General features: G+C 61.6%; 53 protein-coding genes and 1 pseudogene (1 of these 54 running past the window's edge). 35 read left to right on the top strand and 19 right to left on the bottom strand.

From position 1 onward, the window contains the following. On the bottom strand, nt 1-432 hold the beginning of the coding sequence (locus tag EEB13_RS00270) for a helix-turn-helix domain-containing protein (protein ID WP_045070043.1). Its footprint begins 570 nt before the window's first position; 432 of the gene's 1002 nt are visible here — the first part of the coding sequence; it begins with the start codon at nt 430-432; the stop codon falls past the left edge of the window. A gap of 213 nt (nt 433-645) precedes the next feature. Here EEB13_RS00270 and EEB13_RS00265 point away from each other — a divergent pair, with 213 nt between their 5' ends. After that, a complete protein-coding gene (locus EEB13_RS00265; RefSeq protein ID WP_141484372.1) occupies nt 646-1575 on the top strand; it encodes a DMT family transporter in 930 nt (309 codons plus the stop codon). On the opposite strand, the gene EEB13_RS00260 is transcribed toward EEB13_RS00265, so the two are convergent. Next, complete coding sequence (locus tag EEB13_RS00260) at nt 1520-2041, bottom strand: 2'-5' RNA ligase family protein (protein WP_033230829.1); 522 nt, start codon at nt 2039-2041, stop codon at nt 1520-1522. The two genes, EEB13_RS00265 and EEB13_RS00260, sit on opposite strands and share 56 nt — an antisense overlap. Nucleotides 2042-2060: 19 nt before the next feature. Between EEB13_RS00260 and EEB13_RS00255 the strand changes: the two genes are divergently transcribed. From EEB13_RS00255 to EEB13_RS00240, 4 genes are all read left to right on the top strand, one after another. Continuing rightward, nucleotides 2061-3158 (top strand): isocitrate/isopropylmalate dehydrogenase family protein, encoded by a 1098-nt coding sequence (locus EEB13_RS00255; RefSeq protein ID WP_045071032.1) that lies wholly within the window; start codon nt 2061-2063, stop codon nt 3156-3158. A gap of 85 nt (nt 3159-3243) precedes the next feature. Then, nucleotides 3244-4218, top strand: a complete 975-nt coding sequence (locus EEB13_RS00250; RefSeq protein WP_242484549.1) for an ABC transporter substrate-binding protein — start codon at nt 3244-3246, stop codon at nt 4216-4218. Beyond that, nucleotides 4218-5174: an amino acid ABC transporter permease gene (locus tag EEB13_RS00245; protein WP_084702999.1), complete on the top strand. Its 957-nt coding sequence runs from the start codon at nt 4218-4220 to the stop codon at nt 5172-5174. The genes EEB13_RS00250 and EEB13_RS00245 overlap by 1 nt, the downstream gene beginning before the upstream one ends. Continuing rightward, complete coding sequence (locus EEB13_RS00240) at nt 5171-5932, top strand: amino acid ABC transporter ATP-binding protein (protein ID WP_033230826.1); 762 nt, start codon at nt 5171-5173, stop codon at nt 5930-5932. The genes EEB13_RS00245 and EEB13_RS00240 overlap by 4 nt, the downstream gene beginning before the upstream one ends. Before the next feature lie 3 nt (nt 5933-5935). Here EEB13_RS00240 and EEB13_RS00235 read toward each other — a convergent pair whose 3' ends face one another. Beyond that, the gene (locus EEB13_RS00235) at nt 5936-6781 is read right to left on the bottom strand and encodes a class I SAM-dependent methyltransferase (RefSeq protein WP_033230825.1); all 846 of its coding nucleotides are present in this window, start codon (nt 6779-6781) and stop codon (nt 5936-5938) included. Nucleotides 6782-7088: 307 nt separating this feature from the next. Here EEB13_RS00235 and rpsA point away from each other — a divergent pair, with 307 nt between their 5' ends. Then, a complete protein-coding gene (rpsA, locus tag EEB13_RS00230; RefSeq protein ID WP_033230824.1) occupies nt 7089-8576 on the top strand; it encodes a 30S ribosomal protein S1 in 1488 nt (495 codons plus the stop codon). A 186-nt stretch (nt 8577-8762) separates the two neighbouring features. On the opposite strand, the gene EEB13_RS00225 is transcribed toward rpsA, so the two are convergent. After that, the gene (locus tag EEB13_RS00225; protein ID WP_033230823.1) at nt 8763-8984 is read right to left on the bottom strand and encodes a hypothetical protein; all 222 of its coding nucleotides are present in this window, start codon (nt 8982-8984) and stop codon (nt 8763-8765) included. 152 nt (nt 8985-9136) lie between these two features. Here EEB13_RS00225 and coaE point away from each other — a divergent pair, with 152 nt between their 5' ends. Next, entirely contained in the window at nt 9137-10351 is a 1215-nt protein-coding gene (coaE, locus tag EEB13_RS00220) for a dephospho-CoA kinase (protein WP_092800230.1), read from the top strand. Nucleotides 10352-10354: 3 nt separating this feature from the next. Here coaE and EEB13_RS00215 read toward each other — a convergent pair whose 3' ends face one another. Continuing rightward, on the bottom strand, nt 10355-10873 hold the full coding sequence (locus EEB13_RS00215; RefSeq protein ID WP_141484371.1) for a DUF402 domain-containing protein: 519 nt from the start codon (nt 10871-10873) through the stop codon (nt 10355-10357). 72 nt (nt 10874-10945) lie between these two features. Between EEB13_RS00215 and uvrB the strand changes: the two genes are divergently transcribed. From uvrB to EEB13_RS00200, 3 genes are all read left to right on the top strand, one after another. Continuing rightward, on the top strand, nt 10946-13108 hold the full coding sequence (uvrB, locus tag EEB13_RS00210; protein WP_033230821.1) for an excinuclease ABC subunit UvrB: 2163 nt from the start codon (nt 10946-10948) through the stop codon (nt 13106-13108). A 46-nt stretch (nt 13109-13154) separates the two neighbouring features. Continuing rightward, nucleotides 13155-14030, top strand: a complete 876-nt coding sequence (locus EEB13_RS00205) for an SCO6745 family protein (protein WP_033230820.1) — start codon at nt 13155-13157, stop codon at nt 14028-14030. A gap of 160 nt (nt 14031-14190) precedes the next feature. Further along, nucleotides 14191-14643, top strand: a complete 453-nt coding sequence (locus EEB13_RS00200) for a universal stress protein (protein ID WP_033230819.1) — start codon at nt 14191-14193, stop codon at nt 14641-14643. Nucleotides 14644-14649: 6 nt separating this feature from the next. On the opposite strand, the gene EEB13_RS00195 is transcribed toward EEB13_RS00200, so the two are convergent. The 3 genes from EEB13_RS00195 to EEB13_RS00185 form a co-directional block, all read right to left on the bottom strand. After that, entirely contained in the window at nt 14650-15132 is a 483-nt protein-coding gene (locus tag EEB13_RS00195; RefSeq protein WP_051730181.1) for a hypothetical protein, read from the bottom strand. 50 nt (nt 15133-15182) lie between these two features. After that, on the bottom strand, nt 15183-17465 hold the full coding sequence (locus EEB13_RS00190; protein ID WP_141484370.1) for a HelD family protein: 2283 nt from the start codon (nt 17463-17465) through the stop codon (nt 15183-15185). Between the two features lie 134 nt (nt 17466-17599). Beyond that, entirely contained in the window at nt 17600-18469 is an 870-nt protein-coding gene (locus EEB13_RS00185; RefSeq protein ID WP_141484369.1) for a DoxX family protein, read from the bottom strand. A 174-nt stretch (nt 18470-18643) separates the two neighbouring features. On the opposite strand from EEB13_RS00185, the gene EEB13_RS00180 reads away from it, so the two are divergent. Then, on the top strand, nt 18644-20122 hold the full coding sequence (locus EEB13_RS00180; protein ID WP_141484368.1) for an FAD-dependent monooxygenase: 1479 nt from the start codon (nt 18644-18646) through the stop codon (nt 20120-20122). Here EEB13_RS00180 and EEB13_RS00175 read toward each other — a convergent pair whose 3' ends face one another. The 4 genes from EEB13_RS00175 to EEB13_RS00160 form a co-directional block, all read right to left on the bottom strand. After that, nucleotides 20123-21061, bottom strand: coding sequence for a DUF5996 family protein (locus EEB13_RS00175; RefSeq protein ID WP_141484367.1), 939 nt, complete (start codon nt 21059-21061; stop codon nt 20123-20125). It abuts the gene before it with no gap. Between the two features lie 587 nt (nt 21062-21648). Then, complete coding sequence (locus EEB13_RS00170) at nt 21649-23091, bottom strand: phospholipase D-like domain-containing protein (protein ID WP_141484366.1); 1443 nt, start codon at nt 23089-23091, stop codon at nt 21649-21651. Continuing rightward, nucleotides 23088-23327, bottom strand: a complete 240-nt coding sequence (locus tag EEB13_RS00165; protein WP_141484365.1) for a hypothetical protein — start codon at nt 23325-23327, stop codon at nt 23088-23090. The genes EEB13_RS00170 and EEB13_RS00165 overlap by 4 nt, the downstream gene beginning before the upstream one ends. Before the next feature lie 322 nt (nt 23328-23649). Beyond that, nucleotides 23650-24336, bottom strand: a complete 687-nt coding sequence (locus EEB13_RS00160; protein WP_045070000.1) for an MBL fold metallo-hydrolase — start codon at nt 24334-24336, stop codon at nt 23650-23652. Nucleotides 24337-24516: 180 nt separating this feature from the next. Between EEB13_RS00160 and uvrA the strand changes: the two genes are divergently transcribed. Then, on the top strand, nt 24517-27477 hold the full coding sequence (gene uvrA / locus EEB13_RS00155; RefSeq protein WP_179300814.1) for an excinuclease ABC subunit UvrA: 2961 nt from the start codon (nt 24517-24519) through the stop codon (nt 27475-27477). A gap of 73 nt (nt 27478-27550) precedes the next feature. On the opposite strand, the pseudogene EEB13_RS00150 reads toward uvrA, so the two are convergent. Continuing rightward, nucleotides 27551-28259 (bottom strand): annotated as a pseudogene (locus EEB13_RS00150) (alpha/beta fold hydrolase). Between the two features lie 86 nt (nt 28260-28345). Between EEB13_RS00150 and EEB13_RS00145 the strand changes: the two are divergent. After that, a complete protein-coding gene (locus tag EEB13_RS00145) occupies nt 28346-29050 on the top strand; it encodes a helix-turn-helix transcriptional regulator (protein WP_033230798.1) in 705 nt (234 codons plus the stop codon). A 4-nt stretch (nt 29051-29054) separates the two neighbouring features. Here the strand turns inward: EEB13_RS00145 and EEB13_RS00140 are convergent, their stop codons facing one another. Together EEB13_RS00140 and EEB13_RS00135 are read right to left on the bottom strand one after the other, a co-directional pair. Further along, a complete protein-coding gene (locus EEB13_RS00140; protein WP_141484364.1) occupies nt 29055-29474 on the bottom strand; it encodes a DUF1801 domain-containing protein in 420 nt (139 codons plus the stop codon). 22 nt (nt 29475-29496) lie between these two features. Next, nucleotides 29497-29862 (bottom strand): DUF1844 domain-containing protein, encoded by a 366-nt coding sequence (locus EEB13_RS00135; protein WP_033230796.1) that lies wholly within the window; start codon nt 29860-29862, stop codon nt 29497-29499. 385 nt (nt 29863-30247) lie between these two features. Here EEB13_RS00135 and infC point away from each other — a divergent pair, with 385 nt between their 5' ends. From infC to pheT, 6 genes are all read left to right on the top strand, one after another. Continuing rightward, nucleotides 30248-30895: a translation initiation factor IF-3 gene (gene infC, locus EEB13_RS00130; protein ID WP_165826367.1), complete on the top strand. Its 648-nt coding sequence runs from the start codon at nt 30248-30250 to the stop codon at nt 30893-30895. A gap of 44 nt (nt 30896-30939) precedes the next feature. Beyond that, nucleotides 30940-31134 carry a 50S ribosomal protein L35 gene (rpmI, locus tag EEB13_RS00125; protein ID WP_033230795.1) on the top strand — a complete coding sequence of 65 codons (195 nt, stop codon included), beginning with the start codon at nt 30940-30942 and terminating at the stop codon, nt 31132-31134. Between the two features lie 62 nt (nt 31135-31196). Continuing rightward, nucleotides 31197-31586 carry a 50S ribosomal protein L20 gene (rplT, locus tag EEB13_RS00120; RefSeq protein ID WP_033230794.1) on the top strand — a complete coding sequence of 130 codons (390 nt, stop codon included), beginning with the start codon at nt 31197-31199 and terminating at the stop codon, nt 31584-31586. A gap of 23 nt (nt 31587-31609) precedes the next feature. After that, a complete protein-coding gene (locus EEB13_RS00115) occupies nt 31610-32434 on the top strand; it encodes a TrmH family RNA methyltransferase (RefSeq protein WP_045069994.1) in 825 nt (274 codons plus the stop codon). Between the two features lie 133 nt (nt 32435-32567). Next, nucleotides 32568-33638 (top strand): phenylalanine--tRNA ligase subunit alpha, encoded by a 1071-nt coding sequence (gene pheS / locus EEB13_RS00110; RefSeq protein WP_033230792.1) that lies wholly within the window; start codon nt 32568-32570, stop codon nt 33636-33638. Nucleotides 33639-33703: 65 nt separating this feature from the next. After that, nucleotides 33704-36190 (top strand): phenylalanine--tRNA ligase subunit beta, encoded by a 2487-nt coding sequence (gene pheT / locus EEB13_RS00105; RefSeq protein ID WP_116101334.1) that lies wholly within the window; start codon nt 33704-33706, stop codon nt 36188-36190. 74 nt (nt 36191-36264) lie between these two features. Here pheT and EEB13_RS00100 read toward each other — a convergent pair whose 3' ends face one another. Beyond that, entirely contained in the window at nt 36265-37314 is a 1050-nt protein-coding gene (locus EEB13_RS00100) for an Lrp/AsnC family transcriptional regulator (RefSeq protein ID WP_141484363.1), read from the bottom strand. 102 nt (nt 37315-37416) lie between these two features. On the opposite strand from EEB13_RS00100, the gene EEB13_RS00095 reads away from it, so the two are divergent. The 14 genes from EEB13_RS00095 to EEB13_RS00030 all read left to right on the top strand — a co-directional run bounded on the left by EEB13_RS00095 (nt 37417) and on the right by EEB13_RS00030 (nt 53139). Next, the gene (locus EEB13_RS00095; RefSeq protein WP_116101332.1) at nt 37417-38736 is read left to right on the top strand and encodes a flavin-containing monooxygenase; all 1320 of its coding nucleotides are present in this window, start codon (nt 37417-37419) and stop codon (nt 38734-38736) included. Further along, a complete protein-coding gene (locus EEB13_RS00090; protein WP_033230789.1) occupies nt 38736-39647 on the top strand; it encodes a bile acid:sodium symporter family protein in 912 nt (303 codons plus the stop codon). The genes EEB13_RS00095 and EEB13_RS00090 overlap by 1 nt, the downstream gene beginning before the upstream one ends. Beyond that, nucleotides 39644-40579 (top strand): SDR family oxidoreductase, encoded by a 936-nt coding sequence (locus tag EEB13_RS00085; protein ID WP_141484362.1) that lies wholly within the window; start codon nt 39644-39646, stop codon nt 40577-40579. Before EEB13_RS00090 ends, EEB13_RS00085 begins: the two co-directional genes overlap by 4 nt. A gap of 32 nt (nt 40580-40611) precedes the next feature. Next, nucleotides 40612-41157 carry a hypothetical protein gene (locus EEB13_RS00080; protein WP_410055737.1) on the top strand — a complete coding sequence of 182 codons (546 nt, stop codon included), beginning with the start codon at nt 40612-40614 and terminating at the stop codon, nt 41155-41157. Between the two features lie 54 nt (nt 41158-41211). Continuing rightward, the gene (gene argC / locus EEB13_RS00075) at nt 41212-42267 is read left to right on the top strand and encodes an N-acetyl-gamma-glutamyl-phosphate reductase (RefSeq protein ID WP_116101328.1); all 1056 of its coding nucleotides are present in this window, start codon (nt 41212-41214) and stop codon (nt 42265-42267) included. Continuing rightward, on the top strand, nt 42264-43523 hold the full coding sequence (gene argJ / locus EEB13_RS00070) for a bifunctional glutamate N-acetyltransferase/amino-acid acetyltransferase ArgJ (RefSeq protein WP_045069982.1): 1260 nt from the start codon (nt 42264-42266) through the stop codon (nt 43521-43523). Before argC ends, argJ begins: the two co-directional genes overlap by 4 nt. Next, a complete protein-coding gene (gene argB / locus EEB13_RS00065) occupies nt 43520-44437 on the top strand; it encodes an acetylglutamate kinase (protein WP_033230785.1) in 918 nt (305 codons plus the stop codon). The genes argJ and argB overlap by 4 nt, the downstream gene beginning before the upstream one ends. After that, complete coding sequence (locus tag EEB13_RS00060) at nt 44434-45633, top strand: acetylornithine transaminase (RefSeq protein WP_141484361.1); 1200 nt, start codon at nt 44434-44436, stop codon at nt 45631-45633. The genes argB and EEB13_RS00060 overlap by 4 nt, the downstream gene beginning before the upstream one ends. A gap of 5 nt (nt 45634-45638) precedes the next feature. Then, nucleotides 45639-46577: an ornithine carbamoyltransferase gene (gene argF, locus EEB13_RS00055; protein WP_033230783.1), complete on the top strand. Its 939-nt coding sequence runs from the start codon at nt 45639-45641 to the stop codon at nt 46575-46577. Continuing rightward, nucleotides 46574-47053: an arginine repressor gene (locus EEB13_RS00050; protein WP_033230782.1), complete on the top strand. Its 480-nt coding sequence runs from the start codon at nt 46574-46576 to the stop codon at nt 47051-47053. Before argF ends, EEB13_RS00050 begins: the two co-directional genes overlap by 4 nt. Before the next feature lie 47 nt (nt 47054-47100). Further along, nucleotides 47101-48300, top strand: coding sequence for an argininosuccinate synthase (locus EEB13_RS00045; protein WP_033230781.1), 1200 nt, complete (start codon nt 47101-47103; stop codon nt 48298-48300). A gap of 3 nt (nt 48301-48303) precedes the next feature. After that, nucleotides 48304-49746, top strand: coding sequence for an argininosuccinate lyase (gene argH / locus EEB13_RS00040; RefSeq protein ID WP_045069978.1), 1443 nt, complete (start codon nt 48304-48306; stop codon nt 49744-49746). 144 nt (nt 49747-49890) lie between these two features. Next, nucleotides 49891-52872: an acyl-CoA synthetase gene (locus EEB13_RS00035; RefSeq protein ID WP_095886402.1), complete on the top strand. Its 2982-nt coding sequence runs from the start codon at nt 49891-49893 to the stop codon at nt 52870-52872. Between the two features lie 60 nt (nt 52873-52932). Further along, nucleotides 52933-53139: a Trm112 family protein gene (locus EEB13_RS00030; RefSeq protein WP_033230778.1), complete on the top strand. Its 207-nt coding sequence runs from the start codon at nt 52933-52935 to the stop codon at nt 53137-53139. Here the strand turns inward: EEB13_RS00030 and EEB13_RS00025 are convergent. From EEB13_RS00025 to EEB13_RS00015, 3 genes are read right to left on the bottom strand one after another with little or no spacing between them, the layout of a single operon-like run. Beyond that, nucleotides 53136-53744 (bottom strand): TetR family transcriptional regulator, encoded by a 609-nt coding sequence (locus EEB13_RS00025; protein ID WP_033230777.1) that lies wholly within the window; start codon nt 53742-53744, stop codon nt 53136-53138. The genes EEB13_RS00030 and EEB13_RS00025 overlap by 4 nt on opposite strands. Next, entirely contained in the window at nt 53741-54496 is a 756-nt protein-coding gene (locus tag EEB13_RS00020; protein ID WP_033230776.1) for an ABC transporter permease, read from the bottom strand. Before EEB13_RS00020 ends, EEB13_RS00025 begins: the two co-directional genes overlap by 4 nt. Then, nucleotides 54493-55227, bottom strand: a complete 735-nt coding sequence (locus EEB13_RS00015) for an ABC transporter ATP-binding protein (RefSeq protein ID WP_141484360.1) — start codon at nt 55225-55227, stop codon at nt 54493-54495. Before EEB13_RS00015 ends, EEB13_RS00020 begins: the two co-directional genes overlap by 4 nt. Before the next feature lie 84 nt (nt 55228-55311). Here EEB13_RS00015 and EEB13_RS00010 point away from each other — a divergent pair, with 84 nt between their 5' ends. Together EEB13_RS00010 and tyrS are read left to right on the top strand one after the other, a co-directional pair. Further along, on the top strand, nt 55312-55923 hold the full coding sequence (locus EEB13_RS00010; protein WP_051730178.1) for a DNA-3-methyladenine glycosylase: 612 nt from the start codon (nt 55312-55314) through the stop codon (nt 55921-55923). Between the two features lie 19 nt (nt 55924-55942). Beyond that, nucleotides 55943-57220, top strand: a complete 1278-nt coding sequence (gene tyrS, locus EEB13_RS00005; protein ID WP_095886398.1) for a tyrosine--tRNA ligase — start codon at nt 55943-55945, stop codon at nt 57218-57220. Nucleotides 57221-57671: the final 451 nt, after the last annotated feature.

Here is a 57671-nt window from a genome sequence, read left to right as displayed (position 1 = left end):
CAATCGCTTGGCGTGGCGCCAATGGGTGGTGCACCGCTTTCCGTCGAGTAAGCCTGCCGCTCCCAATATGAAGGCGCCGGTACACAGACTTGCCACCTTCGCGCCGCGGCTCACCGCGTCCTGGAGTTTGAGTAGGAGCGGATCGGCGCTCGAATCGGGGCGCGGGGCGCACATGTAGTCGTCGTCTGCGGCGTAGGTCCCGCCGGCCGACACGATGATCAGATCCGCGTCGTCGAGAGCGTCCAGGTTGTACGGAACGTCGATGCCGTATCCGAACCGGGTTCGGATCGGTCCTGGAACTGCCGCGACCAACGAGAAATCGTACGTCGGCAAGTTTTCGTCCGAGCGATCGAATCCGAACACCTCGCAGGCCACCCCGAGTTCGAAAGCCTCCGTCATCGGCATCAGTGGGACCACCACTTTTTCGAGCATGTGTCGAGTCTGACAGAAAAATGACGTCGTGGCAGAAAATCGTTCAAGTATGGCATTTCTGCCACTATTGCTGCATGTACTACTGCGTCAAGCTTTGTACATGGCAATCATCATCGTCAGTCTGATCGTCCTCGTCACCCTCAACGTCCTGGCTCTGACCGGGCGCACTCCCGACACTCGCCGCGACGTGAGCCCCCACGGCGAATTCACCTTGTGAGGGCGAGCCTGCTATTCCAGTACGTCGCCGCGTCGATGGTGTGGGGCGCAAGCTTCCTCTTCGTGAAGATCGGCCTCGAAGGATTGTCCTTCACTCAAGTTGTCCTGTGGCGCTTGGTTTTCGGTGCACTGGCGTTGGTGATCGTTTCGGCGATCAATCGGATCGGATTGCCGCAGGATCGTCGAATCTGGAAGCACATGTCCTTTCTGGCGGCGATGCAATGTGTAGCTCCGTGGCTGTTGTTCAGTTGGGCCGAGCAGAGCATGTCGTCGGGGCTCGCCAGCATCTACAACGCCACGACACCGCTCATGACGATGGCGGCGTCCCTCGCATTCCTGCCCGGGGAGAGCTTGACCAGATTCAAAGCCACAGGCCTCATGCTCGGGTTCTTCGGTGTTCTGATTGTGCTGTCCCCGTGGAACATCGGAGTTGGTGGAAGCGTCAGCGCGCAGATCGCCTGTCTTGGAGCTACCGCGTCGTATGGCGTCTCGTTTGTCTACCTCCGTCGCTTCGTCCTTCCGCTCGGTGTTGATACCCGCACCATCGCGTTGCTGCAGATCAGCATCGGGGCATTGTTCATGGTGCTCGCGTCGCCGGTCATCGCCAACACACCGATGCACCTGACACCGGCAATCATCGGGTCGATGATCGTTCTCGGCGCATTCGGAACAGGATTGGCATTTATCTGGAACACCAACGTCGTGCAGGGGTGGGGTCCGACAGCGGCCTCGACTGTCACCTATCTCAGCCCAGTCGTCGGCGTTGCGCTCGGCGCGATAGTGCTCGGCGAGAGCATCGGCTGGAATCAACCACTCGGAGCGTTGATCGTGATCGCGGGAATCCTGGTCACCAGGCGGGCAACTCGATCGCTCACGCCGGCGGTGTCAGTGACCACTCCAATTTCTGTTCGCCGTCCCACCGTCTGATCGGACCGCAATCGCCGGCGATCACGTCCTTGCTCAGTAGGGAGATCGCGCCGCCCAGTTGATCCGGCTCGATCCGCCGAGCCAACGTCACATGTGGCGTCCACGTACCCGGTTCGATGTGCCCGGGAATGCCACTGGACCCGGCTGCGGCGTCGAAGACATCACGGTGAAGTCGCAGGAGAGCTCTCGACGGGATGACAGAACGTGCCAATACGAACTGCCTGCCGCCGAACACGATGTAACCACCCAATCTGATTTCGAAGGGTGGTAGCGAGAACCGTCTGGTCAGGACCTCGTCGACCTCAGGCGGAATCGCGCGCGCGACAAACAACGTGATGTGCGGTCGATTGCTCTCGCGCACCATTTTTCCCTGACTCGGTAGACCTGCGTCAGCGAGCGCAGACCACTGACCGCGTATCGCCGACTCACTCGACTCGCCGAGTAACAACTCCACCGACTGGACCATGATGGGTAATGATTGCCCGATGACAGGTACGAGTGCAATCGGATCATCGGGCCTGCGGCTGGGACTCATGCGCGGCGACGGAATCGGTCAGGACATAGTCCCGGCCACTCGGGAGATCGTGGACGGCGCAATGTCCTCGGTTCACGCCCAACCCGTGGAGTGGGTGGAACTGCCGCTCGGCTTCGAAGCCATCGACAGTCACGGGACACCGATTCCCGACGAGACACTCACCGCACTCGAGCAGCTACCCGGATGGATCCTCGGACCACATGACAGCGCGTCGTACCCGAGCGAGTTTCGTGGACAGCTGACGCCCGGCGGTGTGATCCGAAAGAAGTTCGAACTCTTTGCGAACATCCGTCCGGCCGCTGTTCTGAGCGGAGTGAAGGCGACTGTTCCGGACATGGACTTGGTGATCGTCCGCGAGAACACCGAGGGGCTGTACGCAGACCGCAACATGGCTGTCGGTAGCGGTGAATTCATGCCGACGCCGGACCTCGCACTGGCCGTTGGCGTTTTCACGCGCGCAGCGTGCGAGCGAATAGCCCGAACGGCGTTCGCTCTGGCGACGCGTCGACGCAATCACGTCACCATCGTCCACAAAGCGAATGTCCTCACCCTCACCACCGGGCTTTTCCGCGATGCCTGCCGCACTGTGGCCGCCGATTTCCCTCATGTCGTTGTCGACGATGAACATGTCGATGCCATGGCCGCACTTCTGGTTCGGCGAGGTGGAGATTTCGATGTCGTAGTCACCGAGAACATGTTCGGCGACATCCTGTCAGACCTGGCAGGAGAGTTGGCCGGCTCGCTCGGGACAGCGCCGTCGATCAATGTCTCGGACACTCGAGTCATGGCGCAGGCTGCGCACGGAGCGGCGCCGGACATAGCGGGCAAGAACCGAGCTAACCCCACAGCCATGTTTCTCTCGAGTGCGATGATGCTGGACTGGCTGGCAGATGTCCGTCGCGAACCTGTGTTGTCGGCTGCGGCGCGTCGAATCAGAAATGCGGTGAACGCCACTATTTCCTCGGGAATCGCGACCGCTGACCTTGGCGGCCTTGCGTCCACCAGCGAATTCGCCGAAGTGGTGTACGCGCATACACTTCGTCGCTGATTCTTGTATCGCACGGGTGGGGAAGGAGTTCGGAATCGTTAGTCGAGGAAGTCCTGCCGTACCCTACCGTTCTACTGAATTTCGAATGAGCGTTGCTCGATGCGGCGATCGACGAGTGGAGAGCAGAGTCGTGGTCGGTGAAAACGCGCGAGCAAGAGTGTTTCGTCGCGGGGGAGTACGCATACATCTCGTTCGACTCCTGTTGGTCGGCGTGATTGTCGCGCTCTGCGGGGGATGTGTGGTCAACGACGAAGGTCTTGTGCCGGAAGGTCCTCCACTCACGGTGCAGAAGGTGCCTGAGATTGCGGCGCTGTTGCCACCGAAGGTCGCTGAAACCGGCAAGCTCCAGATCGGGGTGAACATTCCCTACGCGCCCAACGAATTCAAGGACGCGGACGGCAACATCGTCGGATTCGACGTCGACTTGATGAAAGCTGTTGCGGCAGTGCTCGGAGTCGAGGCGGTCTTCAACCAAGCGGACTTCGACAAGATCATTCCCGCAATCCAATCGGGGAGCTACGACATGGGAATGTCGTCGTTCACCGATTCCAAGGAGCGCGAGAAGACGGTCGACTTCGTGACCTACTACAGCGCAGGCATTCAATGGGCGCAGCGCCCGGACAATCCTGTCGATCCGAACAATGCGTGTGGGCTGCGGGTCGCGGTGCAAACCACGACAACCGAGGACATCGACGAAGTGCCTGCGAAGAGCGAGGCATGTGTTGCCGCAGGCAAGCCGCCGATCGAGAAGGTCAAGTACGACAGCCAGGACGACGCGGCGAATGCGCTCATCCTCGGCCGAGTCGACGCACTGTCCGCGGACTCGCCGGTCACCGGCTACGCGATCAAGCGCAGCAAGGGCCGAATGGAAGCGGCGGGTGAGCCCTTCGATTCGGCACCGTACGGTTGGCCGATCGTCAAGGGCTCGGAGCTGGGTCCCGCACTTCAGCAGGCCATGCAGTATCTGATCGACAACGGCGTCTACCAACAGATCGCTCAGACGTGGAGCGTCGAGGCCGGCGTCATCGAAGTATCCAAGATCAACGGCGCGGAGAGCTGATGAACATGACAACAACCGAGAGTGGCGATCCGGCGCCGATCAAGGCGATCCCACTGCGCAGACCTGGTCGCTGGATAGCTGCGATCGTCGTAGTGGTGTTGTTCGGACTGTTCGTCTACGGGGCGGCGACCAACGACGCGTTCGGATGGGGAACCTACGGTCGGTATCTGTTCGACTCGCGAATCAGCGCGGCCGCGTGGAAGACCATCCAACTGACAGTGCTCTCGATGGTGATCGCGATAGTCCTTGGCGTGATTTTGGCTGTGATGAGGTTGTCACCCAACCCTGTCCTCAGGACAGCCGCTTGGGGGTATCTCTGGATTTTTCGTGGCACGCCCGTGTACGTCCAATTGGTGTTCTGGGGGCTGTTTCCGTCGATCTACAAGAGCCTCGATCTCGGTATCCCGTTTGTGCATCAGTTCGTGCACATCGATCTACAGGGAATCCAGGCGGCGTTCCTTTTTGCCGTCATCGGGTTGGCATTGAACGAGGCTGCCTACATGGCGGAAATCGTCCGAGCCGGAGTGAGTTCGGTCAACGAGGGACAGACCGAAGCATCCATCGCGTTGGGCATGACGTGGAGCCAGACCATGCGCCGAACGGTTCTCCCACAGGCAATGCGCGTGATTATCCCGCCGACGGGCAACGAGTTGATCAGCATGCTCAAGACGACGTCGCTGGTGTCCGCAGTTCCGTACAGCTTGGAGTTGTACGGTCGTGCCAGAGATATTTCGGGTGCAAACTTCGAGCCGATTCCACTGCTCATGGTTGCGGCAACCTGGTACCTCGCGATCACCAGCCTGCTGATGATCGGCCAGTTCTACGTCGAGCGGTACTACTCGAAGGGTGCCACGCGAGCACTGACCACACGCCAGCTTCAGGCGCTTGCCGATGCGCAAGGCAACGCGACGGTAGTGGAGACACTCCCGGACACTCCCGGAGGAGAACGCAAATGACACCGATGGTCAAGGCAGATCGAGTGTGCAAGAACTTCGGCGCACTCCAGGTTCTCAAAGGCGTGTCACTCGAAATCGATCGTGGGCAGGTGCTCTGCCTGGTCGGTCCGTCCGGGTCGGGCAAGTCGACTTTCTTGCGCTGCATCAACCACCTCGAACAGGTCAATGCCGGACGCCTGTATGTCGACGGCGACCTCGTCGGTTACTCGGAGAAGAACGGCAAGCTTTACGAACTGCACCCACGGGCGGCGGCGAAGCAACGTCAGGACATCGGCATGGTGTTCCAGCACTTCAACCTGTTCCCGCATCGAACAGCGCTGGAGAACATCATCGAAGCGCCCACCCAGGTGAAGCGCGTGAGCAAGAAGAAGGCGATCGAGCGGGCAAAGGATCTGCTCGATCAGGTTGGTTTGAGCGCCAAGGCAAACGCATACCCCGCCCAGTTGTCCGGTGGACAGCAACAGCGCGTAGCCATTGCGCGGGCACTCGCGATGGACCCGAAACTGATGCTCTTCGACGAGCCGACGTCGGCTCTCGATCCGGAACTCGTCGGTGAAGTTCTGACAGTCATGAAACAACTCGCCAAAGACGGAATGACGATGGTCGTCGTCACTCACGAGATGGGCTTCGCCCGTGAGGTTGCCGATCAGCTGGTGTTCATGGACGGCGGAGTTGTCGTCGAATCCGGTGAGCCGCGACAACTTCTGGCCAACCCGCAGCAGGATCGCACCAAGGCATTCCTGTCGAATCTGCTGTAGCTCTCAGGGTTTGACGGCGCTGAATATCGCGGTGCCCGGAAAGAGCTGGCCGCGTAGGGGACTCCACTGTCCCCACTCGCGGTCCAGCCACTCCGGCCACTCCGGTTCGATGATGTCGTGAACCTGCAGGCCGGCCGCCACCAGTTCGCGGACGCGGTCGCCGATCGTGCGGTGGTGCTCGACGTAGGTGGGCACGCCGTTGTCGTCGACCTCGACGTAGGGCGTTCGGTCGAAGTAGGGGAGTGTCGCAGTCAGTCCCTTGGGTCCTGGGTCGTCGGGGAAGATCCAGCGAATCGGATGGTTGACCGCGAACACCCACTTGCCGCCCGGCCGTAGAACTCGCGCTACTTCGTTCATCACTTGCTGCGAATCGGCCACGAACGGAACGGCTCCGAAAGCGGAGCAGACGATGTCGAAGCTCGCATCGGCAAACGGCAGCAATTCGGCGCTCGCCTGGATCAGCGGTACGCGTGGTCCGCCGGCAGTCATGGCGTCGACTCCGCGCGAGAGCATGCCCATCGAAATGTCGAGTCCGACGGCCCGGGCGCCGTGACCGGCCAGCCACCGGGCGCAGGGTGCGGAGCCGCACCCTACTTCGAGGATGTCCTTGTCGACGATGTCGCCGAGCAGATGGTGATCGCCTTCGTGTAGACCCTCGGGGCACCAGACGAATTCACCGTCTGCGCTGTTCACGCCCAGAAATTCGCCATGAGTGCGGTGGTAGTCCTCGGCGTCTGCGTCCCACCACGCGCGGCTGGCGCGGTCGCTCGCATCGGAGTCGACCCGGGCCCTGCCGACTCCGCTGGTCCCGAGAATGGAATTGGCGGCAGCGTGGCGATCGTCAGACATGTCGAACAGACTAGAGCGCTACCAGCGGCGACAGGGTACCCGGGTTTGCCCGCTCGCACCGCCGACGCGTAGTCTTACCCACGCGAGTGTCTGTCATTCAGTCGAATATCTGTACTAGGCCTTTACCGAGGCCTTGGATCGGCGTGAACGAGAGATCTTGTGGTGCACCGTTCGGGTGCGGAATGTGTTTCGGTTTCCGGTTGTTAGTTTCTGTGCAACTGGGTACTGCATTCCGGTACCTACAATGTTGCATCTCGTCCGACAAAATCCATCAACCGACCACAACTCGTCCGGAGCAATTCAACATATGCCCTCCACAACCGTCACCTCGCCGCAGGTTGCCATTAACGACATTGGCTCTGCCGAGGACTTCCTCGCCGCCATCGACGCAACGATCAAGTACTTCAACGATGGCGACATCGTCGAAGGCACCATCGTCAAGGTCGACCGCGACGAGGTTCTGCTCGACATCGGTTACAAGACCGAAGGTGTCATCCCTTCTCGTGAGCTCTCCATCAAGCACGACGTCGACCCCAACGAGGTCGTCTCCGTGGGAGATGCGGTCGAGGCTCTCGTCCTCACCAAGGAGGACAAAGAAGGTCGACTGATCCTGTCGAAGAAGCGTGCTCAGTACGAGCGTGCCTGGGGCACCATCGAGGAGCTCAAGGAGAAGGACGAGGCCGTCAAGGGCACCGTCATCGAGGTCGTCAAGGGCGGCCTCATCCTTGACATCGGCCTTCGTGGCTTCCTCCCCGCCTCGCTCGTCGAAATGCGTCGTGTCCGCGACCTCCAGCCGTACGTCGGCAAGGAGATCGAGGCCAAGATCATCGAGCTCGACAAGAACCGCAACAACGTGGTCCTGTCGCGCCGTGCATGGCTCGAGCAGACTCAGTCCGAGGTTCGCAGCGAATTCCTGCACCAGCTCCAGAAGGGCCAGGTCCGCAAGGGCGTCGTGTCCTCCATCGTCAACTTCGGTGCATTCGTGGACCTGGGCGGCGTAGACGGTCTGGTTCACGTTTCCGAGCTGTCTTGGAAGCACATCGATCACCCGTCCGAGGTTGTCGAGGTCGGCACCGAGGTCACCGTCGAGGTTCTCGACGTCGACCTGGACCGCGAGCGCGTCTCCCTGTCGCTCAAGGCAACGCAGGAAGATCCGTGGCGTCAGTTCGCCCGCACGCACGCCATCGGCCAGATCGTGCCCGGCAAGGTCACGAAGCTGGTTCCGTTCGGTGCATTCGTGCGCGTCGAAGAGGGAATCGAAGGCCTCGTTCACATCTCGGAGCTGGCTGAGCGCCACGTCGAGGTTCCGGACCAGGTTGTCGGCGTCGGCGACGATGCACTCGTCAAGGTCATCGACATCGACCTCGAGCGTCGTCGTATCTCGCTGTCGCTGAAGCAGGCCAACGAGGATTACAACGCCGAGTTCGATCCGTCCAAGTACGGCATGGCCGACTCGTACGACGAGCAGGGCAACTACATCTTCCCCGAGGGCTTCGATCCCGAGACCAACGAATGGCTCGAGGGCTTCGACAAGCAGCGCGAAGAGTGGGAGAACCGCTACGCCGAGGCTGAGCGTCGTCACAAGATGCACACCGTTCAGATGGAGAAGACCGCTGCAGACGAGGCCGCTGAAGCTGCCACCGCTGCTGCCGGCTACTCCTCGGAGACGGCTTCTGCAGACGACGAAGAGGCTCCGGCCTCTGCAGGCTCCGCTCCGGCAGAGTCCGCTGGTGGATCGCTTGCAAGCGATGCACAGCTCGCCGCACTTCGCGAGAAGCTGTCGGGCAACGCATAAGGATTACCGCTTGATCTGATCAAGCGAGATCTGTGAAAGAACCCCGCTCCTGCGCAAGCAGGAGCGGGGTTCTTTTGTTGTGTGGCACAAGTATTCGCGTCACGCCGGTTGTCGCATGGGAGGAAATGCGACAGCCACCAGTCTGGCGACTGGTGGCTGTCGGGTGAAAGCTGCGGTGCTGCTAGGTCAAGCGGTGGTGGCCGGAGCCGGGACCCAATACGTCGCGGTGGCTTCGGCTGTGCGCTTGCGCATCGACGCGAAGCTGTGACGGCCCTGGCTCACGAGGACGGTGAACCACGTTCGCCGATGTTCGGCCAATGCAAAGGCAACCTCGGGAAATTCGATACAGTGCACGCCGTTCGGCATTCCGAGGCGATGCTGACCAAGATGGTCACGATCTGCTCGCATGGCGTCCACTTTCTCGAGAAGGTGCAGGGCGTTCGCTAGAACTTAACCACACGGATTGCCTTTATTGTGGTATTTGCGTCTCGAGTTGTGTGGCGTGTTCAATTTCAGGACTCGAATCTCGTGCGGTGAGCATAGGTGAGAGACTGTCCGTTGTGTTGAGAGTTGGCCTCACTGGAGGCATCGGAGCCGGCAAGTCGACTGTGTCGAAAATCCTCACCGAACTGGGAGCAGTGATCGTTGATGCCGATCTGATCGCCCGAGAGGTCGTAGAACCCGGTACTCCGGGGTTGGCTGCGTTGGCGCAGGCGTTCGGTGACGGCATCATCGCGCCAGACGGCACCCTCGATCGACCCGCGCTTGCGGCGTTGGCGTTTGCCGACGACGCTTCCCGTGGCACTCTCAATTCGATCCTGCATCCGTTGATCGGCCATCGTACGGCCGAAGCCATTGATGCTGCGCCAGCGAATTCTGTTCTGGTGCAGGATATCCCGCTGCTTGTCGAAGCTGGAATGGCTCCGGCGTTCAATATGGTTGTCATCGTGTACGTCGACGCCGAAGAACGTGTCCGGCGGTTGGTCGAGTCACGTGGGATGCCCGAGAGCGATGCCAGGGCGCGAATCGCGGCGCAGGCGACCGACGATCAGCGCCGCGCCGTTGCGGACGTCTGGCTCGACAACAGCGGTGATCCAGGCGCCCTGGACGCTGTCGTCCGTGAACTGTGGGCAGGTCGAATCGCACCGTTCGAGGAGAATCTGCGCACCGGAACAGCGGTTCGTGTACTTCCTGAGCTGAGCCCCGCGGATCCGCAGTGGCCGGTGCAAGCAACTCGCCTGATCAACCGGTTGGCGCTGCTGTGTGGTGATCGAGCCACGCGTATCGATCACATCGGTTCCACTGCCGTACCGGGACTCGACGCGAAGGACGTGATCGATCTTCAGATCACTGTCGAACACATCGGGATTGCGGACGACTTGGCCGCTGACCTTGCAACTGGTGGTTTTCCGCGTCTCGAGAATATCGTCGCGGACGATCCGAAACCTGCCTATGTCGGGGGTGAAACCGATCCGAGCGTGTGGGCGAAGCGGATTCATTCCAGCGCAGATCCGGGTCGGCCGGTGAACATCCATATTCGTGTCGACGGTTGGCCGGGCCAGCAATTTGCCGTGTTGTTCCGTGACTGGCTGCGGGCGGATGACGACGCCCGTGCGGAGTATGCCGCGTTGAAGGTCCGGGCCGCGGAGCACGCGTCCGGAATAGATGATTACGACAAGGCGATGGATGCGTACCTCGCGGTCAAGACACCCTGGTTCGACGCGGCGTTCCACCGTGCGTGGGAATGGGCAGACAAGTCGGGTTGGACGGCCTGACGCCTACCGCCAGGTGATCGGCATGCCCAACGACGACAGCCACGCGCCGAGATCGTGACCGTGGGCGGCAATGCCGTCGATGGTGCGGGCAGCGATCAGCATGGCCTGTTCGGACGTCTGGGCGTCGAGTATTCCGGATGCGTGCGCTTCCAGGAGTTCGTCGACGTCGAGTAGTTCGGTGCTGCGGCCGGTCTGCACAATCAGATCGAGATAGTGGTCTTCGGATCTCCATGCGTGCTCACCACGCGTGAATGTGCCGATGTCGATGTAGTGATCCTGGTCCCGTTCGTGCCCCGGCGTGAAGTGGAAGATCGACGCTCGGATTCCGATGTCGGGAAGTATCCACGACTCCAGGTAGTGGAATTGTGGATGGTCTGCGTGTCGGCCCATGTACAGGCCCCATGGCTCTTCGCGGTAGGTTTCGACCTGGCGAACGAAGCCCTTGGGGTCGATGTTGGTTCGGGCCTCGAGGTCGAAAGTTTCGACTTTGGGCGGGTGAATGTGAATACGTGCTTCGCTCATGTTGCATGAACCTACCGCTGCGACGAGCTTGTGCCCACGCATGATGTCGGTGGGTGCGCATACCCTGGTTTCATGGCGTTTGCTTCCGAACATCCAGTCGTCGCACATTCCGAGTTTCGTCCGGTCAGCGACATCGAGCGCTCTGACGGCCGCTTCGAGGTCGTCAGTGAATACGAGCCTGCCGGCGATCAGCCCGCTGCCATTGCCGAGCTCGAGAAACGGCTCAACGAGGGCGAGAAGGACATAGTCCTACTTGGTGCCACCGGCACCGGCAAATCTGCGACGACCGCCTGGCTGATCGAGCGCGTGCAGCGGCCGACGCTGGTGATGGCACCGAACAAGACCTTGGCTGCTCAGTTGGCCAACGAGCTTCGCGAGATGTTGCCGAACAACTCGGTTGAATACTTCGTCTCGTATTACGACTACTACCAGCCTGAGGCATATATCGCTCAGACGGACACGTATATCGAGAAAGACTCGTCGGTCAACGACGACGTCGAACGCCTGCGTCACTCCGCGACGTCGAGCCTGCTCTCGCGACGGGACGTTGTTGTGGTCGCGTCCGTGTCGTGCATCTACGGTCTCGGTACACCGCAGTCTTACCTCGATCGCTCCATCTCGCTCGAAGTGGGCGTCGAGGTTCCGCGTGATGCGTTTCTGCGCCTCCTGGTCGACGTGCAGTACAACCGCAACGATGTTGCGTTCACCCGTGGTTCGTTCCGCGTCCGGGGTGACACGGTTGAAATCATCCCGTCGTACGAGGAGTTGGCGGTTCGGATCGAGTTCTTCGGCGACGAGATCGAGGCGCTGTACTACCTTCATCCGCTCACCGGCGACATCGTCCGGAAAGTGGATACGGTTCGGATATTCCCCGCGACCCACTATGTTGCCGGGCCCGAGCGTCTCGAGCGTGCGGTCAAGGACATCGAGGCAGAACTCGAACAACGACTCGAAGAGTTGGAGGGCAAGGGCAAACTGCTCGAGGCGCAGCGGCTACGGATGCGAACGCAGTACGACTTGGAGATGATCAAACAGGTCGGATTCTGCTCCGGAATCGAGAACTATTCACGGCACATCGACGGCCGTGGACCTGGCACCGCGCCGGCTACGCTAATCGACTACTTCCCCGAGGATTTCCTCCTGGTCATCGACGAGTCGCATGTGACCGTTCCACAGATCGGCGCCATGTACGAGGGTGACATGTCGCGTAAGCGCAACCTGGTGGAGTTCGGTTTCCGCCTGCCGTCGGCGACGGATAACCGGCCGCTGACGTGGGAAGAATTCAGTCAGCGCATCGGTCAGACCGTCTACCTGTCGGCAACGCCAGGCAAGTACGAGTTGGGGCAAGCCGGCGGTGAGTTCGTCGAGCAGGTGATTCGTCCGACAGGTCTCGTCGATCCCGAGGTGATCGTCAAGCCGACCAAGGGGCAGATCGACGACCTGGTTCACGAGATCCGGGAACGCGCGGCAAAGGACGAGCGAGTCCTTGTCACGACATTGACCAAGAAGATGTCGGAAGATCTCACCGATTATCTGCTCGAACTCGGAATTCGGGTTCGCTATCTGCACTCCGACATCGACACGTTACGTCGCGTCGAACTGCTGCGGCAGTTGCGACTGGGGGAGTACGACGTCCTGGTCGGTATCAACCTTCTGCGTGAGGGCCTCGACCTTCCCGAGGTGTCGCTGGTTGCGATTCTCGATGCCGACAAGGAGGGCTTCCTGCGGAGTTCCACCAGCCTTATCCAGACCATCGGCCGCGCTGCTCGTAACGTGTCCGGCCAGGTTCACATGTACGCGGACAAGATCACTGCGTCCATGGCCCAGGCAATCGAAGAGACCGAGCGTCGCCGTGAGAAGCAGGTCGAATACAACAAGAAGATGGGGGTTGATCCCCAGCCTCTCCGCAAGAAGATCGCCGACATCCTCGATCAGGTCTACGAGGAGGCCGAGGACACTGCTGCGTCCGTCGACATCGGTGGTTCCGGACGTAACGCGACGCGTGGCCGTCGAGCGCAGGGCGAAGCAGGCCGCGCGGTCAGTGCAGGGGTGTACGAAGGCCGCGACACCAAATCGATGCCCCGGGCCGAATTGGCAGACCTGGTCAAGGAACTCACAGATCAGATGATGAATGCCGCCCGGGACTTGCAGTTCGAGTTGGCCGGTCGTTTGCGTGACGAAATCTCGGATCTCAAGAAGGAGCTTCGAGGCATGGACGCGGCCGGTTTGAAGTAGTTCGGTGGGATGTGTGTGAATCGGGAACGCCCGCTACGGTTCACATATGGATGCACAGACTGCCGGCAAGACCGGCCGTACTCTCGAACTTCTCCATTCGTTGGCTTACTTCGTTCCGGAGACGGAAAAGGAATTGGTTGCGCTTGGGCTCGAGCCGGGCCGGATGGTGTACTTCGCGGGTCGCGCTGCGCCCTTGGGTACTCCACCCGCCACCGTCGTGACGTCGGCGTTCTACAACTTCAATCCGGAGTTGGTCGCCAGCGTGATTCCGCGCGCGTGGGACCTCGCGAAACCGTCGGAGATTGTTGCTGCGCGCTACCGCGCCATCGACGCCGCGTACGTTCGTCTCCTCGGCGAAGAGGTGACGTCGTCACAGGACATGGCTGAAGCTGCCGAGTTGATTTCCATTGCAGCGCGGAACATCCCCGGCGTCGAGGGGCGTCCGCTGTACGCCGGTTGGGCTTCCGTCGAGTGGCCGACCGTGCCGCACCTCGCGTTCTGGCACGCACTGACTTTGCTGCGGGAGTACCGCGGTGACGGACACATCGCCGCACTGCAGACTGCCGGACTGAACGGGTTGGAAGCCTTGATCACCCACACCGCCACGGGTATCGGATTCCAGCAGAAGTTTGCTCAGAGTCGTCGCGGGTGGTCTGCCGAGCAGTGGGCGCAAGGTGTCCAGGATCTTCAGGATCGAGAGTTGCTCGATCGTAAGTCGGGAGCACTGACCGAGGACGGGCAGGAACTGCGCGACGTCGTGGAGGACTTGACGGACGATCTGGCTTTGGCGCCGTGGGACGCCTTGGGCGAATCCGGAGCAGACAGGCTTCTCGAACTGGCAGCGCCGTGGCGTGCTGCACTGACTGAACAGGACGTGTTTCCCGCAGCGCTTTTCGGTCCGCGATTCGGAAACCTGCGCTGATCCGGAATTCAGTGTAATTTTTTTGATGTGACTGCAGATCACATTCACTGCGGTCTTGTGGCGTGTATGGCAATTGGCACTATCGCTGCGCTCTGCCCGCTAATGTCAGCAGCGCTGACTTTCCCGTAACCGCTGACTATCTCGTAACCATGGAGGATGAATGAGTGCCTACCGGACCGTTGTCGTAGGAACCGATGGCTCCGAGTCGTCACTGAAAGCAGTCGACCGGGCCGCAAGCATTGCAGCCGATGCCAGTGCGCAATTGATTATCGCGTGCGCGTACTACCCGGCAGACCCCAAGGACGTCAGCGCTGCGGCAGATGTACTCGGCGACGAGGCATACCAGGTCACAGGTTCGACACCTACCTACGAAATCCTCCGAACGGCTCGGGAGCGCGCACATGCTGCCGGCGCGGAGAAGGTCGTGGAACGGGCAATCGTCGGAGCGCCCGTCGAGTCGTTGCTCGCCTTGCTCGACGAGGTCGAGGGTGATCTGTTGGTCATCGGTAACCGTGGACTCAACACACTGACCGGGCGTCTACTCGGATCGGTACCGTCGGATGCTGCACGAAAGGCAACATCCGACGTCCTGATCGTTCATACCGTTCGCTGAAAGTTCTCAGCAGTACTCGGTCTCGGCCGCGTCGACGATCACGGTTCCCAATCGATAGGGATCGGCACTGATCGGCGATGCGGCCGAACTGTTTTCGGTGCTCTCCACGTCTTGGAGTTGGCCAGGTCGGCTGGTGGCGCCGTTGTGCGTCACGCTGCGCAAATTCTCGATGATCATCGTTCGATCCGTGCCCACCGCCAACTGGCGGCAGATTCCGTCCCCGAGTGCTTGCAGGGTGTCGTCGGTAAGCGGTGTGGTGACGCCGTCTGCCGTGATCGCGTCCCGGAACCGTTCGAGTGCCTGAAGCTCGGGTGAGTCGGCCGTGGCAGTGGCAGGTGCGGCGCCGTCGGCGGTATCCGACGGCGAAGACTCGGCCTGAGCGCATCCGATCAGCGTCCCGGCGCACAGGCCGATCAGCGCAGCTCCGACGACCTGTGGGCGGCGACGGAGTAGCCACTGCGGCATGCGTGCGGCGATCGGAGCGGTCACGAGAAGATTTCCTTCAGTAGAAGTGGCACGAGAGAACCTACTCGGTCGCATCACATCACGGGTGTGAATGCAGCTTCGGCGATGTTGTCGAGCACAGCCGGAAGCGATTCGACGTGAATGATGCCGAGCCGCTGTGTTGCTCGGGTCAGTGCGACGTACAGGTCATTCATGCCACGCGGCGATTCCTCGAGGATATCCGAGGGTTCGACGATGAAAACGGTGTCGAATTCCAGGCCCTTGACGTCCTTGACGGAGAGCACGCTGACAGAGTCGCCGGCGAGGCCGGACAGGTTCTTCACCGTCTCGTGCCCGGCGATCACCGCAGTCAAGCCTGCGTGAGACTCGTGCTCGATGCAGCGACGCACCGTTTCCTGGAGATTCTCCGCTGTGGTTTTCAGTGACCACGGTGCAAAACCGCTATCTCTGACCGACCGGGGTACTGCTTGCGTGGGATCGATTTCCTCGAGCACCCGGTGTGCCACATCCATGATTTCCGACGGGGTTCGGTAGTTCACGGTCAGCTGCGTGAGCTTCCACCGCTTTGCGACGTATGGTTCGAGGATTGTCTGCCATGACGACGTGCCGGCGGGATCACCCGTCTGCGCAGTGTCGCCCACCAACGTCATCCAGCGATTCGGTATGCGGCGCATCAACATTCGCCACGCCATGGCCGACAACTCCTGAGCCTCGTCGACGATTACGTGACCGTACGTCCAGGTTCGATCACCCGCGGCGCGCTCGGCAGTGGTCTGATGCTGGCCCAAATCGTGACGCTGCGCGAGTTGACTGGCGTCGATCAGGTCGTAGGCCATCAGGATTTCGGGGTCCATCTCGTCTTCGAGATCCTGTGGCGCCGACCCTGTCAGAATATCGAGAGCGCCCTGTGCGTCGGCAATCTGAGCGCGCCATTGTCGTTGTGCCCGTTCGCGTTCAGCGGCGTCGTCAACGCCGAGAATTTCGGCCAGCTCGTCGAGTAGCGGCGCGTCCGCGGCACTGAATCCGGGGCCGACGCTCTGCAACAATTCCGAGCGCTGGTTGTCGTCGAATTGTGGAGCGGCTTTTTCCAGTCGTCTCGGTGACGTCCAGAGTTCGGCGAGAATCTGTTGCGGCGACAACTCGGGCCATAGTGAGCCGATTGCGGACATGATGTCGGCGTCTTCGCGCATTTCGTCACGGATGTCGGCGATGTCGTCTCGACTCAGGAGCGAACCGCCGTCCACCAGATTTCCGCCGATGATCTCGGCCATCTGTAGAGCCAGCGCTTCGATGACCGCTGATACGAAGATCGGCCTGGCCAAGTTGTGCGGCCGGCGGGACGAGCGGGCACGGCCACGGGCCTTGGTGACTGTCTTTCGATCCAGCTTCAGGTCGTAGGTGTCGAATCGGAGAACAATCGGCGATGACGGTACTTCCTGGCGATCACGGACAGCGTTCTTGAGTACTTCGAGGATGTCGAGTGAACCCTTGATCTCACCGGCCGCAAGCGAATCGATTCGTGTTGCGCGCACTCCGGGATACAGGTCGCCGATGGTGGAGAGTAGAACGCCGGTTTCACCAAGTGACGGGAGTACCTGACTGATGTAGTCGAGGAATGTTGCGTTGGGGCCGATGATGAGTACTCCGGCCTTCGCCAATTGCTGGCGATAGGTGTAGAGCAGGAACGCCGCACGGTGGAGCGCCACAGCGGTTTTGCCGGTACCGGGGCCACCCTGAACCACGAGCACACTCTTGTGTTCGGATCGGATGATCGAATCCTGCTCGGTCTGGATGGTTTCGACGATGTCGTTCATCTGGCCCGTGCGGGCGGCGTTCAATGCGTCGAGTAGCGCGCTCTCGCCGGCTACGCCACCGGCTTCGGTGACAACGCCGGCAGCGCGAGCTGCGTCGAGGTCGAGGTATTCGTCGTTGATTCCGGTGACCGCGCGGCTACGGCTACGGATGTGGCGTCGACGCTTCACGCCCTCAGGAGCCGCTGGTGTCGCGAGGTAGAACGGGCGGGCCATCGGGGCGCGCCAGTCGAGGAGGAGCGTCTCGTAGTCGTTCTCGGTGTCGAGAATTCCCAGGCGGCCGACGTAGCGATGTTCGTCGTCGAAATCGATTCTGCCGAAACACAGTCCATTTTCGGCTGCGTCGTACTTGGCTAGATCCTCGGTGTACATCGCGTTGAACGATTCGCGTTCACTGCGTGCCTGCGGGGTTCCACCGCTTTCCAGCAAGACGGTGCTCAGGCGCGATTTGGCATGCTTCCGGAGCTCGTCGAGACGGGAATACAGCATCGTCACGTACTGCTGCTCGAGCTGTTGCTCGGTGTGTGACGGGTCCGCGTCGGGCAAGGGTTCTCCTAGGCTTGGTGAAAGAAGTTCGAGCACCGCAAAAGTGCCAAGACAGTCTAGTTCGCTTAGGTGAATGGGGTGTATCCAACGAGGTCAGGCCACCCGAGGGTGGCCTGACCGGACGTTTGATTGTGTCAGTGCGTCAATTCGTCGCGCTTCTCGCGGGCCTTCGCCAGGGCGATTTCGGCGCGTTTGCGAGCTCGCTTGCCGAGGACCTCGGACTGCTCGGATGCAGTCTCCGCCCATTCGTTGCTTTTTTCGAGCGCAAGTTCTGCAAACTCGGCGCTGCGCTTGCCGGCCAACTCCGCCAGTTCGGACCCACGCTCGCGGGCCGTTTCTGCCAGTTCCGCCCCGCGCTTCTGGGCAACCTCGAGAATCTCGGGGCCTCGTTCCTTGGCGATCTCGAGCAATTCGGCACCGTGAACCTTCGCAGCTTCGGCTAGCTCGGTCCCACGCTCCGATGCAACGGCGAGTGCATGCTCGAGACGTTCGCCGGTGTGATCGTCGTGGTTCGCGGCTGCCAAGGGCAGCGTCGCCGCGATCGAGGCCTGCGCCTTCCTGGCGGCGCGGCGACCGCGCCAGCCGAGTGACGGTTTGCCCTCGGTGTCGACGGCGGCGATCATCAGGCCGCCGAGCAGACTGACGTTCTTGATGAAGTTGGTGCGTTGCATCGCACGAAGCGTGGGGTCCGACTCGTTCCAGAAATCATGGCCTGCAACTGTGGTGGGGATCAGGCTTCCCGCCAGTGCCAACGACGCGATGCGTGGAGCCTTTCCGCTTGCCAGCAATGCCCCGCCGCCGATCTGGATTACCGCGTTGAGCTTGATCAGTGTCTCTGGATCTGCGGGCATTTTTTGTGTCACCGCGCCGGGGAGTGTTTCCACTGATTTGTCGATCAGTGGAGTTGCTTTTGCCGCGCGTTGCGCAGGATTGCGGAGCGCATCGATCCCCCCGGCAATGAAAATGGTGGAAAGTAGTGGACGAGCAATTCGACGTACCAGCATGTTCCAAGCCTCCCGATGTAGGTCCTTTCCACACTAGCGATCAGAACGAAACCTGGGACAGGTTACGTTTTGTCGGCCGCTGTGGGAAGCCTGCAAAAACCGCGTCCATCAGCGAAGAATTAACCGAAACTCGGCTGCGACACACCTTGGGACGACGGCGTGGGAGGTTTGACGATGGATCGCAACGTCGACGTAGTGGTGGTCGGTGGTGGCCCAGCAGGTATGACCGTGGCTGGTGATCTTGCGCGGCTGGGGCGCTCGGTGGCTGTAGTGGAGAAGTGGCCGACGATCAACCCGTCCAGCCGGGCGTTTGCAACGATGGCGCGAACACTGGAGTTGCTCGACGCGCGTGGACTCGCCGACCAGCTACTTGCGACCAGCTCGACCACCCCGGGGATCAACCTTTTCAAGGGTGCAAAGCTGGACCTCACCCACCTGAGATCTCGCTACCGGTTCGCCATGATTACCCCGCAGACCAAAGTCGACCGAGCCCTCGAGCTCTATGCCAAGGACCAGGGAGCAGACATTCACCGTGGTATCGCGCTTGTCGATCTCGTTCAGGACGACGCCGGAGTCACCCTCACTGCTCGTGCCAAAGACGATGACAACCCTTCGTCCACGATGACGTGGCGCGCCAAGTACGTCGTTGGGGCGGACGGCGCACACAGTACGGTCCGCGGTCTGGTCGGGATGGATTTCCCCGGGAAATCCGTGCTGTCGTCCGTGGTGTTGGCTGACGTGAAACTGACCGCCGGACCGCACGATGGCGGCCTCACGCTGGGGGACACCCCGCGTGAGTTCGGATTCCTCGCGCCCTACGGGAAGGAGGACAGTAGCGGCGCTTGGTATCGCTCGATGACCTGGGATCGACGGCGTCAGGTTCCCGATACCGATCCGGTGGGAGAGGCCGAGATCGTGGATGCATTGAACCGGGCCATGGGGCGCGATGTGGGCGTCGTCGAAGTTGGCTGGCATTCGCGTTTCCATTGCGACGAGCGTCAGGTTCGCGACTATCGGAGCGGCAGGGTGTTTCTGGTGGGCGACGCAGCGCATGTGCACTCGCCGATGGGCGCACAAGGAATGAACACCGGAATTCAGGATGGTGTGAACCTGGCCTGGAAACTCGGCGCTGTATTGGCGGGTGCCGACGATTCGATCCTGGATACTTATCACCGCGAGCGGCACCCGATCGGGAAGCAAGTGGTTCGGCGGTCGGGGCTGATGATGCGCGCCGTCACCTTGCACCCGCGACTCGCCAGGTTCATGCGCGATCGCCTTGCTGCGCATATTCTGTCGATCCCGAAGGTGCGTGACCTCGTCGCCGGCAGTTTTGCGGGCACTGAGCTGCGTTATCCCTCGCCGGACGGACAGAGTGATCTAGTCGGGACTCGTGCGACGGAAGTGCCGCTACACGAAGGGCGACTCACGGAACTGCAGCGCCTGCCGGGTTTTGTTCTCATTCGTGAGCGCGCGAACACCTCGACGATGCAGAAACCGGGACCAGATCTTCTCGTCCAAGCGCGACGCGTGGACGACGGACCGTCGCTTCTGGTCCGGCCTGACGGTTACATAGCGTGGGCAGGGAGTTCTACTTCTCGAGAGGGAGAAGAGGGTTGGCCGGCAGCGCTGTCGCGGTGGACCGGAGCGCGATAGTTATCGCCGCGATCCCCAGCGATGGGGGTCGCACTCCAACGAGGCTCTGTCCCAGCGCCCCGAATCGGCGGCAGCAGCATAGGTGGTCTGTAGGAACGCAAGCAGTGTCGCGTCCGGGTCGGTGGCCGTCCGGACTGCTTCGTACGGCAGAAGAAACTGACCGAAATCGTTGCTGTAGAACGCTGCCGACGGTTCGACTCGATAGTCCTCGAACGCCGCAGGTGCGGGGTACGAGTACGAGTAGAACGCGCCTTCCTCGCCGCCGCCGGGCCAGAAGCCGCAACTGCTCAATTCGTGAGAGTAACCTTCCACCATCACCCAGTCGCCACAGTTGGGGGCTCCCCCTGGATGTGGTGGCGCAGTGTGTCCGGAGAATCGTGTACAGGCGAGGTCCATTGCGCCCCAGAAGAAGTGGACCGGCGATACCTTTCCGATGAATCCCGCACGGAACGACGCGATGACGCGGTCGGCCTGAACGAGTTGGCGCCAGAACAAGTGGACGGCTTCGGCGTCGTAGGAGCAGTGGACGTGATCGTCGGCAAACGGAAGCGCCGGATCGACTTCATTCGGTGTTGGCTGAATTTCCACTGAAATGCCCAGGGCGCGTAGTGCTTCCATCGTGCGTGCATAGAACGTCGATACCGATTGAGGTTCGAGTGGAATCTCGTGTGACGCCCCGGAGCTATCGCGGATGCGTAGCTGGTGTTCGCAGAAATCGAACTCGATATCGAAAATGCGGTCGCCGTAGGGGATGGACGATGTGGTCAACCCTCGCGGAGTGACATAGAGCGTGACCTGCCACCAGTGGTTGACCAGTGGTGAACACGCGAGCCGGATCTTTCCCACGATCTGCACCCACATGTGCAGGGTGTCGCGCGTGTCGGTCCAGTCGTCCACTCGCAGTGCTGGCCAATCCGCCGGCGTGTTGGATGTTGTCATTTGACGTCCTCCGCACTCGATCGGCAATCGGGCCTACTTCGGAGTCTGGCACGAGTGGGTTCGACATGTACATAACCGCTTTGGGCTGCACCAGCGGGTGCCTCGCGACAACAGCGAAGTTCAGCGGAATCCGCGGCGACCCCGGCGGCGATGTCCATCCGTGGACACAGGGGATGAGGTCAGGGAACGCCAGCCAGTCCGTGTAGGGCAGGTCGGCCACCGCTTCCAAGTTCGGACGCAGCCCCCCAGAAAAGGTAGTCGTCGGTGACGTTCCACGGTTGGAAATACTTCAACCCGTTACCGAGGGTGCTAGGTGGCTCAGGCGGGCTGGTCTGCACTCGGTGTAATCGTGAGGCGTTCGAGTCGACCGGAGTCGTCAAGTTGGAAGCGGTAGTCAAGGTCGACCATCCCACCGGGGAACGTTCCTTCGAGCCGACACCTGATCGAGGTCGTTCTAGTGGCGGCGTCGCTGTTCGTGGATATCGCCGTTGTGGTGTACGTGTACTGACTTGCGACTCGACCCAGATATGTCGTGACGACTTCCATTGTTACTTCTCCGATCGACAGGTCGTGGAGCGGTTCGAGTCTCAGCGTCTGTCGAGGAGACGGCGTATCCCGTCGATTCGGTCGCTCAGCCTCGGTGGAGTACGTTCCGGATCCATCAGTGCATTTTCAGCGAGCACGTGGTCTTCGCTGTCGACTGTATTTCGGTCGAATTCACGCAGACTGCGGGCGTCGGAGGTCGCAAGTGTGCGAACCGTCGTCAACAGTGAGTGCTCGCGCAACGCGTCGTCGATCTCATTCTCGGTGAGTTCGAGGTGCTCGCTGAGCAGTCGGCGCCGCAGTCCGACGATCGAGGCCCGCAACTCGACATCTGAATCGTCGTAGGATTCGACGGCGATGTCACACTCGGTGTCGAAGCCCATCGAACGGTTGTTGAGGTTCGACGACCCGATTCGCAGGAGTCGATCATCCATCACCAGGATTTTTGCGTGCACGTAAATTGGTGCACCAGAAGAGGTCACGGGATAGAACGCACCGAACCGGTCATGGACGTCGGCGGTCCACAACAGATGCAACAGGTCGTGGCGTGCCCCATCCATCGCCTTTTGTTCCAACCACCCGTCGGCATTGCGCGGAATGACCAGAACGATCTCCGGTCCGTCGGCCTCACGCAGGCGTGCGGCGATCGCCTCGGCCAGAGTGCGTGAGGCGAGGTACTGGCTTTCGATGTACAGCGTGTGTTCGGCACCGGCGATGGCCGCGAGATAAAGCGCCTCGATCTCGCGTACCTCAGTGCGTTCGTCGAGTTCCGGCAGAGTTCTGGCGATGGCTACGTCGACAACCCGCAACGTGGGCGCCAGATTGACGGGCCACGGTGTTGCCGTGCTCTGGATCGGTCTCAGATCCTCGCCGGTTGCGGATTTCCAGCGTGCTCGCGCCAATTCGCCGATGGCCGCGGCCGCATCGCCGTCGACCGCTGTGGTCGCGTCATGCCAAGGGCCGTAACGCCTTCCGCTTGGTGTGATCCGGTAGTCGTTGTGATCGGCGTGATCCGAGGTGTCCCAGCGGTCCACCGTCATGTCGATGCCGCCGCAGAACGCCAGAGCATCGTCGATGACGATGATTTTCTGATGGTGCGCGGCGCCCACTGGGTGGGCGCCGTCGATTTCGAATCGAAGGCGTTCGTCGGTCAACCAGTTCGACACGAAGACTGGAGTCATGCCGCGTCCGATTGCGGTGAAGGCCCCTACGTTCCATTTGAGTACGAGGATTTCGAGGTCGGGTTTCTCGCGGACAAGCCAGCGTAGGAACCTGCCCAGCCGATTGGGGCCGTCGAGCGTCTTCTCGCGCGGCTCGAGTTTGATGCGCGTGTCGAAGTCCCAGCCGATCAACATGATTCGTTTTTCAGCTTGCAGCATCGCGGACTTCGCATGATGAAAGTAGTCAGCGGCATCGATAATGCAGGCAAGATTATCTGCCGGCTCGATGCGCCAGCAGGTTTCGCCCGGAGCCAGAATTCTGCTCACACGTCGACCAAATCGGCGTGGGCAGTTTCCGGCACTGCTTCCTTGGATACTTCTCGCGCCACGACGCCGACATGTGTGGCGAGTAACTCCGAAAGCTCTTCCCCAGCAACGGCGCTGGCTACCGACCCGAAGATTGTGACCTCGGATGCTCCGTGGCGGCGGCGCACCGACTCCCGCTCAGTGCGCTTCGCGTTCGACACGGACCGCAATTGCCGACTGTGGAGCGGTGCGGTCATGTGGGCTCCTTGGAAGTGACGGTTCGCGATGATGATACCGCTCAGCTAAAGAAGTCGAGGAGCTGTCCTAGCTCCCCGTTCCAGCTATCGCGGCCGTGAGTGACGGACCCTGGGTAGGTGTTGCGGCCCAGTAAGCTGCGTGGCCGAGGAGCTAGTCAAGCTGCGTGGCCGAGGAGCTAGTCCGATTGTCGACAACTTGGAGTCGAAGTCCATTCCGTCTGAGTCGGCTGCTGAGCGATTTCCCGGACTGATCACGTCCGTCGACGGGCGGTCATCCCCAACGCGCGCGGCGGGGCAGCGCTGGGGATGTGCGGTGCAAGGGTCACCAACCGCGTTCGCGCCACTCCTGCAAGTGCGGACGCTCGGCGCCGAGTGTCGTGTCCTTGCCGTGGCCGGGGTAGACGATGGCGGAGTCGTCGTAGCGTCCGAAGAGCTTTGTCTCGACATCGCTGAGCAGTGAGGTGAATTTCTCGGGATCAGCGGTCTTTCCGACTCCGCCTGGAAAGAGCGAGTCACCGGTGAAGATGTGAACCTGGCCGGACGGTTCGGTGAGCACGAGTGCGATGGAGCCGGGGGTGTGGCCGGACAGGTGGATGACATCCAAGCTCAGGTTGCCGACCGTGACGCTGTCGCCGTCCTCGAGCAGAACGTCCGGGGTCACGGGAAGTGCTTCGGCATCGAGGGGGTGCGCAGCGGTTGGCACGTTGGTGGCAGCGTGGACGTCTTTCAGTGCCAGCCAGTGGTCGCCGTGCTGGTGTGTGGTGACGATGGAGTCGAACACGGGAGCTTCCTGCTCGATCAGCGCAACGATTTTCTCGGCTTCGTTGGCCGCGTCGATCAGGAGTGATTTCCCGGTTGCGGAACAGACCACGAGGTAGGTGTTGTTGTCCATGGGGCCGACTGACATCTTCGTGATGGTTGCACTGTCGATGGTGCGTCGTTGAGGCGCAGAATCGGGGGAGAGCTGACCGGTATAGGAGTTGTCGATCACGATGGGCTGATTCGTCATGATTCGCAGGCTACCTTCGAATAGGGGCTGGTAGAACGCTGGGTTCGTGCTTGCAGTCAAAACTTGTCGGTGGCTCGGCCTACCATGGCGTCGTTCGAGGACTCGCTGCGTTTGAGTGCTCGAGATGTCGGTGATGTCGCTGGTGGACAGCCCAGATGAATGACGATGAAGGGAATTGGTGTGTCGGATCGCCTGATCGTGCGGGGTGCGCGAGAGCACAATCTGCGAGGAGTCGACCTGGATCTCCCGCGAGACAGCATGATCGTCTTCACGGGTTTGTCGGGTTCGGGTAAATCCAGCCTTGCGTTCGACACGATCTTCGCCGAAGGACAGCGTCGGTATGTCGAGTCACTCTCGGCGTACGCGCGTCAGTTCCTGGGCCAGATGGACAAACCCGACGTCGATTTCATCGAAGGCTTGTCGCCTGCGGTGTCGATCGATCAGAAGTCGACCAACCGGAACCCTCGATCAACCGTCGGAACCATTACCGAGGTCTACGACTACCTTCGTCTCCTCTATGCCCGCGCGGGTTCCGCTCACTGCCCGGTATGTGGTGAGAAAATCGCGCGTCAGACGCCTCAACAGATCGTCGATCAGGTCCTCGATATGGAGGAGGGCATCAAGTTTCAGGTCCTCGCTCCGGTGGTGCGCACGCGCAAGGGTGAGTTCGTCGACCTTTTCGAACAGCTCAATACGCAGGGTTACTCACGTGTACGGGTTGATGGTGTCGTCTACCCCTTGACCGATCCGCCGAAGCTGAAGAAGCAGGAAAAGCACGACATCGAAGTTGTCGTCGATCGTCTTCAGGTGAAGGCAAGCTCCAAGCAGCGACTCACGGATTCGATCGAGACCGCTCTCCGCCTTGCCGAGGGCATTGTTGTTCTCGACTTTGTCGACCGTGAAGAAAACGCGCCTGACCGGGAGCGGCGATTCTCCGAAAAGCTGGCGTGCCCCAACGCCCATCCACTCGCGATCGACGATCTCGAGCCGCGTTCGTTCTCGTTCAATTCGCCGTACGGAGCCTGCCCGGAGTGCACGGGTCTGGGTATTCGTAAAGAGGTAGACCCCGAACTTGTTGTTCCCGATGCGGAATTGAGTCTCGAGGACGGAGCAATCGCGCCGTGGTCGATGGGGCAGAGTTCCGAGTACTTCGGGCGCTTGTTGTCCGGCCTCGGCGACATCCTCGGCTTCGACATGAAGACGCCGTGGAACAAGCTTCCAGCCAAGGCGCGCAAGGCAATTCTCGAGGGCAGTGAGGAACAGGTCCACGTCCGGTACAAGAACCGGTACGGCCGTACCCGTTCTTACTATGCGGAGTTCGAGGGCGTCATGCCCTTCCTGCATCGCAGGCTCGAGCAGACCGAATCCGATCAGATGAAGGAACGCTACGACGGCTACATGCGCGACACCCCGTGTCCCGCGTGTGGCGGTGCGCGACTGCGTCCGGAAATCCTCTCGGTCACTATTGCTGCCGGAGATTTCGGCAGCAAGTCCATTGCGGAGGTCTGTGAACTCTCGATCTCCGACTGCGCCGATTTCCTGAACAGCCTCACACTCGGTTCACGCGAAGAAGCCATCGCGGGACAGGTGCTCAAGGAAGTTCAGGCCCGCCTCGGATTCCTCCTCGACGTCGGACTCGAATATCTCTCACTGTCGCGTGCCGCGGGCACCCTGTCCGGCGGCGAGGCCCAGCGAATCCGGCTGGCAACGCAGATCGGTTCGGGTCTTGTCGGTGTGCTCTACGTGCTGGACGAGCCGTCCATCGGTTTGCACCAGCGAGACAACCGTCGCCTGATCGAAACACTGACCAGGCTTCGCGATCTCGGCAATACCCTGATTGTGGTCGAGCACGACGAAGACACGATTCGTACCTCCGACTGGGTGGTCGACATCGGTCCGTACGCCGGAGAGCACGGCGGCCAGGTAGTCCACAGCGGGCCTTACGAAGAGCTGCTCACCTGCGACGAGTCGATTACCGGCGCTTATCTGTCCGGGCGAAAGTTCATCGAGGTCCCGGAGATCCGTCGCCCCGTCGATCGTAAGCGTCAGGTCACCGTTGTCGGTGCGCGTGAGCACAACCTCGACGGCATCGACGTGAGCTTCCCGTTGGGTGTTCTCACCGCGGTTACCGGCGTTTCCGGTTCGGGCAAGTCGACATTGGTGAACGACATCCTGGCCACCGTCATGGCCAACAAGCTCAACGGCGCGCGTCAGGTGCCTGGCCGCCACACCCGAATCAACGGACTTGACCAACTCGACAAGTTGGTTCAGGTTGATCAGTCGCCGATCGGCCGTACCCCGCGGTCCAACGCGGCCACGTACACCGGTGTGTTCGACAAGATTCGTACGCTGTTCGCTGCCACAACCGAAGCCAAGGTGCGCGGCTATCAGCCGGGGCGCTTCTCGTTCAACGTCAAGGGCGGTCGCTGCGAGGCGTGCTCGGGTGACGGAACACTCAAGATCGAGATGAACTTCCTGCCCGACGTGTACGTACCGTGCGAGGTCTGCCACGGAGCTCGGTACAACCGCGAGACACTCGAGGTTCACTACAAGGGCAAGTCCATCGCCGAGGTTCTGGACATGCCCATCGAGGAGGCAGCGGAGTTCTTCCAGCCGGTCACCTCGATTCACCGGTACCTGAAGACTCTGGTGGACGTCGGTCTCGGTTACGTGCGACTGGGACAGCCGGCACCGACGCTGTCCGGCGGCGAGGCGCAGCGCGTCAAGCTTGCCGCCGAGCTTCAGAAACGTTCCACCGGACGTACCGTCTACATCCTCGACGAGCCGACAACCGGCCTGCATTTCGAAGACATTCGCAAGTTGCTGATCGTCATCAACGGATTGGTCGACAAGGGCAACAGTGTCATCGTGATCGAGCACAACCTCGATGTCATCAAGACATCGGACTGGGTTGTCGACATGGGTCCCGAAGGTGGATCCGGCGGCGGAACCGTTGTGGCAGAAGGAACTCCGGAAGAAATTGCTGCCGTGCCCGAGAGCTACACCGGCAAGTTCCTCAGCGAGGTACTCCATGCGCAACAGGCTCCCGTGAAGAAGAAGACTGTGGCGAAGAAGCGCGCCGCGAAGGCTACGGCCCCCAAGAAGGCTGCGCCGCGGAAGAAGTCCGCATCGGTGGCCTGACAGGGTGAGATAGGCGCGATCGCAGTGATGCCGGGACGGTTTGTCGTCCCGGCATCACTGCTGCGTCGTGACGCTATGCGTCTGCTGCGTCGAGAATGGTTTCGGCCAACTCCTTCGGGCGTGACCACATCGGCCAGTGTCCGGTCGGAAGATCGACGTACGTCACCGGCAACTTCGCGAGTTCGACGGCAATGGGAAATCCACCATCAGCCATCTGTTTGATGACGTCGGAGGGATAGCTGCTGCACACCACAGTGGTGGGAACCGAATAGCGTCTCGGATCGGTCAGGACGATCTGATCTCGAGCTGCGCCCGCAGGTTCGGGGACAGCGCGATCACGAAATGCCGTCAAGGCGTCGTCGTCGAGTCCCTCGATGCTGCTCCCGTCTGCTTCCAGTTCGGCCCAAAGGCGGTAGTGGAACCTCGATCGCATCCTCGGCGAGATCGGGTCGAAGAGCGGTGCCATCCGGCATCGGACCGCTGTCGACGTAGACGATGCGCGCAATCTGGTCGGGTACGCGATCGGTCGCGGCGTACCCGGACGCTCCGGCGCCGCTGTGCACGACCAGGATCGTGCGTTCGTCCGACCTCGAGACGGCGTCGACGATTGCGCTGACGTGGGAATCGAGAGTCACGGTGTTCCGGGGCGAGTCCACCGACTCGAGTCCCGGAAGTGTTAGTGCGGTTACGTGGGTGTCAGGGCGTTGAAGGTGGGGGAGTACCGCGTCCCACGCCCATGCGCCGAGCCAGAATCCGGGAACCAGAACGATGTGAGTTTTCATGAGCCCATAGTGGCGGGCTATCGGTGACAACTGCGTGTCACCGATTTTGTCACCGTTTGGTATCGAAATTTGGGACAATCGGAAACGTGAATCGAGCGGCCAGATTGCACGCACTCCTCGAGGAGTTGCGTCGTCGTGGCGATCGCGGGTCAAATGCGGCGCAGTTGGCGGCGCAATTCGGTGTCACGCCGCGCACAGTCAAGCGTGACATCGAGACATTGACGGAGTCGGGATCCGCGATCGAAGGTCGCTGCGGACCTGGCGGCGGTTACCGTCTGATTGGGCGCGCGACGCTGCCTCCGGTGAATTTCACTGTCCCGCAGGCAGTGTCGATCGCCCTGGCCTTGACTGCTGTCGGAGACGCTCCGTTCGCGGACGACGGACGGGCAGCCCTGGCCAAACTACTCGACGTCATGGACGCCGACAGTCGGGCCAGAGTTGAGGAACTCAGCGGGCGCGTCTGGGTTCGGCATGACGAAGAATCTGATGACGAGTCAGGAGTGAACCGGCGCGCGATCGAGCAGGCTTTGGAACGTAAGTGTGTTGTGTCGTTGCGGTACATCGACGGAGACGGTGCCGAATCGACGCGTGCGGTCGAGCCACATCTGCTGGCTCACGCCCGAGATCGGTGGTTCGTGATCGGTTGGTGCAGAACGAGGGACGCGGTTCGGTGGTTCCGTCTCGATCGGATCCAGAAAGCGACGCTGACCAAGGAGCTTTTTGTTCCTCGAGAGACTGCGCTGTTCGGAGAGCCGCCGCCGACGGCTCGCTCGGCAGCTGACGCGAGTTGACGGCTCAGGAGTTCATGTTCACGGCCGCCGCAACGGATTCCGTGACAAGTTCTTCCAAGACTGAGCGATCGATGTCACTGAGCCGTTTGATATAGAGGCAGCCTTTGCCGATCTTGTGCTTGCCCAGGCGGCCGAGCGTCGCGGCGTGCTCGTCGAAGTTCAGTGACAAATAGAGGGTCAGTGCGGTCGCTCGCGGTGAGAACCCGATCAGTGCGGTGTCACCTTCGTGTCCGCTTGCATAGCGATAGTGGCGGGCACCGAATCCGATGATGCTGGTTCCCCACATCACCGGCGGTTCGCCGGTCGCAGCCGACAGTACGGAAATCAGTTCCGCACTGTCGGCGCGTTTGACCGGGTCGGCAATTCGATCGACAAAGGCATCGACGTCGTCTGGAGTCGGCTGCGTTTTGTTCGCGGTTGCCATGTGTGTGGTCGCCGTTCGTGACTCAGTAGACCGGTCCGGTGAACTTCTCGCCCGGGCCCTTGCCCGGCTCGTCGGGGTGCGACGACGCTTCGCGGAACGCACGCTGGAGGGCCTGCAGGCCTTCGCGAATGGGACCCGCGTGGGGGCCGAGGTATTCGACGGATGCGGTGACCAGTCCGGCGAGCGCGGTGATGACCCGGCGCGCTTCGTCCAGGTCCAGGTAGGGGCTGGCCGACGGGTCGGCGTCGGACAGTCCGAGCTTCTCTGCTGCGGAGCTCATCAGCATCACGGCGGCGCGGCTGATGACCTCGACTGCGGGAACCTCGGAGAGTTCGCGGACATCAGGGTTCGCGTCGGTGTTCTGATCTGCTTCGAAGTTCTCACTCATGTCTGCAAGGATTCCATCACGGTCCGGAGCAGTTCAATCTGCCCTTGTCTTGTGCAGGCACGATTAGATTCATCGCCGCCGGCCTGATACTCTTGTCCCAACGACCGCCTCCGACATGTTCGGGGGCAGCAAGTGGAGCCCGACTCCCACCTCTGCGCGGCAGGTGAAACTGCAGTTCAGTGGTTCCGGTCACCTGACGAAGAATCTATTCTTCATCAGGTTCCTCGTTTAGTCGAGGAGATTGTTCCTGGCGTGAGCTGGGTTTGATCTGATCGGTCGACATCGGGCCCCGCGGAGAAATATCACCGCGGGGTTTTTTGTTGGGGTTTGGGTAGAACTAGCTGCGTGCGGTCACAAGACCGCACCGTTCAACCTAGGAGGCCCCATCAGCACTGAGACCCGCATCAACGATCGAATCCGCGTTCCCGAGGTCCGTTTGGTCGGACCTGGCGGTGAACAGGTAGGCATCGTGCGTGTTGAAGATGCACTCCGCTTGGCTCTGGAAGCCGACCTCGACCTTGTCGAGGTAGCTCCTGATGCCCGTCCGCCGGTCTGCAAGATCATGGACTACGGCAAGTTCAAGTACGAAGCTGCACAGAAAGCCCGTGAGTCTCGCAAGAACCAGACTCTTACGGTCATCAAGGAGCAGAAGCTTCGCCCCAAGATCGACGCCCACGACTACGAGACCAAGAAGCGCAACGTTGTTCGCTTCCTCGAAGCTGGTTCCAAGGTCAAGGTCACGATCATGTTCCGCGGTCGTGAGCAGTCACGCCCCGAACTCGGCTACCGCCTTCTGCAGCGTCTGGGAGCAGACGTCGCAGACCTCGGTTTCGTCGAGACCTCGGCTAAGCAGGACGGTCGCAACATGACGATGGTTCTGGCGCCGCACAAGGGTGCCAAGACCCGCGTCAAGGCTCAGGAAAGCGCTCAGGCGCCCGTCGCTCAGGCGGCTCCGAAGCCGGCTCCCGAAGCTCCGGCAGCCCCGGCAGCCCCGGCAGCCGAAGAAGCGGCTCCCGAAGCTCCGACCAGCTAGTCGATTCCCCAAGCACCATCACGTAACAAAGAACTGAGGACTCCATGCCCAAGATGAAGACCCACAGCGGCGCCTCGAAGCGATTCAAGGTTTCCGGTTCCGGCAAGCTCCTGCGCCAGAAGGCCGGCCGTCGCCACCTTCTCGAGCACAAGGCCAGCAAGGTCACCCGTCGTCTCGACGGTGTCGCTGTCGTCAGCCCTGATGACGCACCGCGCATCAAGCGCATGCTCGGCATCTGAGTCGTCCCCCTTACTGACCACCCGGGGCCGAATCTCAGCCCCTAGATTGACAGGATTTTCACGTGGCACGCGTAAAGAGGGCGGTCAACGCCCAGAAGAAGCGTCGTTCAATTCTTGCTGCATCCAGCGGCTACCGTGGACAGCGTTCGCGTCTGTACACCAAGGCCAAGGAGCAGCAGCTCCACTCGATGGTTTACGCATACCGCGACCGTCGTGCACGCAAGGGTGAGTTCCGGAAGCTGTGGATCACGCGTATCAACGCTGCAGCTCGGGCCAACGACATCACGTACAACCGCCTGATCCAGGGCCTGCGCCTGGCTGAGGTCGACGTCGACCGCAAGATCCTCGCCGAGCTCGCCGTCTCCGATGCAGAGGCCTTTGCCGGCCTCGTTGCACTCGCGAAGGCCGCTCTGCCGGCTGACGTGAATGCGCCTGCCGGAGAAGCAGCCTGATCGACGCATCACAGCAACGGCCCGTGGATCCGCTCACCGAGCGGACTCCGCGGGTCGTTTCTGCTGTCAAGCTCCTGCGCACAGCAGAACGACGTAAAGCAGGACGATTCCTGGTCGAGGGCGAAAACTCCGTCACAGAAGTCTTGAAGGCCAACGGCTCAACCGCCACCGTGGTCCGTGATCTCTTCTACACAGAGGCCGCTGCCGATCGGTATCAACACGTCATCGATCTGGCGTTGAGCTCCGGAGTTCGCGCTGCTCTCGTCACCGACCGCGCAGCTAAGGCCCTGAGCGACACCGTGACTCCGCCCGGCCTGGTTGCCGTGTGTGATCTCCTCGATGTTCCTCTGTCGGACGCGATCCGCCCGGATACCAAGCTCCTTGCCGTTCCGGTCGAGGTCAACGAACCGGGCAACGCGGGCACGGTAATTCGGATTGCCGACGCAGTTGGTGCTGATGCCGCGATCCTGGCCGGAGACAGCGTGGACCCGCACAACGGCAAAGTGGTTCGATCGTCGGCGGGCAGCCTGTTCCACCTACCGGTTGTTCGTGAACGCGATACCGATTCGGTGATCGAACAGATCCGCGCCGCCGGTATTCAGATCCTGGCTACTGCTGCCGACGGAGAGATCGACCTCGACAACGCGGACGAGTTGTTGAGCAAGCCGACGGCCTGGCTGTTCGGAAACGAAGCGCACGGTCTTGATCCGGCCATAGCGGCCCGTGCTGATTACCGTGTCCGTATTCCGATCCACGGGCGCGCCGAGAGCCTTAATCTGGCGACTGCAGCCGCTATCTGCCTCTATGCGAGTGCGCGGGTGCAAAATCGCGACACCGATCAGGGCTGACGAACAAGACGGAAGTGACCTCTCGGAATTCCATTTGCGGAAGCCTGAGAGAATGCAAGAGCGTAACAATGCTCGACACAATGCTCGACCGCAGTAGAGAAGCAAACCGAGAAGCGACAGGAGTGTCACAGCCGTGGCCAAAAATGAGGGCGCGACCCCGCCGGACGTCGATGCGAGTGCGCTCACCGAAGAGGCGCTGACCGCGGCCGCGGAGAACGCAGAGAAGGCGCTCGCGGAGGCAGCGGACCTGGATGCACTGGCTCAGGTCAAGGTTGAGCACATGGGGGACAAGTCCCCGATCGCCCTCGCTCGCCGTGGTCTCGGCAGCCTTCCCGGTAAGGAAAAGGCCGAAGCGGGCAAGCGTGTCAACATCTTCCGTACGCGCATCAGCTCTGCGTACGACGCGCGTCGCGAGGTTCTCCTTGCTGAACGAGACGCCGCGGTGCTGGTCGCCGAGGCAATCGACGTCACGCTGCCATCCGATCGTTATCCAGTGGGTGCCCGTCATCCCATCAGCTTGATCTCCGAGCAGGTCGCCGACGTGTTTGTCGCGATGGGCTGGGAGGTCGCCGAGGGACCGGAGGTCGAGACCGAGCACTTCAACTTCGACGCTCTGAACTTCCTGCCGGATCATCCCGCGCGGACCATGCAGGACACGTTCCATCTGGCGCCGGAGAACTCGCGTCAGGTGCTGCGTACGCACACCTCGCCGGTGCAGGTGCGCACGATGCTCACGCGTGAGGTTCCGATCTACGTCGTCTGCCCCGGTCGCACCTTCCGTACCGACGAACTCGATGCGACGCACACGCCGGTGTTCTCACAGGTCGAGGGTCTTGCTGTCGACAAGGGTCTGACGATGGCCAATCTTCGCGGAACTCTGGACGCATTCGCACGTGCATTGTTCGGTCCCGAGACTCGGACGCGTATGCGCCCCAACTACTTCCCGTTCACGGAACCGTCGGCTGAGGTCGACGTGTGGTTCGCGAACAAGAAGGGTGGCGCAGGGTGGGTCGAATGGGGCGGCTGCGGCATGGTCAACCCGAACGTGCTGCGTGCCAGTGGAATTGATCCGGACGAGTACTCGGGATTTGCGTTCGGTATGGGCCTCGAGCGGACTCTGCAGTTCCGCAACGGCATCCCGGACATGCGTGACATCGTCGAAGGCGACGTGCGTTTCACGCTGCCATTCGGCGTTGCCGGCTGACCGGTCCGGTATCCGGACCTTTTCGACCAACAGACTTATCGAGAAAACGAGAGAGCTGAGCTGACGTGCGAGTAGCGCAATCCTGGCTGACCGAGATCCTGCAGCGGGCAACTCCGGAGTGGGAAGTCACTCCCGAAGAGTTGGACGCTGGGTTCGTCCGGGTAGGACTCGAAGTCGAGGAACTCGACACACTCGAGGCAATCGACGGCCCCCTGGTGGTCGGCAAGGTCCTCGAGATCACCGAACTCACCGAGTTCAAGAAGCCGATCCGTTTCTGCCAGGTCGAGGTCGGCGAAGCAGAGCCGCGCGGCATCGTTTGTGGTGCCCGCAATTTTGCCGAGGGTGACCTCGTCGTTGTTGCGTTGCCCGGCGCTGTCCTACCCGGCGGCTTTGCCATCGCGTCTCGTGAGACGTACGGCAAGATCTCCGACGGAATGATCTGCTCTGTCGCGGAACTCGGAATCGGCAAGGATCACTCGGGCATCCTCGTGCTCGAACCCGGCACTGCTGAGCCCGGCGCAGACGGCAACGAGTTGCTCGGGCTCGGTGACACGATCATCGAACTGAACATCACCCCTGACCGTGGCTACTGCTTCTCGGTACGCGGCCTTACCCGTGAACTCGCGTGCGGCTTCGATCTCGAATTTGCCGATCCTGCTTCGGTTCCCGCCCACCCCGCTGAGGGGCAGGCGTGGCCGGTACAGCTCGAACCGGAGTCCAAGGCGACGCGCTTCGTGATGCGCAAGGTCACCGGCATCGACCCCAAGGCGGTCAGCCCGTGGTGGATGCAGCGACGCTTGCTGCTCTCGGGTGTTCGCCCGATCTCTCCTGCTGTGGACGTCACCAACTACGTGATGCTCGAACTGGGTCAGCCGCTGCACGCATTCGATGCAAACGCAGTGAAGGGCGACCTGGTGATTCGCCGCGCGAAAGCCGGCGAGAAGCTCACCACACTCGACGAGGTCGAGCGCACCCTCGATCCCGAGGATGTGGTGATCGTCGACGATTCCGGCGTCATCTCGTTGGCTGCAGTCATGGGCGGCGCGACTACCGAGGTCGGGTCCGAAACCACGGACATCTTGCTCGAGGCAGCTACCTGGGATCCGCTTGCAGTCTTCAAGACTGCGCGTCGGCACAAGCTGTCCAGCGAGGCCAGCAAGCGTTTCGAGCGCGTTGTGGACCCGGCGATCCCGGTTGCCGCAGTCGACCGCGCAGCAGCACTGCTCGTCGAGATCGCCGGTGGCCGTATCGAACCCGTCCTCACCGATGTCGGTGCGGTTGCGCCGCGTGAAGCGATTCGGATGGACATCGACCTTCCCGATCGCGTTGCCGGCGTCAGCTACCCCAACGGCACGGCTGCGCGTCGTCTCACCCAGGTCGGTTGCACTGTCGAGGTCGGAGTCAGCGACGAAGGGCACGGCCAGTTGGTCGCAACCCCGCCGTCGTGGCGACCGGACCTGGTTCAGCCTGCTGATCTGGTCGAAGAGGTCTTGCGTCTCGAAGGACTCGAGCAGATTCCGTCGGTTCTCCCGGCTGCACCTGCCGGACGTGGATTGACGCCGAAGCAGCGTCGCAAGCGCACGGTGTCCAAGGCGATTGCACATGCCGGATTCGTCGAGGTTCTGCCGCCGGTGTTCCTGCCCACCAACATCTTCGATGTCTGGGGACTCGGCAGCGACGATCCGCGTCGCAATACCAGCAAGGTGCTCAACCCGCTCGAGGCGGATCGCCCCGAACTTGCTACGACGCTCCTGCCCGGCTTGTTGGAGGTATTGGCTCGCAACACTTCTCGTGGCCAGCGGGATCTTGCGCTGTACGGCATTGCCCAGGTTGTGCTTCCGGGGCCTGACACCAAGCCTGTCGACGCATTGCCGGTCGACCGTCGCCCGACGGACGATCAGATCGCAAACCTGATTGCGTCACTGCCCGAGCAGCCGGTACACGTCGCCGCTGTGCTCAGTGGTTTGCGTGAGCTCAACGGCCCGTGGGGCCCCGGCCGTGCGGCAGAGGCATCGGACGCGTTTGCTGCAGTGCGCGTCATCGCAGCGGCAGCCGGCGTCGAGGTTGAACTGCGTGCGGCGCAGTATCTGCCGTGGCATCCGGGTCGTTGCGCCGAGGTTCTTGTCGACGGCAACGTTGTCGGGCATGCCGGCGAATTGCATCCGGCTGTTCTCGAGCGTGCTGGACTGCCCGCTCGCACCTGCGCACTGGAAATCGATCTGGACGCGCTGCCGTTGGTCGAGAACCTGCCCGCTCCGCGTGTGTCGCCGTTCCCGGCTGTTCTGCAGGACGTGGCCGTCGTTGTCGACCGCAACGTTCCGGCCGCCGAGGTTCAGGAAGCTCTACGCGTCGGCGGCGGCGAGCTTCTCGAAGACATTCGTCTTTTCGACGTGTTCGAGGGCGAGCAAGTTGGTGAGGGCCGCAAGTCGCTGGCGTTTGCACTTCGCTTCCGCGGCGTGGATCGCACCCTGACCGAGGACGAGGCCAGTGCCGCGCGTGACGCAGCAGTAGAGGCAGCGTCCAAGGCTGTAGGCGCGCAGATGCGCGGCTAGCAGCACGAGTTGTCAAGGGACCCGAGGCCACAGCGCCTCGGGTCCCTTTCTCGTTCAGTCGGATTCGAGAATGTTCAGGCTTCTCGGGGAAGCCAGACATCCGGCGCGATGGTGCCCGTCCGGCGACCCTGCTGGTCGAGTACGTGACCGAGCAGTTTGCGGAGGTAGAGGACGATCGAGCGTTCCCCGATATGCAATTCGGGGCACTCCCTGCGTATTCGGATCTCGAAGGCGTCGAGGTCTGCGGGCGAATGCAGCCACAATTGCACCACCAGATTCTCGCTACCCACGACGGCAAAACAATTCCGCACCTCGGGTGCTCGGCTCAGGAGCCGACCAACCATGTCCAGATGCTCGGCGTCGACACGGCACCACAGGGTTGCGAGTATCGGTAGTCCCGCGACGGGCCGGGCGAACTCGCACCGCAATGCCACCAAACCCGATGAGGTCAGACGGTCGATTTGCCGTTTGCAGGCGGCGGGGCTGATTCCGATCGAATCGGCAAGTTCCCGCATCGGTGTCCGCCCGTCGTGAGCGAGCGTGGTCAGAAGTGTGCGGTCTTGTTCCGACACGGCGGCTACTCGCGAAGGTGAGCGTCGCCCGCTCGATTCGCCGGCAGCAAGGAAGCCGCGCTCGGATGGGGCAAGCGCGTTGAGTCGCCACCGGCCGCCCTCGGTGAACCAGCGCGTGATGATCGACGTTCGCAAGCCCTGCACGCCGTCGATCGTGGCGATCTGTTGGGAGATGAATTGCGACATCGAGGCCAGATCCGGTGTTCCGGCAGTGACCAGGAGATCGGCTCTGCCCGTAGAGATTTCGATGGTCACCGCGTGGGCCAACGTCGTCAGGCGATCGGCGACGGCGTCGAGTTGTGCCGGTGCGCAGTCGATTTCGACAGCAGCTGTCACGATGGCGTCGAGGACGCGAGGTCCAGGGGTAACTGTTACCCAGGCCAACGCGGAGTCGGAGAGCCGGTTCCACCGTCGGGCGATTGTCGCAGCATCCAGTTCGAGTGGCCCGGCCAGTGAGAGCCATGTGGAGCGCGGGGCGAGTTGCAGCGCATTGATTATCCTCAAGTCGATTTCATCGATATACAGACCTTTGTCGGCATAATCAGCACTCATTCCGTCATTATCCGGCATATCGGCGTTAATTTCGGACTATCTGCCACTCTCGAGCGACAGGAAGAATCTGCGTCGAGCAGGCCGGGTGGACGGAAACAACGGATGAGCACAGAGAACAAGTACGCGGTGATCGGTGCGGGACCGTCGGGTTTGGCCGGGGCTCGTAACCTTGATCGGGCCGGTATCGAGTTCGACGGTTTCGAGAGCCACGATGATGTCGGTGGTCTCTGGGACATCGACAACCCGCACAGCACCGTGTACGAATCGGCCCACCTCATCTCGTCGAAAAGCACTACTGCGTTCACGGAATTTCCGATGGCGGATTCGGTGGCCGACTATCCCAGCCATGTGGAACTCGCGGAGTATTTCCGCGACTATGCCGATGTCCACGACCTCCGAAAACACTTCAGCTTCGGAACCACCGTCGTCGAGGTCACGCCGACGGACTCGCTGTGGCAGGTGACTTCCCGCGGGCGAGACGGGGAGATCACGTCCGCGAAGTATCGGGGCGTGATCATCGCCAACGGAACGTTGTCCAAGCCGAATATGCCCACGTTTCGCGGGCAGTTCAGCGGAGAACTCCTGCATACGAGCGAATATCGGAGCGCAGAGATTTTCCGCGGCAAGAGGGTACTGATCATCGGGGCGGGAAACAGTGGGTGCGATATCGCCGTCGACGCGGTTCACTACGCAGATTCCGTGGATCTGAGTGTCCGGCGCGGATACTACTTTGTACCGAAGTACCTGTTCGGGCGTCCGTCGGACACGCTGAACCAGGGAAAGCCGTTGCCGCCGTGGATCAAACAACGACTCGACACTCTGGTACTCAAACAGTTCACCGGCGATCCGGTGCACTTCGGGTTTCCGGCGCCCGACTACAAGATCTACGAGTCGCATCCGGTGGTGAACTCGCTGATCTTGCATCACGTGGGACACGGCGACGTGCAGGTTCGCGCTGACATTGACGGGTTCGACGGGAACAGTGTCCATTTTGTCGACGGATCGGTGTCGGATTACGACCTCGTGATGTGTGCGACCGGTTACCACCTCGACTACCCGTTCATTGCCCGCAAGCATCTGGATTGGGCAGGGGCAGCGCCGGATCTGTTTCTCAACGTCGCAAGCCGACGTCACGAGAATCTGTTTGTTCTCGGGATGGTCGAAGCATCGGGCCTCGGGTGGCAGGGCCGCTTCGAGCAGGCCGAGATGGTCGCGAAACTGATCAAAGCGCGAACCGACGCTCCCGCGGCAGCCCGAGAATTCGACGCGGCCGCAGCTGGTCCGCCGCCCGACTTGTCCGGGGGATATCGATATCTGACGTTGGGCCGGATGGCCTACTACGTGAACAAGGATGCCTACCGCGCGGCGATCAAGCGTCATATCGGTCTGCTCGACACAGCATTGACGGAAGGCGGGCAGTGATGCCGATCGACGAGGTGGTTCTCAACTTCAATCCTGGGTCCTTGATGATTCTCAACGTGGTTCTGGCCGCGATCATGCTCGGGATAGCACTCGACACGTCGGTCGACGACTTCCGTCGTGCGTTGACCAAACCCAAGGCGATGGCGGTGGGCATCGCGGCGCAATTCGTACTGCTACCCGCCGTGACATTTGTTCTGACACTGGTTCTTTCGCCGGCTCCGTCGGTTGCGCTCGGCATGATCTTGGTGGCGTGCTGCCCACCAGGCAACATCTCGAACGTCCTGACCCACCGCGCCGGCGGCGACGTCGCACTGTCGGTGTCGATGACGGCCGTGTCGAACGTGCTCGCGATCTTCCTGATGCCGCTCAACTTTGCCTTCTGGGGGAGCAGACGCCCGGAGACCGACGCGCTGCTGGCGTCGGTGAACCTGAACGCCCTCGAGATGGTCGTGCAGATCGCGCTGATCATCGGGGTGCCGTTTGTCATCGGAATCTGGGCTGCCCGGAAGTTTCCGGAACTGGCGGCGAAGGCCCAACCCTGGGTGAAGAACGGCGCACTGATCGCACTGCTGATTTTCATCGTGGCAGGAGTGGCGGGCAACGCGTCGTACTTCGTCGACTACATCGGTGTGGTGCTGATCGCGGTGTTCCTGCACGATGCTGTTGCGCTCGGCCTGGGATACGTGTGCGGTGTCGCGACCGGGTTGAACGAATACAGCCGTCGCGCAGTCTCGTTCGAAGTCGGTATCCGTAACGCAGGACTCGGGCTTGGGTTGGTGTTCACCTTCTTCGACGGCCTCGGCGGCATGGCAATTGTTGCCGGCTGGTGGGGGATCTGGGACATCATCGCAGGATTGGCGCTCGCAACTTTGTGGTCGAAACGGCGAATTCGAACGGAGGTAGCAGCGTGACCACTGCACTGATTACAGGTGGAAACGGCTTCCTCGGTACTGCAGTCGTCGAGGCATTGACGGCGCAAGGCGTCACAGTCGTCAGCGCGGATCTATCTGTGCCCGAGGTGGCCGTAGACGACGTGCGCCGAGTGCACGCGGACGTCCGTAGCGCTACGGAGTTGGCAGAAGTATTTGCCGAGCACCGGCCGGACGTCGTGGTTCACCTTGCGTCCATCGTCAATCCGGGCAAGCACACCACCGCGGAACAGGAGTATCGCGTCGACGTCGACGGGACGCGGAATGTGCTTGCTGCCTGCGTCGAATTCGGCGTGCGACGAGTGGTTGTGTCGTCGTCCGGTGCGGCCTACGGCTATCACCCCGATAATCCTCCGTGGATCACCGAGGATGTCGCGGTCAGGGGCAACGACGCATTCACCTACAGCCGCCACAAGCGACTCGTCGAGGAAATGCTGGCCGAATACCGGACTGTGCACCCGGAACTCGAGCAGGTGATCTTCCGTATCGGCACGATCCTCGGGGAGACGGTGAACAACCAGATCACCGCACTGTTCGATCGCCCTCGGCTTCTCAAGGTCGCCGGTAGTGACAGTCCATTCGTATTTGTCTGGCACACGGACGTGGCGGGGGCCTTTGCCGAAGCGGTGACGGGCGATCAGGTCGGCATTTTCAACGTTGCCGGTGACGGAGCGTTGACGGTCGACGATCTGGCAGCACAGATGGGAAAGGGAACTCTGACACTGCCGGCGTGGTTGTTGCGCGGCGTTCTGCGCGTCGGACGGCGTCTCGGTGTCACGGAGCACGGTCCGGAACGGGTCGGTTTTCTCCAGTTCCGGCCGGTTCTCGACAATCGGCGACTCAAGGAGCAGTTCGGTTACGTTCCCTCGTATTCGAGCCAGGAGGCGTTTACCGCGTATCTCGCGTCACGCTGACGCTCCTGGCGGCCGCCGTGGAAGGATCGAGGTTGTCCGTCGGCGTTTTCGAGAAGGGACTGACGATGACCGAGCACGGTGGTTCTGTACACGATGGTTCTGTGCACGATGTGGTCGAAGCTGCACACGCACTCGACGACAAGGATATTCTGGCCGTTATTCGTGCGGTCGCGGAACGTCGCCCCAGTTTGTCGGTCCTCCTCTCCGTCGTTGATGCGGCTGCTGCGAGTATCGACCAGAGTCGAGCAATAGCCGATTCAACGGCCGCCGACGCCGAGGTGGTGGAACTTCCCGACACCGTAGTGGAAGTTGACGAGATCATCGATGTCCCGGTGGTGGCCGTGAGCGGCGCAATAATCCCTGAAGCCGATTACACCCAGTCGGATTACACCGAAGCGGGAGTTCCTACCTTCGATCGTGTGCGGGAGAAGATCGAAGGACGATTCGGTACGTCGATCGGTTCGGCGGAGTTGGCGCACGAAAGTCCGGCGGGCAAGACCGTCGACGAGCAGTGGGACGAGCGTCAGAAGGCTGCAAAGGCCAAACTGGAGGAGATTCGGCGCTCGATGGGTAAATAACAACCGGGATAAGTAATTATGCATTCCCTTGCACGATGATGCATAATGATGTGTATGACTGAGGAGATACGCAAGCCGATCAGAGTCGCCGTCGCCGGTGCCAGTGGGTATGCCGGTGGTGAGGTTCTGCGTCTGCTTCTCGGACACCCCTCGTACGCCGACGGCAGCCTGGTGATCGGTTCGCTGACTGCCGGTGGAAACGCGGGTTCGACGCTCGGCGAGCATCACCCCCACCTTCTTCCGCTGTCGGCTCGGGTTCTGGAAGAGACCACGGTTGACATCCTGGCCGGGCATGACGTGGTGTTCCTGGGCCTTCCGCACGGAAACTCCGCGCAGTATGCCAAGGCGCTGCCCGAGTCGACGGTCATCATCGACTGCGGCGCGGACTTCCGGCTTCAGGACGGCGCGTTGTGGGAAAAGTTCTACAAGAGCCCGCATGCCGGAACGTGGCCGTACGGTCTTCCCGAATTACCCGGCAACCGTGAGAAGTTGATGGGCGCAACGCGTATCGCCGTACCGGGTTGCTACCCGACGGCCGCAAGTCTTGCCTTGGCACCCGCGGTTGCGGCCGGAATTGTCGGCTCGCACGTCAATGTTGTTGCCGTGAGCGGCACTTCGGGCGCCGGCCGGGCTCCCAAGGCTGATTTGCTCGGCTCCGAGGTGATGGGTTCGGCCCGTGCATACGGTGTCGGCGGCGTGCATCGCCACACTCCCGAGATCATCCAGAATCTGAAAGCCGCAGGCGGACAGGACATCAGCGTGTCGTTCACGCCCGTCCTCGCTCCCATGCCGCGCGGCATCCTCGCAACCTGCACTGCCGCCACCACGGCGACCGAAGCGCAGGCGCGGGAAGTATACGAAAACGCCTACAAGGACGAGCCGTTCATCCATGTGCTGCCTGCCGGTGTCTTCCCGCAGACCGGCGCAGTGATCGGGTCCAACGCAGTACAGATCGGTATCGCCGTTGACAGCGACGCCGGTCAGCTCGTTGTGATTTCAGCAATCGACAATCTCACCAAGGGCACGGCCGGTGGCGCAGTGCAATCGATGAACCTTGCCCTTGGTCTACCCGAGACCGCAGGTCTCTCTACCGTGGGAGTAGCTCCGTGAGCACCGACAATCCGCAGCAGATCGACGACGCAACCGAATCCGACGTCAAGCACGTCGCCGGGGGCCGCCTGCTGCGCACTCAGGGTGTGACGGCACCTGCCGGATTCCGCGGCGCCGGAATTGCCGCCGGTATCAAGAAGAGTGGCAAGTCCGACCTCGCACTCGTACTGAACGAAGGACCTGATCTTGCGGCCGCGGGCGTGTTCACCCTCAACAAGGTGAAGGCTGCGCCGGTTTTGTGGTCGCAGCAGGTGCTCACGACGGGCAAGCTGCGCGCAGTTGTGCTCAACTCCGGCGGTGCCAATGCATGCACCGGTGCCGGTGGATTTCAGGATGCGCACAAGACCGCCGAGGAAGTGGCGTCGGCGCTGAGCAACTGGGGCACCGAGACGGGCGCGATCGAGGTTGCCGTGTGTTCCACCGGACTTATCGGTGACCGGTTGCCCATGGACAAGCTGCTTCCCGGTGTCACCGAAGTAGTGCACGAACTTGCGGGCGGTATTTCCGGTGGCACCGACGCGGCGTACGCGATCATGACCACCGATACCGTGCCGAAGCAGGCGTCGCTGCACCACGCAAACAAGTGGAATGTCGGCGGCATGGCCAAGGGTGCAGGCATGCTCGCGCCCGCATTGGCGACGATGCTGTGTGTCGTCACGACCGATGCCGTTGCGACCGCTGAGCAGCTCGACACCGCGTTGCGCGCCGCAACCCACCTGAGTTTCGATCGCCTCGATGTCGACGGTGCCACGTCGACCAACGACACCGTGCTGTTGCTCGCGTCCGGTGCCAGTGGTGTTGCCCCCAGCCAGGACGAATTGAACGCTGCCGTGTTGGCAGTATGCGACGACCTCGCCGATCAGATGATGGCCGACGCCGAGGGTGTTACCAAGCGTGTGAAGGTGACGGTTCGCGGTGCGGCCTCCGAGTCCGACGCGTTGATCGGTGCCCGGACCATCGCGCGTGACAGCCTGGTCAAGACCGCACTGTTCGGTTCCGATCCCAACTGGGGCCGCGTCCTTGCTGCCGTCGGTATCGCTCCCATCGAACTCGATCCCGATCGAATCAGCGTGTCCTTCAACGGAAGTCCCGTCTGCATCGACGGCGTCGGTGCACCGGGCGCGCGCGATGTCGATCTCAGTGGCATCGACATCGAACTCGATATCAACCTCGGGATCGGCGACGAGTCCGTGACGATTCGCACGACGGACCTGTCGCACGCGTACGTCGAAGAGAACTCGGCGTACTCGTCATGACCGATCTGTTGAGTTCGATCAGCGAACATCAGAAGGCACACGTCCTGGCCGGAGCGTTGCCGTGGCTACAGCGCTTCCGCGACAAGATCGTTGTCGTCAAATACGGCGGCAATGCGATGGTCGACGACGAGCTCAAGACCGCGTTTGCCGCGGACATGGCGTTTCTGCGTACCGTCGGCATTCACCCCGTTGTGGTTCACGGCGGTGGACCGCAAATCAATGCCATGCTGGCCCGCCTGGGCATGAAGGGCGAGTTTCGTGGTGGATTCCGGGTCACGACACCGGAAGTCATGGACGTCGTCCGGATGGTGCTCTTCGGTCAGGTTGGTCGTGAGCTCGTCGGACTGATCAACGCGCACGGACCGTACGCTGTCGGAATTTCCGGCGAAGACGCCCACCTGTTCACAGCGACGCGTCGAACCGTTGCAGTGGAAGGCGAGCAGACCGATATCGGCCTGGTTGGCGACGTCACCACGGTCAACCCCGACGCGGTGCTTGATCTCATTGCGGCAGGACGTATTCCGGTGGTGTCGACAATCGCTCCCGACGTGGACGGCGTTGTTCACAACATCAATGCGGATACGGCTGCAGCGGCCTTGGCCGAAGCGATCGGTGCGGAGAAGCTGGTTGTTCTGACCGATGTCGAAGGGCTGTACACGGATTGGCCGGACCGTTCCTCGCTCGCGAGCGAAATCGACACCGACGCATTGGCACAGCTTCTGCCGAGTCTCGATGCGGGCATGGTGCCGAAGATGGAGGCTTGCCTACGTGCTGTGCGAGGCGGAGTTCCGTCGGCGCACGTGATCGACGGACGGCTTGCGCATTCCGTTCTACTCGAACTTTTCACAGGTGAGGGCATCGGCACGATGGTTGTGCCCGGAGCCGACATCACCGAGCAGGGAGTCAACTCATGAGCACGATCGAATTGCAGCAGCGGTGGTCCGCTTCGCTGATGAACAACTACGGTGTACCTCGGGTAGCTCTCGTACGCGGCGAAGGCGCCGTTCTCACCGATGCCGACGGTAAGCAGTACGTCGATTTCCTCGCCGGCATCGCCGTCAACATTCTCGGTCATGCGCATCCCGCAATCATCGAGGCTGTGACGGATCAGCTGTCGACCCTCGGGCACGTCTCCAACCTGTATGCGAGCGAGCCTGTCGTCGAATTGGCAGAGCAGTTGCTCGGACATCTGGGCAATGTGTCCGGTCGGGCGTTTTTCTGCAACTCGGGTACCGAGGCCAACGAAGCCGCCTTCAAGCTCGCCCGCGCCACGGGACGCAAGAAGATCATCTCCGCCGAGAACTCCTTCCATGGCCGGACGATGGGTGCCTTGGCACTGACCGGTCAGCCGGCCAAGCGGGCGCCGTTCGAACCGATGCCTGCCGGCGTCGAATTCGTTCCCTACGGCGATATCGAGGCTCTCGACCGGGCTGTCGATTCCGATACCGCGGCAGTGTTCCTCGAACCGATCATGGGTGAAAGCGGCGTTGTCGTGCCGCCAGAGGGATACCTGGTCGAAGCTCGCCGGATCACGGCGGAGCGGGGCGCTCTGCTGGTACTGGACGAGGTGCAGACCGGTATCGGCCGGACCGGCTGGTTCTACGCTCATCAGGCTGTCGGCATCGTTCCGGACGTCATCACTCTCGCGAAGGGGCTCGGCGGCGGAATGCCGATCGGCGCCTGCATTGCGACCGGCGCTGCGGCAGAGCTGTTCGGTCCCGGAAAACACGGGACGACGTTCGGTGGCAACCCGGTGTGCGCTGCGGCGGCACTTGCCGTGCTGAAGACCGTTGCGGACGAAGACTTGATCTCGCGCGCAGACAGCCTGGGCAAGTCCATCACCGCAGGCATCGAAGAACTGGGCCATCCGCTGGTCGACTACGTCCGCGGTTCCGGACTTCTGCTCGGTGTGGTGCTGACGCAGGACGTTGCGCCCGCGGTGGAAAATGCAGCACGTGAAGCCGGGTATCTTGTGAATGCAGCGAATCCCGGAGTCATCCGGTTGGCACCGCCGCTGATCCTCACCGACGAGCAGGCCGAGGCGTTTGTGGCGGCACTACCTGCCATTTTCGATCACGCATTATCGGCTGATCAGCCGGGGGAGAAGTGACTACCATGGTGAAACACTTTCTCAGGGACGACGATCTGACTCCTGCGCAGCAGGCCGAGGTCCTCGCCCTGGCTGCCGAGCTCAAGAAGAATCCGTTTTCGCGTCGCCCACTCGAGGGGCCGCGCGGCGTCGGAGTGATCTTCGAGAAGAACTCGACCCGCACGAGGTTCTCCTTCGAGATGGGCATCGCACAGATGGGCGGCCATGCCGTTGTCGTCGACGGTCGGAGCACGCAGCTCGGCCGCGAGGAGACATTGGCCGACACGGGACGCGTCCTCTCCCGTTACGTCGACGCCGTGGTGTGGCGCACGTTCGGCCAGAAGCGCTTGGAGCAGATGGCAACGGGCGCAACGATTCCCATCGTCAACGCACTCTCCGACGAGTTCCATCCGTGTCAAGTTCTGGCCGATCTGCAGACACTGGCCGAGCACAAGGGTGATTTGAAGGGGCTGAACCTCACCTACCTCGGTGACGGTGCAAACAACATGGCGCACTCGCTGATGCTCGGCGGCGTCACGGCCGGCATCAACGTCACGATCTGCGGTCCGGAGGGCTTCGAACCGGCACAGTGGATTCTCGACGCGGCACGTAAGCGGGCCGAGGAAACCGGCGCCACGATCACGGTTACCCGGGATCCGCAGAAAGCTGCCGCTGGTGCAGATGCACTCGTCACCGACGCGTGGACGTCGATGGGTCAGGAAAACGACGGTCTCGACCGGGTCGGTCCCTTCCGTCCGTACCAGATCAATGCCGACCTGCTGGCACTCGCCGACCCCAAGGCCGTTGTCCTGCACTGCCTTCCCGCCCATCGAGGGGAAGAGGTCACCGACGAGGTGCTCGACGGCCCACAGAGTGTTGTGTGGGACGAGGCCGAGAACCGCTTGCACGCCCAGAAGGCCCTACTGGTCTGGCTGCTGGAGCAGAGAACCGCAGGCGCGGCGTGAGCATCGCTCCTACTCGGGCCGGTCGCCAGTCGCGCATCATCGCGCTGCTTGCGGCGCACCCGGTTCGCAGTCAGACGGAACTTGCGTCGCTGCTGGGAGAAGAAGGCATCGAGGCGACACAAGCAACGCTCTCGCGTGACCTCGAAGAGCTGGGAGCGGTGAAACTCCGGGCAGCGGACGGCGGCGCCGGTGTGTATGTGGTGCCCGAGGACGGTAACCCCGTACGCGGTGTCTCAGGCGGCACTGATCGTCTGTCGCGACTGCTCGGAGAGCTGTTGGTGTCCACGGACTCCAGCGGAAACATGGCGGTACTCCGGACACCACCGGGGGCTGCGCACTACCTGGCGAGTGCACTTGATCGTGCCTCGCTGACCGATATCGTGGGGACTATCGCGGGGGATGACACCATCTTCGTGATGGCCCGGGAACCGCTTTCCGGAGCGGAACTCAGCGCCATGATCGAATCCCTCGCCTGACCCCTTATTCTTGATAGAAGATTTTCAACCGAAGGAGCACACACACCATGGCCGATCGCGTCGTACTCGCCTACTCAGGCGGGCTGGACACCTCTGTTGCCATCAGTTGGATCGGTAAGGAGACAGGCGCTGAAGTTGTCGCCGTCGCCATCGATCTGGGACAGGGCGGCGAGGACATGGAGGTCGTGCGCCAGCGCGCACTCGACTGCGGCGCAGTCGAATCCGTTGTCGTCGACGCTCGTGACGAGTTCGCGGACGAGTACTGCCTGCCCACCATCCAGGCCAACGCCCTGTACATGGATCGCTACCCGCTCGTGTCCGCGATCAGCCGTCCGCTGATCGTCAAGCACATCGTCGAGGCCGCACGCTCGCACGGCGGAACCATCGTCTCGCACGGTTGCACCGGCAAGGGCAACGACCAGGTTCGCTTCGAGGTCGGCTTCGGCGCCCTCGCGCCCGACCTCTCGGTCATCGCACCGGTTCGTGACTACGCGTGGACCCGCGAAAAGGCAATCGCCTTCGCGGAAGAGAACAACATCCCGATCAACGTGTCCAAGAAGTCGCCGTTCTCGATCGACCAGAACGTCTGGGGCCGCGCCGTCGAAACCGGATTCCTCGAGGATCTGTGGAACGCGCCCACCAAGGACGTCTACGACTACACCGAGGATCCGACGGCCAACTGGAACGCACCCGACGAGCTGATCATCAGCTTCGACAAGGGTCGCCCGGTTGCCATCGACGGCCGTCCGGTCTCCGTCCTCGAAGCCATCCAGGAACTGAATCGCCGCGCCGGCGCTCAGGGAGTCGGCCGTCTCGACGTCGTCGAGGACCGCCTCGTGGGCATCAAGAGCCGCGAGATCTACGAAGCTCCCGGAGCGATGGTCCTCATCACCGCTCACCAGGAACTCGAGCACGTCACCCTCGAACGCGAACTCGGTCGCTACAAGCGTCAGATGGAGCAGCGTTGGTCCGAGCTGGTCTACGACGGCCTGTGGTTCTCCCCGCTCAAGGATGCTCTCGACACGTTTGTCGAGAAGACGCAGGAACGCGTCACCGGCGACATCCGTCTCTTCCTGCACGGTGGAGCCATCACGGTCAACGGCCGTCGTAGCCCCGAGTCGCTGTACGACTTCAACCTCGCAACGTACGACGAGGGCGACAGCTTCGACCAGTCCGCATCGAAGGGCTTCGTCGAGATCCACGGTCTGTCGTCGAAGGTCGCCGCGAAGCGCGATCTGGGTCTGTAAAGAATGACTGCGCACGGTGTCGGAGACGCCCAAAAACACGGCACTAATGAAGGCGCGTTGTGGGGCGGGCGGTTCGAATCCGGACCGGCCGCCGCCATGGCGGCCCTGAGTAAGTCGACTCACTTCGACTGGGTTCTGGCTCCGTACGACGTGCGGGCGTCGCAGGCTCATGCTCGCGTGCTGAACAAGGCCGGTCTCCTCAGCGAAGCCGACCTTGCCACCATGCTCGACGGTTTGGAGCGCCTCGCCGCTGACGTCGCAAGTGGTGTCTTCGGGCCCAGCGAGTCCGACGAGGACGTGCACGGCGCACTCGAGCGCGGCTTGATCGAACGAGTCGGTCCCGAGGTCGGTGGGCGTCTGCGTGCCGGCCGTTCGCGCAACGACCAGGTGGCGACGCTGTTCCGTATGTGGCTCCGTGATGCGGTGCGCCGCGTTGCGGACGGAGTGCTCGATGTCGTCGACGCTCTTGCCACTCAGGCAGCTGCACATCCGGACGCAGTCATGCCGGGTAAGACGCACCTGCAGGCCGCTCAGCCCGTGTTGCTCGCGCATCACCTCCTGGCACATGCACATCCGTTGTTGCGTGACGTTGCGCGTCTGCGTGACTTCGACGTGCGAGCTGCGGTGTCCCCGTACGGTTCCGGCGCGCTCGCCGGTTCCTCGCTCGGGCTCGACCCCGAAGCCATTGCGGCAGAACTGAAGTTCGACAGCTCGGCGGAGAACTCGATCGATGCCACGGCGTCGCGCGACTTCGCTGCCGAGGCTGCGTTCGTGTTGGCGATGATCGGCGTCGACCTGTCGAGGATGGCCGAAGAGGTCATCATCTGGAGCACACCGGAATTCGGCTACATCACGCTCGCCGACGCGTGGTCGACCGGATCGTCGATCATGCCGCAGAAAAAGAACCCGGATGTTTCCGAGCTCACGCGCGGTAAGTCGGGTCGTCTGATCGGCAACCTCACGGGATTGTTGGCGACGCTGAAGGCGCAGCCCTTGGCGTATAACCGCGATCTGCAAGAGGACAAGGAACCGGTCTTCGATTCGGTTGCGCAACTCGAAATGTTGCTCCCGGCCATCACCGGCCTGGTGCAGACCCTCGAGTTCCACACCGAGCGCATGGCGGAGTTGGCTCCGGCCGGCTTCACACTGGCCACCGACATCGCGGAATGGATGGTCCGTCAGGGCGTTCCGTTCCGTGTCGCACATGAGGCCGCGGGCGCGTGTGTGCGTGTCGCCGAGGCTCGCGGCGTTGGACTCGAGGATCTGACCGACGAGGAACTGGCCGGAGTCGACGCGTCGTTGACGCCTGCTGTTCGGGAAGTGCTGACCGTCGAGGGCTCCATCGCCTCACGCAACGCACGTGGCGGAACCGCAGGTGTCCGGGTGGCCGAGCAACTGAACGGCGTACGCACGCTGGCTCAGTCGCTGCGAGAGTGGCCCCTCTAAATCAGTCATCGGTTGTCGGTGTTGTCGTACGCGGTCAGAGAGGATTTTTCCTCACTGGCCGCGTACGTGTTCTCGGGGGCAGTAGGCTTGTTTAGCTCGACACGAATGCGACAGAGTTTTTGACGCGAGTTACTTGGGAGTGAAATGGTGGGATTGAATTCCAAGTCGGTGCTGGGTCCGCTTCGGCGGGTGGTCGCGACAGCGCAGAACGGCCTGGAGGTTGTTCGTCTGGGTGGACTCGAGACGGATCTGACAACCTCGCCGTTCGAGATCGTCGAACGTGCGCCGATGTACCGTCTGCGGCGGTATTTTCCCGACACCGATCCAGGGGAGACCGGTCCGCCGATCGTATTGGTCCCGCCGATGATGATGTCGGCCGGCGTGTACGACGTGACGCGCGATCAGGGGGCAGTCGGCATCCTGCACGAGATGGGACTTGATCCGTGGGTGGTCGACTTCGGTGAACCTGACGCACAGGACGGCGGCTGGGGCCGTAATCTTGCAGACCACATCATCGCGCTCAGTGAGATCGTCGATCACGTTCATCGGCATACCGGCAAAGACGTTCATCTGTCCGGGTATTCGCAGGGCGGAATGTTCGCCTACCAAGCTGCGGCATATCGGCAGAGCCGAAACATCGCCAGTCTCATCACTTTCGGAAGTCCCGTCGACACGCTTGCGGCGCTCCCATTCGGTATTCCGGCCGGGATAGCCACGTGGGGAGCAGACTTCCTCGCGGATCACGTCTTCAACAGGCTGGCGGTCACGGGGTGGATGGCCCGGACAGGCTTCCAATTGCTCGATCCCGTCAAGACGCTCAAGTCGCGTGTCGACTTCCTACTGCAACTTCACGATCGTGAGGCACTCCTGCCGCGCGAACAGCAACGACGCTTCCTGGCGACGGAGGGATGGGTCGGCTGGTCCGGGCCCGCTGTTGCCGAACTGCTCAAGCAGTTTGTCGTGCACAACCGGATGATGTCGGGCGGGTTTGTCATCAAGGATCAAGCGGTGACGCTTGCGTCGATCACCTGTCCCGTTCTGGCTTTTGTCGGCGAGGTCGACGACATCGGGCAACCCCAAGCGGTCCGCGGGATCACGCAGGCAGCGCCGCGAGCTGACGTGTACGAATCAACTTTGCGCGCTGGGCATTTCGGTCTGGTCGTCGGTTCCGTCGCTGCAAATCACACGTGGCCGACAACAGGCGAATTCGTGCAGTGGATCGAGCAGGGCGGAACACGGCCGGCCCGCGTCGAGCGCATGCCGCAGGGCCCGTACCCCGAGGACGAGACCGGGGTGTCGATGAGCAATCGGATCATTCACACCGTGGCCTCGGTAGCCGAGGTCGGCGTCGGCGTGACCAAGGGCATCAGCGATCTGGCCAGCGGAGCATTGCGCGGGACTTTCGAATTGTCCGGCGAGGCTGCTCGGGCTCTGCCCCGGTTGGCCAGGCTCAATCAGATTCAGCCGCACACCAAGATTTCGCTCAGTGCGCTCTTGGCCGAGCAGCGCCGTAAGGCTCCGGCAGGGGAGTGCTTCCTCTTCGACAACCGGGTCCATACCTACGAAGCCGTCAACATCCGCATCGACAACGTTGTTCGCGGTTTGATTTCGGTTGGAGTGCGCCCGGCAGCGCACGTCGGCATTCTCATGGAGACCCGGCCGAGTGCACTCGCTGCTATCGCCGCGCTGTCGCGACTCGGAGCTGTTGCAGTCATGCTCCCACCGGGCGGCGACATTGCGACGGCGGTGAAACTCGGAAATGTCGATCGGATTATCACCGATCCGGAAAACGTTCAGGAAGTGCTCGCAGCTGGGCGTCCGGTACTGGTACTCGGCGGCGGTGACGCGCGTGGGTTGAGCGTGGATTCCGCGCACGACGTCATCGATCTCGAGCAGATCGACCCGACGACGGTCAGTCTGCCGGGTTGGTACAGGCCTGATCCGGGGATTGCGCGCGAACTTGCCTTCATCATCTTCGCGGAATCCGGTGGCCGACTCGAAGCCAAGCAGATTACCAACTACCGGTGGGCGTTGTCGGCATTCGGTACGGCCTCGGCTGCCGACCTCGACCGGGGCGATACCGTGTATTGCCTTGCGCCGCTCCATCATTCGTCAAGTTTGCTGGCGACAATCGGCGGCGCAATGGCAGGTGGTAGCCGGATCGCGCTGTCGAGGGGGCTGGACCCGGCTCGATTTGTCGAGGAGATCCATCGCTACGGCGTCACCGTGGTGAGTTACACGTGGTCGATGATGCGCCAGATTCTCGACGAGGATCTTCTCCTGCTCGACGGTACTCATCCCGTTCGGTTGTTCATCGGATCCGGAATGCCGCCGGGGCTGTGGAAGCGCACCACCGAGGCGTTCGATCCTGCTCAGATCCTCGAGTTCTACGCCTCAACCGAAGGTGACGTGATCCTCGCGAATGTGGCCGGATCGAAGATCGGGTGCAAAGGACGTCCGTTGCCCGGTAGTGCGCGGGTGCGACTTGCGGCGTACGACCCGCTCAGCGGCCGGATCCTCGAGAACGAGGACGGGTTTGTCCGCGAGTGCGCCGACGACGAGGTCGGGTTGTTGCTGGGTCGTGCAGGATTCAATGCCGATCTGTCCGGTGGTGCCATGCGCGGACTCTTCGAGGCCGGAGATTCCTGGATACCCACTGAAAACCTGTTCCGTCGTGATTCCGACGGCGACTACTGGCTGGTCGACCACAAGAACACGGTGATCTCGACGTTGCGTGGACCCGTCTTCACCGCTCCGATCGTCGACGCACTGTCGAGTGTCTCGCGGGTGGACCTTGCGGTGGCGTACGCGGTAGGTGAGGCACCGTTCCAGTTGGCTGTCGCCGCGGTGACCTGTTTGCCCGGCCGCAATTTCCGTGCGGCAGAACTCGCCGAGACGTTGGATCACCTCGACTTCGATGCGCGTCCGGACATCGTGCACGTGGTCGACGAGATCGCCGTTGGATCCTCGTTCCGGCCCAATCCCGCCGTGCTCGCAGCGGCCGGGCTTCCGGCTCCGGGACCGCGGACCTGGTATCTCGACTCCGAAACCCAGTCGTACAAGCGGCTGACCAAGGCAGTTGCGGCGCAATTGATGCCAACCAGGATGGGTACGGGTTCGCGGTGAGTATCGGCTCAGCAGGTAGCCTGAACCTGATCGGTTCGTGTTCGGTTCGAGAGGATAAACGTGGCTATTGATTCGACGTTGCTCAGCATTTTGGCCTGCCCGCAAGACAAGGGTCCACTGCTGTTGGTCGGGGACGAGCTGCTCTACAACCCTCGTCTGCGACGCGCATACCCGATCGAAAACGGTATCCCGGTATTGCTGATCGACGAAGCGCGCGATGTTGCAGACGACGAGCACGAGAAGTTGCTCGCCAAGGCAGAAGGTTAGATCGGTAGTTCGCCGGTAAGGTACCGCTGGAGGTTCGGAGCTACCAGCGGTACCAACGCGTCGACGCTCAGCGATTTCAGCGGTTCAAGCTCGAGAATGTAGCGAGTGACCAGGAGTCCAGCGATCTGCGACGCCACCAATTCGGCTCGAATAATTCCTGTCCCGGCCGGTGAATCCACCCGCGGGATGATGTCCCGCAAGACGATGTTCAGAAGGAAGCTCTGAATCAGTCGGGTTCCTTCGCCGGAAATGGCCGAGCGAAATGCGGCGAGAATCGCGGCCTGATGCTCCGATTCCCAGACACCGAGGACGGCAGTCAATAGACTCGTACCCAGTTGGTCGCTTGTCGACGAATGAACCGGGGCTAGAACTTTCTTCGGATCCAGCGGTAGGGCGATTGCGGCGGTGAACAGTTGCTCCTTGCTGCCGAAGTAGTGATGTATCAGGGCCGGATCGACTTGGGCTTCGGTTGCGATGGCGCGGACCGTGGTTCGTGCAAATCCGTTTTGTGAGAATGCGCGTCTGGCGCTCTCGAGGATCTGCGTCCGGGTCTCGGACTTTCCCGGCCGCCGCCCCGGCCGCAACGGTATATTGTTGCTGCTCATGGGGTTCGGCGGTCCAGCGTTGCAGCGGCTAGTGTGAGGGCGGCCGCGGCAAAGAGAGCCATCACCGCGAGGTCGCGCCACATTTGGCCGGTGGCATCGGCGTGTATCGATACCTGCTGAAGTGCGTCGACGGCGTAACTCAGCGGTAAGACGTTGCTGATCCATTCGAGCCAAGTCGGTAGCTGGTCGCGCGGAACCAGGAGTCCGCAGAGGAACAGCTGTGGAACCACGACCACCGGCATGAACTGAACGGCTTGGAACTCGGTCTTTGCGAAAGCGCTGGCCAACAGACCGAGCGCCACTCCGAGGATTGCGCCCAGTACGGCGATGACTATCACCCAGCCGAGGCTTCCGGCGATAGTGAGACCCAGAAACCCGAAGGCAACGGCACACGCGAGGGCCGCCTGGGCCGCAGCCGACAACGAAAACGCCGCGGCATATCCAGCGAGAAGGTCAAGTTTGCCCATCGGGGTGGTGAGTAGTCGCTCGAGGGTTCCGGAACTGCGCTCACGCTGCATTGCTATGGAAGTGACCAGGAACATCACGACAAAAGGCAAGATCCCGAGCATAGTGATGGCGACCCGTTGAAACAGCGGTACTGCGCCTGGCGCTGTCGGGACGTCGACGTAGAGGAAGTAGAGCAGGATCATCAACAGTGACGGAACCAACAAGATCATGGCAACTGTGCGGCGGTCCTGACGCAGTTGCATGAGAATGCGAACTGTCGTTGCTCCGAAGATGGTGACACTCATGATATTTCGCCTCCCACCGGCGAGGTACGGATGAGTTCCAGGAACGCGTCTTCGAGGCGTTCGCACCTGGTCTTCGCGCGAAGTTCGTCGGGCGTGAGTTGCGCAAGGAGGAAGCCGTCGCGCATCAGTATCAGTTCGGCGCAATGATCTGCTTCGTCCATGACGTGACTGGAGATCAACAGGGTAGTTCCGCCCTTGGCAAGTTCAGCGAATCTCTCCCAGAGTTCAACTCGAAGGACGGGGTCGAGTCCGACGGTCGGCTCGTCGAGAACCAGCAGATCGGGATCGGCAACCAAAGCACAGGCCAGTGACACGCGTCCGATCTGTCCGCCGGACAGGTCTGCGCTGATCTGGTCCGCGTAGCGAGTGAGCCCGACCGCGTCGATTGCGGTCCGAACATCGGCACCGGACTTTCCGTACAGCGATCCGAAGTACTGGACGTTGCGGGTGACAGTCAGGTCGCCGTAGACGCTGGGGGATTGGGTGACGTAGCCGACGCGTCGACGCAGTGCCGGTGTTCCGGCTTGATCACCGAGAACTCGTACGTCGCCGCTCTTGACGATCTGAGTTCCGACTATCGCTCGCATCAGTGTTGTCTTGCCGCAACCAGACGGGCCTAGTAGTCCGGTGACGGATCCGGCGGATACTTGCAGATCAATGGAGTGGAGAACCTCCTGCTTTCCACGGATGACGGTGAGTCCTCGGATGTCGATGGCAGGTGCTGTGGTCACGGTGAACCTCGATTCCGTTAATTCATCACATGTTGAATTGTGAAACCGGACGCGCCCCAGCGTCAAGGGGGAAGGCACAATCGAATGGTGAGCATCAAGCAGTTGGCGAGCGTGACTTCTCCGCTGGAGGCGGGACTGATCATTCTCGGTTCGACACTGTCAGTAGACGACGTCAGCCTTCGGATCGTCGAAGTGGAGGCATACGGCGGGGAGAAGGACGGACCGTGGCCGGACCCGGCAGCACATTCCTATCGGGGGCGGACGCCGCGTAATCGGGTGATGTTCGAGCGCGCAGGTTTGCTGTACGTGTACCGCAGCTACGGGATGCATTTCTGCATGAACATCTCGTACGGTCCGGCCGGGGTGGCCGGTGGAGTACTCCTCCGCGCAGCAGAGGTCGAAGCCGGCCACGATATTGTCTCCGGCCGTCGTTCACCGGATCGTCCGCCCCGCGATTGGGCGCGCGGACCGGGAAATCTCGGGTCCGCAGCAGGAATTACGTTGGCGGACAACGGGGCTGATGTCTTCGATCGGGATTCACGAATTCGACTGGACCTGAGCGAGTCGGACAACTGGGTAGCGGGGCCCCGGGTCGGTGTCAGCTCGGCAGCGGAGATCCCGTGGCGGCTGTGGATTCCTGATTCGCCGGCGGTGTCGGCCTACCGTCGAAGCCCGCGAGCGCCCGCCCTTTCGTGAGGGTGGGATGATCTAGCCCGTGACTGAGAATATTCTCGACGAACTGACCTGGCGTGGGCTCATCGCCCAATCAACTGATCTCGACGCTCTGCGTAAGGATCTCGAGGCCGGACCGGTCACGCTCTATGCGGGGTTCGACCCCACAGGGCCGAGCCTGCACGCCGGACATTTGGTTCCTCTTCTTGCGCTCAAGCGTTTTCAGCGTGCCGGTAACCGCCCGATCGTTCTTGCCGGTGGCGCAACCGGTCTGATCGGCGACCCCCGCGACGTCGGGGAACGCACGATGAACTCGGCCGATACCGTCGCTGACTGGGCCGGACGAATCCGCGGCCAACTCGAACGATTTGTGGACTTCGACGATTCTCCGACCAGCGCCGTCATCGAGAACAACATGAACTGGACCGGCAATATGTCGGCCATCGACTTCTTGCGCGACGTAGGCAAACACTTCTCGGTGAATGTCATGCTCGCGCGTGACACCGTCAAGCGTCGTCTCGAATCCGACGGAATGTCGTACACCGAGTTCAGCTACATGCTGCTCCAGGCAAACGACTACCTGCACCTCCGACGCGATCTTGGCTGCACCTTGCAGGTGGGTGGCTCGGATCAGTGGGGCAACATCATCGCCGGCGTCGAACTCAACCGTCGCGTGGATGGCGAAAGTGTCCATGCGATGACCGTCCCGCTGGTGACCTCGGCTGACGGAAAGAAGTTCGGTAAGTCGACCGGCGGCGGCAGCCTGTGGCTCGATCCGGAAATGACCAGCCCGTACGCCTGGTACCAGTACTTCGTGAACACCGGCGACGCCGATGTCATCAAGTACTTGCGTTGGTTCACGTTCCTGAGTGCAGAGGAATTGGCAGAACTCGAGACTGCTACCGCAGAACGCCCGCATGCTCGAGAGGCACAGAAGCGTCTTGCGGCGGAGATGACGACATTGGTTCACGGCGAGCACAACACACGGTCAGTGGAGTTGGCCAGCCAGGCACTGTTCGGAAAAGCTGAGCTGACGGAGCTCGACGAATCCACTCTGGCCGCTGCGTTGAAGGAAGCCTCGGTCAGTGAACTGGCACCGGGGGAGCCGCGGACGATCGTCGACCTTCTTGTCGCCAGCGGATTATGCGAAAGCAAGGGCGCTGCCCGGCGCGCTGTGAAGGAGGGTGGCGCATCGGTGAACAACCAGAAGGTGTCAGCTGAGGACTGGGAGCCGGCCGTCACGGATCTCCTACACGGCAGCTGGTTGGTTGTACGACGTGGAAAGCGCAACTTTGCCGGCGTGAAAGTACTGGCGAACTGACGTGTGTGGGGTCACAGTTGCCTAAAGTGACTCCTGAGCCCGCTGGTGGCTCGCCTGCAAGCGAGCTACCAGCGGATTTAACACAATGATCATCCGCGACCTGGGAGTTTGACGCTCCGTTTTCCGTCGCGTAACTTTATCCAAGTCAGAGCGACACGGACACCAACCCCGACCGAAAGGCAGGGGACACGCGGTAGGACGAAGTCGGAGACAAGCACTTGCATCGGGAACTTGCTTCCCGGTGGTGCAGAAGCTAAGATTGTAACCCTTGCCCCGGAGCATTCGACACTGGTTGATGCGAAGGTGTGCACGTGTTCTTTGAGAACTCAACAGTGTGTCGATGAATGTCAGTGCCAAATTATTTTGGTATTTCGCATGTCGAATGATGTTCCGGGCCTTCGGGTTTCGGTTCTGATGTTCGGGGTGTGAGTATTTTTCGTCGGTGATTGTT

Source organism: Rhodococcus sp. WS3, assembly GCF_003797085.1.
In the GTDB taxonomy this organism is placed as follows: Bacteria; Actinomycetota; Actinomycetes; order Mycobacteriales; family Mycobacteriaceae; genus Rhodococcus_F; species Rhodococcus_F globerula.
The sequence above is the reverse complement of the archived record's forward strand: the minus strand, read 5'-3'. Positions and strand labels throughout refer to the sequence as shown.

What these genes read in the sequence shown, in the direction of transcription:
- argH (WP_045069978.1), top strand. Translation starts at nt 48,304, where the DNA reads ATGACTGCGCACGGTGTCGGAGACGCCCAAAAACACGGCACTAATGAA.
- EEB13_RS00250 (WP_242484549.1), top strand. Translation starts at nt 3,244, where the DNA reads ATGAGCGTTGCTCGATGCGGCGATCGACGAGTGGAGAGCAGAGTCGTG.
- EEB13_RS00045 (WP_033230781.1), top strand. Translation starts at nt 47,101, where the DNA reads ATGGCCGATCGCGTCGTACTCGCCTACTCAGGCGGGCTGGACACCTCT.
- rpsA (WP_033230824.1), top strand. Translation starts at nt 7,089, where the DNA reads ATGCCCTCCACAACCGTCACCTCGCCGCAGGTTGCCATTAACGACATT.
- EEB13_RS00010 (WP_051730178.1), top strand. Translation starts at nt 55,312, where the DNA reads ATGGTGAGCATCAAGCAGTTGGCGAGCGTGACTTCTCCGCTGGAGGCG.
- argF (WP_033230783.1), top strand. Translation starts at nt 45,639, where the DNA reads ATGGTGAAACACTTTCTCAGGGACGACGATCTGACTCCTGCGCAGCAG.
- EEB13_RS00095 (WP_116101332.1), top strand. Translation starts at nt 37,417, where the DNA reads ATGAGCACAGAGAACAAGTACGCGGTGATCGGTGCGGGACCGTCGGGT.
- EEB13_RS00035 (WP_095886402.1), top strand. Translation starts at nt 49,891, where the DNA reads ATGGTGGGATTGAATTCCAAGTCGGTGCTGGGTCCGCTTCGGCGGGTG.
- EEB13_RS00025 (WP_033230777.1), bottom strand. Translation starts at nt 53,744, where the DNA reads ATGAGCAGCAACAATATACCGTTGCGGCCGGGGCGGCGGCCGGGAAAG.
- EEB13_RS00205 (WP_033230820.1), top strand. Translation starts at nt 13,155, where the DNA reads ATGGATGCACAGACTGCCGGCAAGACCGGCCGTACTCTCGAACTTCTC.
- rpmI (WP_033230795.1), top strand. Translation starts at nt 30,940, where the DNA reads ATGCCCAAGATGAAGACCCACAGCGGCGCCTCGAAGCGATTCAAGGTT.
- EEB13_RS00225 (WP_033230823.1), bottom strand. Translation starts at nt 8,984, where the DNA reads ATGCGAGCAGATCGTGACCATCTTGGTCAGCATCGCCTCGGAATGCCG.
- EEB13_RS00200 (WP_033230819.1), top strand. Translation starts at nt 14,191, where the DNA reads ATGAGTGCCTACCGGACCGTTGTCGTAGGAACCGATGGCTCCGAGTCG.
- EEB13_RS00090 (WP_033230789.1), top strand. Translation starts at nt 38,736, where the DNA reads ATGCCGATCGACGAGGTGGTTCTCAACTTCAATCCTGGGTCCTTGATG.
- EEB13_RS00020 (WP_033230776.1), bottom strand. Translation starts at nt 54,496, where the DNA reads ATGAGTGTCACCATCTTCGGAGCAACGACAGTTCGCATTCTCATGCAA.
- EEB13_RS00260 (WP_033230829.1), bottom strand. Translation starts at nt 2,041, where the DNA reads ATGGTCCAGTCGGTGGAGTTGTTACTCGGCGAGTCGAGTGAGTCGGCG.
- EEB13_RS00175 (WP_141484367.1), bottom strand. Translation starts at nt 21,061, where the DNA reads ATGACAACATCCAACACGCCGGCGGATTGGCCAGCACTGCGAGTGGAC.
- EEB13_RS00245 (WP_084702999.1), top strand. Translation starts at nt 4,218, where the DNA reads ATGAACATGACAACAACCGAGAGTGGCGATCCGGCGCCGATCAAGGCG.
- EEB13_RS00100 (WP_141484363.1), bottom strand. Translation starts at nt 37,314, where the DNA reads ATGAGTGCTGATTATGCCGACAAAGGTCTGTATATCGATGAAATCGAC.
- EEB13_RS00235 (WP_033230825.1), bottom strand. Translation starts at nt 6,781, where the DNA reads ATGTCTGACGATCGCCACGCTGCCGCCAATTCCATTCTCGGGACCAGC.
- EEB13_RS00140 (WP_141484364.1), bottom strand. Translation starts at nt 29,474, where the DNA reads ATGGCAACCGCGAACAAAACGCAGCCGACTCCAGACGACGTCGATGCC.
- argB (WP_033230785.1), top strand. Translation starts at nt 43,520, where the DNA reads ATGACCGATCTGTTGAGTTCGATCAGCGAACATCAGAAGGCACACGTC.
- EEB13_RS00135 (WP_033230796.1), bottom strand. Translation starts at nt 29,862, where the DNA reads ATGAGTGAGAACTTCGAAGCAGATCAGAACACCGACGCGAACCCTGAT.
- EEB13_RS00060 (WP_141484361.1), top strand. Translation starts at nt 44,434, where the DNA reads ATGAGCACGATCGAATTGCAGCAGCGGTGGTCCGCTTCGCTGATGAAC.
- EEB13_RS00185 (WP_141484369.1), bottom strand. Translation starts at nt 18,469, where the DNA reads ATGCTGGTACGTCGAATTGCTCGTCCACTACTTTCCACCATTTTCATT.
- EEB13_RS00240 (WP_033230826.1), top strand. Translation starts at nt 5,171, where the DNA reads ATGACACCGATGGTCAAGGCAGATCGAGTGTGCAAGAACTTCGGCGCA.
- EEB13_RS00160 (WP_045070000.1), bottom strand. Translation starts at nt 24,336, where the DNA reads ATGACGAATCAGCCCATCGTGATCGACAACTCCTATACCGGTCAGCTC.
- argC (WP_116101328.1), top strand. Translation starts at nt 41,212, where the DNA reads ATGACTGAGGAGATACGCAAGCCGATCAGAGTCGCCGTCGCCGGTGCC.
- uvrB (WP_033230821.1), top strand. Translation starts at nt 10,946, where the DNA reads ATGGCGTTTGCTTCCGAACATCCAGTCGTCGCACATTCCGAGTTTCGT.
- EEB13_RS00215 (WP_141484371.1), bottom strand. Translation starts at nt 10,873, where the DNA reads ATGAGCGAAGCACGTATTCACATTCACCCGCCCAAAGTCGAAACTTTC.
- EEB13_RS00165 (WP_141484365.1), bottom strand. Translation starts at nt 23,327, where the DNA reads ATGACCGCACCGCTCCACAGTCGGCAATTGCGGTCCGTGTCGAACGCG.
- EEB13_RS00255 (WP_045071032.1), top strand. Translation starts at nt 2,061, where the DNA reads ATGACAGGTACGAGTGCAATCGGATCATCGGGCCTGCGGCTGGGACTC.
- EEB13_RS00180 (WP_141484368.1), top strand. Translation starts at nt 18,644, where the DNA reads ATGGATCGCAACGTCGACGTAGTGGTGGTCGGTGGTGGCCCAGCAGGT.